This window comes from Conexibacter sp. DBS9H8 (assembly GCF_023330685.1).
GTDB lineage: Bacteria > Actinomycetota > Thermoleophilia > Solirubrobacterales > Solirubrobacteraceae > Palsa-465.
In genome coordinates this window covers 2,429,739-2,485,554 of sequence record NZ_CP097128.1, presented here as the reverse complement: position 1 = coordinate 2,485,554, position 55,816 = coordinate 2,429,739, and the positions used below count along the sequence as shown (strand labels likewise).

Here is a 55,816-nt window from a genome sequence, read left to right as displayed (position 1 = left end):
CCACCACTCTGCTGCGGGTGCGCCTCGAGACGGGCCGCACCCACCAGATCCGTGTCCACCTCCAGGCGATCGGCCACCCGGTGATCGGCGATCCGACCTACGGAGCAGGGCCCGCCCTTGGCCTCGAGCGACAGTTCCTCCACGCCGCCCGGCTCGCCTTCACCCACCCGGGCACCGGCGAGCCCATCGATCTGCACAGCCCGTTGCCCGGCGACCTCGAGCGTGCGCTCGCCGCGGCCCGGGGCGGCTAAACTCGCTCGCCGCAGTACCAACCATCTCACACCCGGCGGATTTATTGTCGGTGCGCGGCCCTGCTTCCCGCCCGGGAAGTCCGCGTCCACCTGCCGGGGACGTCCAACAAGGGAGACAACATGGCTCAGGTCGGAATCAAAGAGCTGCTCGAGGCCGGTGTGCACTTCGGCCATCAGACGCGGCGCTGGAACCCCAAGATGCGGCGCTTCATCCACGGTGAGCGTGACGGCATCTACATCATCGACCTGCTGCAGACCGAGGATCTGCTCCAGACCGCCCAGAACTTCGCCGCCGACGTCGCCCGCCGGGGCGGTACGGTGATGTTCGTCGGGACCAAGAAGCAGGCCCGGGACGCGATCAAGGACACGGCCGAAGCGGCCGACATGCCCTACGTCAACCACCGCTGGCTCGGCGGTCTGCTGACGAACTTCCAGACGATCTCCGGGCGGATCAAGCGCCTCCACGATCTCGAGCGCTATGAGGCCGAGGGTCAGCTTGCGCTGCTGCCGACCCGCGAGCGGATGGCCGCGCAGGCCGACCTCGCCAAGCTGCGGGCGAACCTCGGCGGTGTCAAGCACATGCAGCGGCCCCCCGACGCCGTGTTCGTGATCGACCTGAAGACCGAGGCGATCGCCATCCAGGAGGCGCGACGCCTGCGGATCCCGATCATCGGGCTCGTCGACACGAACTGTGACCCGGAGGGGATCGACTTCGTCATCCCCGGCAACGACGACGCGATCCGCTCCTGCCAGGCGATCGCCGCGGCAATCGGCGACGTCGTCGCCAACGGTCGCCAGGCCTTCCGAGCGGAGGAGGAGAAGGCCCGCCTCGAGCGCGAGCGCCGGGAGGCGGAGGAGCGCGCCCGCCGCGAGGCGGAGGAGCGCGCCCGCCGCGAGGCGGAGGAGAAGGCTCGCGCCGAGGCGGAGGAGAGGGCTCGCGCCGAGGCCGAAGCGGCCGCGGCCGCGGAGGCGGCTCGACTCGAGGCGGAGGCGAACACGCCGATTCCGCCGATCACCGAGATCGAGGACCACGAGCCGATTCCGCCGATCACCGAGATCGAAGAGCCGATCCCACCGATCACCGAGGTGAGCGAGGAGCCGATCCCGCCCGTCACCGAGGTGAGCGAGGAGCCTGCGGCCGCCGAGCCCACCCACGCCGAGGAGACGCCCGCCGAGTCTGTCCCCGCCGAACCCGCGCTCGCCGAGCCCACCCCCGCCGCGGCCGCGCCGGCCGCAGCGGCGCCCGCCGAGGCGCCATCGGTTCCGGAGACGGCCGAGGCCCCCGAGACCCCGGTCGCGGCCGAGCCTGCCCCGACCACCGCGCCGGAGGCGGGCGTCGTTGAACCCGCTGAGGCCACCCCGACCGCTGAGGAGAACTAGATGAGCGTCACCGAAGTGACCGCCGCCCAAGTCAAGAACCTGCGCGACCTCACCGGCGCGGCGATGATGGCCTGCAAGAAGGCGCTGATCGAGGCCGAGGGGAACGTCGAGAAGGCCGTCGAGCTCCTCCGCGCCCGCGGCGAAGCCCAGGCGGCCAAGCGCGCCGGCAATGAGGCGACGGAGGGGACCGTCCAGACCTACATCCACTCCAACGGCAAGGTCGGCGTCCTCGTCGAGGTCGACTGTGAAACCGACTTCGTCGCCCGTAACGACAACTTCGTCCAGTTTGCCAAGGACCTCGCGATGCACATCGCCGCCGCCGCCCCGCTCGGCGTCAGCGACGCGGACATCCCGGCCGATCTGATCGAGTCCGAGCGCCGGATCGCGGCGGAGCAGGCGATGGACCGCCCCGAGAACGTTCGTGAACGGATCGTCGAGGGGAAGATCAACAAGTTCCTCGACGAGACGGTCCTGCTGCGCCAGGCCCACGTCAACCCGAAGTACGAGGAGAAGACGATCGAGGACCTGCGGGCCAAGCTGGCCTCCGACACGGGCGAGAACGTCATCATCCGCCGGTTCACCCGCTTTCAGGTCGGAAGCTGAGCGCCCGCGCGCGGCGGGATGAGGCTGAGCCGGTGAGCGGCACGCCAACCGAGCCGGCACCCGTCTACCGGCGGGTGCTGCTCAAGCTGTCCGGTGAGGCTCTGATGGGCGAGATGAGCTACGGGACGGACCCGGTGCGCGTGCGGGAGATCGCCGCGGAGATCGCGACGGTCCACCGCCGCGGGGTCGAGGTCGCGATCGTCGTCGGCGGCGGCAACATCTACCGCGGGCTCGCCGCCGCCGCGGAGGGGATGGACCGCGCGAGCGGCGACTACATGGGCATGCTCGCGACGGTGCTCAACGCTCTCACCCTCCAGGACGCGCTCGAGAAGGCGAACGTCACCACCCGGGTCCAGTTGGCGATCCCGATCTCCGAGGTCGCCGAGCCCTATATCCGACGCCGGGCGGTCCGCCACCTGGAGAAGCACCGTGTCGTGATCTTCGGGGCGGGAACCGGCAACCCGTTCTTCACCACCGACACCGCCGCGGCGCTACGCGCCGCGGAGATCCACGCGGAGGTCGTGTTGATGGCCAAGCACGGGATCGAGGGTGTCTACAGCGCCGACCCTCGTAAGGATCCCGACGCCGAGTTCATTCCCGAGATCACGCACAAGGAGGCGCTCACCCGTGGCCTGGCGGTGATGGACTCGACGGCCTTCGCACTGTGTATGGACAATCAGCTGCCGATCGTCGTGTTCAACATGGCCGGCGGTGACAACATCGACCGGATCGTCTCCGGCGAACGAGTGGGAACCTTGGTGAGGACATGACCGACGATCTGGTGAGCGCCCTTCTCGACGACGCGCGTGAGCGCATGGCCAAGGCCGTGGAGGCGACCCGGCACGAGTTCAGCACCGTCCGCGCGGGACGGGCGAGCCCGAACCTGCTCGACCGGGTCAGCGTCGATTACTACGGCACCGCGACGCCGCTCAAGCAGCTCGCGACGATCAACGCGCCCGAGCCGCGGATGCTGACGATTCAGCCCTTTGACAAGGGGTCGATCAAGGCGATCGAACGGGGCATCCAGGAGTCCGACCTCGGTCTCACCCCGAACAACGACGGCTCGATGATCCGGCTGAACCTTCCCGAGCTCACCGAGGAGCGCCGCCGCGAGATGGTCAAGGTCGCCCGTCAGCTCGCAGAGGACGGCCGGGTGGCGATCCGCAACGTCCGCCGTGACGTGCTCCAGGACCTTCGCGAACTCAAGGAGGACGGTGAGGTCGGCGCCGACGACGAGCACCGGGCCGAAGGGGAGCTCCAGAAGGTGACCGACGCCCATGTCGGGGAGCTGGATGAGCTGTTGAAGGTCAAGGAAGCCGAGATCCTCGAGGTCTAGTGAGCGCCGTGCCCGCCGGGGAAGTCGGCACCGATCTGCCGGGCCCGCCCACGTCGGGCCCGGCCCCCGCCGCGGCGGGGGAGGGGAGCGACGAGCACCCCCGCTACGTCGCGATCATCACCGACGGCAACGGACGCTGGGCCCAGCAGCGTGGCCTGTCGGCTCTCCGTGGGCACGAGGCCGGGGCCGACACGGTCAAGGAGCGCCTCCGTGACGCGGTCCGGTTCGGGATCCGTGAGCTGACGCTGTACTCCTTCAGCACCGAGAACTGGGGCCGCTCGCGGGCGGAGGTGAGCGGCCTGATGCGTCTGTTCGCCCGACGGATCCGGATCGAGACACCCGAACTGAAGGACCAGGGCGTCCGCATGCGCTTCATCGGGCGACGGAGCAGCCCGGTTTCGACCCGCCTCGTTGAGATGATGGAGTGGGCAGAGGCCGAGACGGCCGCCAACGATCGGATCACCCTGTTCGTCGCCTTCAACTACGGCGGCCGGGCCGAGATCGTCGACGCCGCCCGGCGCTTCTCCGGTGACAGCGAGGAGGAGTTCCGGTCGCTCCTGTATGCGCCGGAGATGCATGACCCCGACCTGATCATCCGCACGAGCGGCGAGTTCCGGACCTCCAACTTCCTCATGTGGCAATCGGCCTACAGCGAGTTCATCTTCCGGGAGGAGTTGTGGCCGGACTTCACCCGGGAGGCGTTCGCGGACTCCCTCGCCGAGTACGCCCGTCGTCAACGCCGCTTCGGGGGGCGCTGAGCGTGTCCGCCGACCGCCGCCCGCCGGCCGGGGATCCGCGCCGGCGCGCCACGTCGAGCCGTCCCGTCGGCGCGAGCCGCCGCGGCGGTGCGGGCGGACGCGGCGCGCGCGGGACGTCGGCGGGCGCCCGGTCGGGCGGCTCGGACCTGTCGGCCCGGGTGATCGTCGCGATCCCCGCGGCACTTCTGGCGATCGGTTTCGTCGACCTCGGCGGGACCGGCTGGGCGCTGTTCATGGCCGTCTTCGGCGTGCTCGGGCTGACCGAGCTCTACCGGATGCTCGACCGCTGGCGGCCGGTCCCGTGGGTCGGCTACGTCGTCCTCGTCGGCATGTGCGCGGCCGCCCGGTTCGGCGGGCTTGTCGATGTGATCGGCGTGGCGATGCTCGCCCTCCCGCTGCTGCTCGTCGCCGTCGCGACCCGGCCGGCCGTCAAGGACGCGACGGTCGCGATCGCCGGGACGCTGCTCGGCGTCTTCTGGCTCGGGATGGCCTTCGCCCACGCGGTGCTGCTGCGCCAGCTCCCCCACGGCGGCGGGGTCGTCATCGACGTGCTCGTCGGCACGTTCTTCGGGGACATCGGGGCCTACTTCGGGGGTCGCGCCTTCGGCCACCGCCGGCTCGCGCCGGAGATCTCCCCGAACAAGACGGTCGAGGGGCTGATCATCGGGATGATCGTCGCGATCGTCGCCGTGTTCGTCGCCCACCTGTATCAGTCGACATGGATGACTCAGACCGAGGCGCTCGGGCTCGGGCTCGCGATCGCCCTGCTCGGACCGGTCGGGGATCTGTTCGAATCGCTCGTCAAGCGGGATGCCGGCGCCAAGGACGCGGGGCGGGTCTTCGGTGCCCACGGCGGGGTGCTCGACCGCCTCGACGCAGTCGCCTTCACCGTCATCGCCGGCTACTACCTCTGGGCGCTCGTCCCGCACTAGAGCAGATCACCGTCGGCTCCGCGGCCCCGAGCCCGCCACACGCCTGTGGCGTCGCGGTGGTCCACCGGGACCACCGCGACGGGCTCGCGCTGCCTACTATGGGCCGATGCCACGCCGTGTCGTGATCCTCGGTGCGACCGGTTCGGTCGGCCTTCAGGCCCTCGACGTGGTCGCCCGTTCAGACGGAGAGCTGACCATCTGTGGGCTTGCGGCGGGGACCGCATGGGAGCCGCTGCTCGAGCAGGCCCTCCGGCTCGGGGTGAGACGGATCGCCCTGGCCGACGCCGACGCCGCCGCGCGGGCAGCGGAGGCGTGGACCGACGGGGAGGTGCTCAGCGGCCCGGACGGGATCGTCGCTCTCATCACCGAGTCCGGCGCCGACCTCGTTCTCAACGCGATCGTCGGCGCCGCCGGGCTGCTGGCGAGCGTCGCCACCCTCGGGGAGGGGATCGACCTCGCGCTCGCCAACAAGGAGTCGCTCGTCGTCGGCGGTGAGCTGATCACCCAGCTCGCTGAGGCGACCGGGGCGCGGATCCTGCCCGTCGACTCCGAGCACGCCGCCCTTCATCAGCTGATCGCCGGGGAGCGGCCCGGAAGTGTCCTCAAGCTCATTCTCACCGCCTCCGGGGGTCCGTTCCGCGGGTTCTCTCCCGCCGCCCTCGCCGACGTCGAGGTCGCCGATGCGCTTGCGCACCCGACCTGGTCGATGGGCGCGAAGATCACGATCGACTCGGCGACCCTGATGAACAAGGGGCTCGAGGTGATCGAGGCTCACCACCTGTTCGGCACCCCCTATGAGGAGATCGACGTCGTCGTTCATCCCCAGTCGATCGTCCACAGCCTCGTCCAGCTCATCGACGGGGCGACGCTCGCCCACCTCGGCTACCCGGACATGCGGGTACCGATCGCCTACGCGCTGCACCACCCCGAGCGGGCCGAGCTGCCCGTCGCCCCCCTCGACCTCGCCACGCTCGGGAGCCTCACCTTCGAGGCCCCCGACGTGGAGGCGTTCCCCTGCCTCGCCCTGGCCCGGGCGGCCGGCCGTGCCGGCGGGACCGCCCCGTGTGTCCTCAATGCGGCCAACGAGGTCGCCGTCCACGCCTTCCTCACCGATCAGATCGCCTTCACCCGCATCCCCGAGGTGATCGAGACCGCGCTGGCGGCGCTCGGGGCCGGCGGCTGGGGGATGGTGCACAGCTTCGACATGCTCACCGCCGCCGACGCGGAAGCCCGGGCGGTGGCCGCTGAGGCGGTGCGCTCGGCCTCGGCGCGCTGACCTCACCGGCGTCCTAAGAGATTGCGAAGCGCTCGGGGAGCCGTGTCACACTCCTGACGATGGCGTTCGTCTGGGCATTGCTGGGCTTTGCGGCTCTGATCGTCCTCCATGAGGGCGGCCACTTCCTCGCCGCCAAGGCGGTCGGAATGCGCGTCGAGCGCTTCAGTCTGTTCTTCGGGCCGATGTGGCTGCGCCGCCGGGTGGGGGAGACCGAGTACGGGATCGCGAGCATCCCCCTCGGCGGGTACGTGAAGATCAGCGGCATGAACCCGGAGGAGGTGTACACGGGCGCGCTGGCGGAGCGGTACCCGGGCGGGGCGGCCGAGGACCCCCGTGCGTATGTCAACCAGCCGGTGTGGAAGCGGATCGTCGTGATCGCCGCCGGCCCGCTCGTCAACCTGATCGTCGCCTTTCTCATCTTCGCCGCCGTGCTCAACCTCAACGGTCTCTACGGCTCCGGAAAGGGGTACGTGGTCGGGCAGGTGGAGGCCTCAAGCCCGGCGGCCGGGCATCTGCGCCCCGGCGACCGGATCGTCTCCATCGACGGCTTCACCACTCCGGCCCGGTTCGAGCGGGCGATCGCCGCGAGCCGCTGTGCCGGCGGGGTGCGGACCGACGGCTGTGTCGCGACGACGCCGGTGGCGATGGTGGTCCTCCGTCACGGCCGGCGGATCGCCTTCAGCGTCCATCCGCGCTACAACGCGAGCGCCGGCCGGTTCCTGATCGGGTTCTCCTACGGGCCGCCGGTGATCCATGAGGCGGTGTCGCCCGGCCGGGCCGCCCACCTCAGCCTCGCCCAGATGGGCCATGAGATCGCGGCGACCTTCCACGCCCTCTCCCACCTCTATCAGGCCAAGGAGCGCCGCCAGCTCCACAGCGTCGCCGGGGTCTACGTCGCCGCCGAGCAGGCGACCTCCCAGGGCACGGCTGAGGGGGTGTGGGTGCTCGGCGGGATCTCCCTCGCGCTCGCGATCGTCAACCTGCTGCCGTTCCTGCCCCTTGACGGCGGTCACATCTTCTGGGCGCTGGTGGAGAAGGTGCGCCGCCGCAGGGTGTCGCTGGCGACGATGGAGCGGGCGAGCTGGGTCGGGCTCGCGCTCGTCCTCGGGCTGTTCGTGATCGGCTTCTCCAACGACATCTCCACCTTCATCCACGGCGGGAACTTCCTCTCCGGGCACTGAGCGTGCTGGTCGCCGTCACCGACCATGCCGTCAGCCGCTACCGCCAGCGGGTCCGCGGCAGCCTGGAGGAGCGCGCCGAGATCATCGCCCGGGTCCGGGCTGCCCATGCCGCCGGCCGGGTGGTGCCCGCGCCCCGCGGTGCGGTGGCCGTCCGTGACCTCCAGGACCGCGACCTCATCTTCATCTGCCGGCCCGGCCGGGATGAACTCGTCGTGATCACCCTGTGGGAGGAGGGGGACGGGCCGGCCGTTCCGCGGGCCTTCACGGACGCGCTCGCCCCGACCGACGCGACCGTCGAGCCGGGAGGTCGCGGCGGTGGCCGCGGCCGCTGAGAGGGATGCGGCTTCGTCGCTGCCGACGCGGAGCCGTGCCTGGAAGTGGTCGGCGGCGGCCGGCGCGGCGGCGATGCTCGCCTTCATCGCCGCGACGAACCGCTGGCTCGGCTGGGCGGCGAGTCTCCGCCTCGTCCAGGCCAATGACGAGCACGACTACCGCCGGATCGCCGCGGCCGCTCCGTCCCTGCCCCACGGCGGCATCCAGAACCAGCACGGTCAGCGGTTCGTCTTCCACTACCTGATCGGACTGATCGCCCGTGGACTCGGGACCGGCCTGCCGGGCACCTACACGGTGATCACCGTCCTCGTCGTGGTCGCCCTCGTCGGCGTGCTCGGCCTCCTCCTCACTCAGGTCGGCCTCAGCGGCCCGCAGTGGGCGCTCTGCCTCGCCGTGTTCGTGCTCAACACCTACAGCCTGCGCTACTACCTGATCGCTCGCGGGGAGGTGACCGACCTGATCTTCGACCTCGGACTCGCGCTGTCGCTGCTGGGCCTGTTCAGGCGCCGTTGGTGGGTGATCCTCGCCGGAACCGCCGTCGGGGCCCTCGCCCGCCAGACCGAGCTTCCCGCCGCGGTGATGGTCGGGGTCGCGCTGCTCGTCTGGCCCGGTTCGGGAGAGCTCACTGCAACACTCCGTTGGGGACGGGCGCTCGCGCCGGGGCTGCTCGCCCTCATCATCTACGTGCTCGAGGTGCGGGTCGCCCGCGGGTTCTCCTACAACACGACCCCGTCGCTGCTTCACTTCACCGTCCTCGCCGAGCTCGGCGCCCTGCCCCACAGCGCCGGCCTGCTGGCCCAGCACCTCCTGCGCAGCGTCAACGGGCTCGCGGCCGTCGGCGCGGTGCTGCTCGCCGGTCTGATCGTCGCCCGGGCCGAGATCGGGCTCGCGCGGCTCGGGGCGGTGTTCTGGGCAACGCTCGGGGTCGCCCTCGCCGTCGCCGCCCAGCCGCTCGCTCTCAGTGCCCGCTACGCCGAGCACAACGAGACGCGGCTGTCCGTGCTCGGGCTCGGCGCGCTCGTCTGCGCCGCCGCGGTGCTGTGGCACCGGCTCGACCCGGGCGGGCGGCGCCTGCGTCCGGGGGAGGCGGCCGTGGTGGTGGGAGTGCTTGGGGTCGGCTCCCTGCACCACCTGTACACGGTGATCGGGACCGCCGACGCCGTGCAGACCGTCGTGCTGCAGGCGGTGGCGGCGCTCATCGTCTTCGGTATCGTCCTCCGCGCGCTGCACCGGACCGGCCCGGCAGCGAACCAGCCGGGACCGGACCGCGGCGGTGACCGCCGGGCTGTCGTTGCCCCCCGTGGCGCTGGTAGGGCGACAGAGCTGTGACAACGGGGCGGGAGCCTGATGAGCCGGGAGAGGTGTGAGCGTGAGTGAGGAGCTCGAGTACGACGTCGACGGCCCGGTCGCCCGGCTGACCCTCAACCGACCCGAGCGGGGCAACGGACTCACGAATTCGCTGATCGCCGCGATCGCCGATGCGGTCGAACGGGCCGACCTCGACCCGACCGTCCGCGTCCTCGCTCTCGCCGGGAACGGCAAGGGGTTCTGCGGCGGATATGATCTCGTCGCGAGCGCCGAGTCGATGCGGGAGGGCGGCTACGGTGACGCGGACGCACCGGCCGGGTCACCGACGAGCCCTGCCGTCCAGGCGGCCAACCACGATCCGTCCCGGCCGTGGGATCCGATGGTCGACTACGCCGGCATGTCCCGCAACGTGCGGGCGTTCATGACTCTCTTTCATTGCAGCAAGCCCGTCATCTGCAAGGTGCACGGCTTCTGCGTCGCCGGGGGGACCGACCTCGCGTTGTGCTCGGATCTGCTCGTGATCGAGGCGACGGCGAAGATCGGTTATCCGCCCGCGCGGGTGTGGGGGTCTCCAACGACAGCGATGTGGGCCCATCGGCTTGGGCCGATGCGGGCCAAGCGTCTGCTGTTCACGGGGGACTGCCTGTCTGGGGCTGAGGCGCTGGAGTGGGGGCTGGCGACCGAGGCGCCGGCCGCCGGCGAGCTCGATGCGCGGACGGAATGGCTGCTCGGTCGGATCGCCCAGATGCCGCTCAATCAGTTGCAGATGATGAAGCTGCTCGTCAACACCGAGACCGTCAACCACGGGCTTGCCGTCTCCCAGACGCTGGGGACGATCCTGGATGGGATCACCCGCCACACGCCGGAGGGGTACGCGTTTGCCCGGCGTGCCGCGGAGGCGGGCTTCCGTCAGGCGGTGAGCGAACGGGACGGGCCCTTCGGGGAGGGGGCCCGCGTCGTTCCCGGGTGATCGGCTGAGCCTCCGGCGATCCTGCCGACCGCGCGGCATGACAGGGCTGCTCGGTCGGCCTCGCGCTCGGCGGGGCCTCAGCGGGCGGCCCGAAGCGAGCGCCACAGCAGCTCCATCGGGTGGAGAACCTCGACCGGACGGCCGACCGCGCGGGCGTGAGTGGCGATCTGGGCGCTGCAGTTCGGGCTTGGGCTGAGCACCATCTCCGGCTCCCCGGCGAGGAGCTGCTCGACCTTGCGCGCCCCGAGGGTCGCGGCGGTGACGGGCTCGAGGAAGCGGTGGACCCCGGCCGCCCCGCAGCAGATGGCGGCCTCCGCGCCCGGCTCGAGCAGTGTCAGCTCGGGGATGCCGGCAAGCAGCGCACGTGGCTGGGCCCGGATCCCCTGGCCGTGCGCGAGCTCGCACGCGTCGTGATAGACGGCGCGTATGGGGAGCGGCCCTCGGGGCGCTCGGGCGTCGATGTCGGCGAGGAACTCGCTGATGTCCCGGACGAGCCCGGAGAACTCCCAGGCGGCGGACGTGCCCAGGCGCCCTCCGTAGTCCTTCATCGCCGCACTGCACCCGCCGGCGTTGACGATCACCGCGTCCAGCGCACCCACCCCCGAGAAGGCGGCGATCGTCGCCCGGGCGCGGGCGAGGCCCAGCTCGACCTCACCCGCACTCAGTTCAAGGGCTCCGCAGCAGTCGGGCAGGCGGGGGGCGATCACGTCGTAGCCCTCGGCGGCGAGCACGGCCATGCTCGCCCGGTGCACGTCGGCGAAGAAGACGCGCTGGAGGCAGCCGAGCAGCAGACCGACCTGCCCGCGCCGGCGCCCGAGGGCCGGGGTGAAGGTCGGTAGCGGTGGGGCGGACGCCGCCGCGGGGGGCGGCTCTGGAAGTCCGCGGCTGAGCGCACCGACCGGGTCGGGCAGCCGGTCACGGACACGGGAGCGCCGGGCGGCCCGGAGGGTGGACCCGAGCGCCTCAAGTCGACTCGGATAGGGGAGCGTCTCCCACAGCAACAGCCGCAGCACGCGTTGCGGGGGAGAGCGTGGATGCTGGGCCTCGACGGCTGGCCGGGCGGCGGCGAGGATCCGGTCATAAGCGACGCCGGTCGGACAGGCACTCACACAACTGAGGCACCCGACGCAGCGGTCAAGGTGGACGGCGGTCTCGGCGCTCAGCCGGCCGTTGTCACGGGCGGCATCCGCGACCTGGGTGATCCGCCCCCGCGGCGAGTCGGCCTCCTCCCCCCAGAGCAGGTAGGTCGGGCACGCCTCGAGGCAGAGTCCGCAGTGAACGCAGTCGCTGAGGGCGTCGCCGAGCGCCGCGGTCCAGCTGTCGTCCAGCGGTGGGTCGGGGAGGCCCATCGCTTTAGATCCCCCCGACGAACAGCCCAGGGTTGCAGATCCCGTCGGGGTCCAGGCGCGCCTTGAGCGCGCGCATCAGCCTGAGGGCGGCGGCTGAGGTCCCGCGCCAGAGCTCGTCAGGGCCTCCGAGACTGACGCCGGCCGGGCGGTCACGCAGCTCGGCGACCGCTCCGGCCGGCCAACCGGCCGCAAGTACGGGCAGCCTCGCGGGGTCGAGTTCGAGGTAGGCGATCCCGCGGGCGGCCCGACCGACGACGGTCGCGTCGGCCCGGTCCGCCAGGGTGAGCAGGTCGCCCATCCGTGGCGCGGGCAGGCTCACCCACACGAGCGCTCTGCCACTCGAGCGCTGGCCGAGGCGCTGGCGCTCCCAGAGCGCGGTATCCGCCTCACTCACCTCAGGGTCGGAGAGGCCCGCGTCAGCCATCACAGCAGCGGCGCGGCCCGCCTGCTCTCGGGCGTTCACGCCGGCGCACTGGGCGAGCAGCCCGCCGCGCCCGGTCCGCCAGGCGAGATCGAGGGCTCGGAGCCCCAGCGCAGACCGGTCAAGCGCAGTGGCCGCGGCGACGAGCCGGTCGGGGTCGGTCGCGACCGCCGTCGCGGTCGCGGTGCGCTCGGGGACCGGAGTGAGGGTGAGGGTGAGCGAGAGGATCACCCCGAGTGTGCCGTAGCTGCCACAGAACAGACGGTGCAGTCCCGGAGTGGTGTTGTTCTCGTGCCGGTCCTCGCCGACAGAGAGGATCGTCCCGTCCGCGAGGGCGGCGGTGAGCGCGCGCACCTGGGCTTGGGCGGGTCCGTAGCGATGGCTGAGCGGGCCACAGTCCCCGGTCGCGAGGATCCCACCGAGGGTCGCCCGGTCAGCGGCCGGGGGGTCGAGGGCGACGGTGAGGCCGCCCGGCGCAAGGGAGCGCTGCAGGTCGCCGAGGCGGACACCGGCGTCGACGGTGACCGTCCGGGCGAGCGGGTCGACCGCACCGATCCGGGTCAGCCCGCCGGTGGCGAGCAGGGCCTGGCCGTCGTGGCGGCGTGCGGTGCCCCAGCGCCCCTTCGTTCCCGCGCCGGCGATCCGCAGCGGGCGGCCCGCCGCCGCGGCGGCCCGCAGCACCTCCACGAGCTCCGCGGCGGTCGCTGGGGTCACCGGGGTCGCTGGGGTCACCGGGGTCACCGGGACGGCGCTAGCACTCGGCCGTGGCGGGCGGTCCTCGGGCGCCGGTCGCGCCGGCGCCGCTGTGGCGTCGCTCGAGAAGGCTTCCTGGAGAGCGCGGAGAACGCGGAACTTCCCGGCGGACGCGTCGCCGTCGATCGTCCCGCCGTCGATCGTCGCGGCGAGCGAGCGGCCGGCCTCCCCGATCGCGGCGGACAGCGCACGGGCCCGGGCCACACCGGAAGCGGTCGGCTCGTGGCTGATGACCGCGCGCACGCTCCCGTCGCCGCCCCGAACCTGCAAGGAGACGGGGAGTCGGTGGGATCGGGTGAGACGGCCGATCCGCTCGAGCAGCGCGGGCAGTCGGGAGGGTCCGACGGTGAGCTGGGAACCAGTGACGGCGGGGCTCACACGCCGCAACACGGCCGGCAGCGTCGCGTGGGCGTCCCACAGGGCTCGGCGTTCGATCCCATCAGCGGCGATCTGGATGTCCTGGGCCTGCTCGCGTGCACACAGCCGCGCGGTCGTCTCGAGCGCGAGCAGCGTGTCGGCGGGCGCGCCGTCGAGCTCGAGAAGCAGGACCGCGCCGGCGTCGTCGCGCCACGGTGCCGCCCCGGCGCGGGCCAGCGCGGTCAGGGCGATGCTGTCGATCACCTCCATCGCCGTCGGCGTGACCCCCGCGCGGAGGACCGTGCCGGAGGCGGCGACGGCCTCGGCGAGCGTCGTGAAGCTTGCGCTGAGCGTCCGGGTGCTGGCTGGCGCCGACGCGATCCGAAGATCGAGGGAGACGACGATTCCGAGCGTCCCGGCCGACCCACCGAGCCCGCCAATGAGGTCGTAGCCGGGCTCGTCCCTCCGCAGGGTGATCAGACCCCCGTTCGTGAGGGCGAGCTCGACCCCGAGCACGTGGTCGGCCACCGTGCCGTGGACGGGACCGGTGGGCCCGCGCGCGTCGGTCGCGAGAGCGCCCCCGACGGTCCCCACGGGCCGACCGTGCCGTCCCGGCCAGAAGACGTGCCCGGGGGCGACCGCCTCACACACCGCGCGCGCGCTCACCCCCGGCTGAACTCGAACCTCACCGCGGGTCCGGTCGATGGCGAGGATTCGCCGCATTCGGGTGAGCACGATCAGCACCCCGCCCTCCGTGGCGGCCGCCGCGGAGTGGGGCGCCGCCGCGGTGAGTGCCGTGCCGGCCCCTCTGACCGCCCACGGGGTTTCGGTCTCCGCACAGGCGGTGAGGACAGCCGTCACCTCCGCAGCCGAGCTGGGGGCCACGACGGCCCCCGGCGTCACCTCGTCCGCGTCCGCGTCGAAAAAGCCGGCGGCGGTCGGCCGGTAGACCCCGCGGGTCGTGGCGTCGGCGGCGACGTGGGCAGGCCCGCAGATCTCGCCGAGGCGCCTGAGCACAGCAGGAGGCACCACCACGTCTCTGATGCCCGGACTCACGGCGGGTTAGCTTAAAGCGTGCGCGACGATTTGCTCGGAAGCCGCCCGCGGGAGATCATGATGGCGGCCGCCGGACTGGAGAGAGGGGCGGACGGAGATCGTCGTCGATCCGGTGCCCCGGCCCTCGTCCAACTCCCGCCGCGATGGAGCCTCGCTCGGGATCGCCTCAACGAACGGCGACGCCGACGGGCCGGCTGAACAGGGTCTGCCCGGAGATGATCGGCAGCGTGCCGCGCGGCACCTGCCACTGCGCCTCGAGGGTGCCGGAGGCGGGGAAGGGCACCCACGCGTCGTAGTAGCCCTCGGCGCGCAGCGGCAAGGTGGTGAGGAGGCTGAAGGTGCGCGCGCCGCGGGGGCGGAACAGCAGCCGCACCCGCGGTGGCGGTCCACCGAGGTTTGCGTCGAGCAGAAACACCGACGGCCGCACGTCCCCCCACACCTGCAGGGATTGACCGGCACGGCCGGCGACCGTGCGGGGCAGGTAGATCGGCATCCGGAAGGCGCTGTAGTCGGCCTTGGCGAAGCCGTCGTAGTTGATCAGCCCGCTGGCGAAGCCGCCGTAGTTGTTGGCGGCGAGCGCGGGCTCGGCGTCCCGCAGCAGGTACTGGTCAAAGGACTTGATCCGCGGGTTGCGCCACTGCAGGTACTCAGCCCAGTTGTCGTAGTAAGCCGCGCGGGCGGGGCTCGGCCATGGCGGCTGGCCCTTGCCGGCACGGTGGGGCGGATTGGTCTGGTAGCCGTACTCGGTGTCCCAGATCGGCAGCTGACGGTGGACGCCGTAGGCACCGAGCAGGCGGTTGAGGCCCTCGCTGAGCACGCCGATCGTCGCCAGTGACGTGTCCTGGGTGTTCTCCAGCGCCCACCCGCGCAGCTTCGGGATATCAAGCTCCTGGTTGGGCGCGAACCACTCGTCGTATGGGTGGTCTGAGACACCGCTGTTGTCGAACAGGGCCGGGTTGTCGGCGACGAACCGGCGTGATCCGGCGGCGGTCGCCGGGCACCCCCGGAGGGCGGCGGCCACCCCGGTGAGCGGCCGGTAGGTGGACGTGAGGCAGTACAGGTTCTGGAGGAAGACGAGCGGCGTCATCCCGTTGAAGTCGCCGAACGCGTTCGGTGCGGTCAGCTCCGACCGCGGGGCGAGCTCACCGATGATGATCGTGTCCGTCGGCGTGCGATGGCCGCTGGCGCCCAGGCCCTTCCAGGCAGCGTCGACGAGCTCGCGGTACATGCGCGGGCTGTCCTCGACGCCGGGATGTCCCGGCAGCGCCTGGGGGGCGAGGCTCGGGCCGTAGTTGGGTTCGTTCCAGATCGACCAGAAGCTCACCCGGGGGAGGTCGGCCGGGTTCCCGGGGTCGAGCCGGTTTGTGAGCGGGTTCCAGTTGCCGCTGTAGCGTTCCCCGGCCGCCTGGGCGAAGTACCCGAACTGCACCGCGTTGGGTTCCCACTGCCAGTGCGGGTATCCCTTGACCTTGCGGGGCTGGCCGGGGCCGGTCGCCCAGCGCGGCGCACCGGGCGCGAGGTCAAGATCGACGGTGATCCCGAGCCGCTGGGCGGCGAGGATCACCGCGTCATAGGGCGCCCACGCCCCCGCACCGTACGCCGCCGGATCGGTGGCGTTGAAGCGGGGCCGGGTCCACGAACTGGTGGCGGGGGCGACCGCCGCCCACGGGAGGTCAAAACGCAGCGTCGTCACCCCGAGAGCCCGAGCCTCCGTGAGGGTGCCGACCGGGTTGCTGAGCACCAGCGGGTCGTCCTCGAGGATCGTCACCTGCGTCTGGTCCGCTCGCGCAGAGGGGGCGGCGAGCCCTGACAGCAGGAGCAGTCCCACCGCCCACAGGAGGGCGAGGGCGAGCGCGCGGGAGCGGAGGAGACGCACCCCGGCCGGTACGCGCGCGCTCATCCGACGACCACCGCCTGGCTCCGGCTCGTGATCGCTCCGTGGCCCGGGTCGAAGCTGAGTCGCAGCACGCCGCTGGCCCCGATCCGGACGGTGGTGTCGAAGTAGCAGCCCGCCCGTCCGTTCACGGTGAGCGTCTTCAGGGTCCTGAACCCGCCGCCGGTGGGCGCGTACTGGATCGCCACCCGTCCGCTGGTGCCCGGAGCGGTGTCAAGCGGACGCACGCACCCCCAGACGGGCAGGGTCCCGGGGCGCGCCAGCCTCGTCCGCGTGAGCCACAGCGGCAGCTCGAAGGCGGCGTAGATGTCCGGCTTGGGTTGGCCGTCGGCGAACTCGAGGCCGGTGTCGAAGGTGGAACCTGACGCGGCCGCCGGGTCGGTCAGCAGATACTGGTCATAGGAGGCGATCCGGGGGTCGCTCCAGCTGAGGTACTCGGTCCAGTTCATGTAGCGGGCGATCGTCGCCGGTGCGAGCGCGTCGTAATGGGCGGGCGGGTCACTGAAGTATCCGTACTCGGTGTTGTAGATCGGCAGGCGCGGGTCGGCGCCCCACGCTGCCGCGGCGCGGTCGAGGGCCCGGGCGAGGTCGGGCAGGCGGGCGAAGTCGGCGAAGTTCGCCCCGTCAGCGCCGGCCCTCTGCGGGACGGTCGGGGGCACGACGTAATCGTAGGGATGGTCGGCCCATCCGCTGGCGTCGAACAACGCCGGATTGTCGGCCCGGAACTGGCCCCCGCTCATCCCGGCCGGGCACCCCTCCGCGGCCGCCGCGGCGCCGGTGAGCGGCCGGTAGGCGCTCGAGACGCAGTAGAGGTCGCGGAGGAACTGCAGCGGCGGTGTCATGTTGTCGATGCCGGGGTCAAGTTCCCCCACCGGCGCGGTCTCGCCGACGAGGATCGTGTCGCTTCCCGGCGTGTGCCCGCTGGACCGCAGGCCGGCCCACCCGGCTGCGAGCAGGCGCCGGTACTGGGGGGCGGCCGTGTCGACGATCAGGGTGCCCGCTCCCTGGAGCCGCGACTGCGGGGCGAGGTCGGGTCCGTAATTCGGCTCGTTCCACAGCGACCAGAAGCTCACCCGGGGTAGCGGGGTGCTCGCACCCGGCGCGATGAAGTGTCCGGAGTAGCGGGTCCCGAGCGCGTGCACGAACGCTCCGTAGGCGGCGGGGACGGGCTCCCACTGGGCACAGCGGCCACAGCCGTGGCGTCCGAGCAGCGGGTGAGCGCCCCGGGCCCAGCGGGGCGGCGGGCCGGTGACGGTGAGGAACAGGCGGACGCCGGCGGCTGCGGCCTCCCGGTCCAACGCGTCGAGGAACGTGAAGTCATAGCCCGGGCTGGCCGGGTTGTCGGCGGCGAACCCGGCGGGGGGGGAGGGGCTGTGGGGATCGGTCACATAGCCGCTCCAGAGGACGTTGAAGCGTACGACCTGCACGCCGAGGCTGCGGGCGGCGCTGAACAGCACCGGGGCGTTCGTGTAGAGGAGGCCGTCGGATTCCATGATCGACAGCGGTCGGCGCCCGCTGCCGTGGCCCGCCGGTCGGCTCGCGGTTGCCACGCGGGCCGGTTGGCCGGCTCCGCAGCCGGCGAGCAGGGCGGCGCCGGCGAGCGCGACGGCGATGAGGATGGGGCGGATACGGGGATGGGGTGGGCGCACGAATTGCTTTCAACGTCTTCCCGCCCCGGAAGTTGTGCACTCTAAAGTACCGGCGCGATGTCACGCCCTCGCGTCCTGGCGCTCCTGCTCGTCCTCACCGCGGCGTCCCTGCTGTGGGCCCCCGCTGCGGGCGCAGGGACATTGTCGCCGATCGCCGACTGTCAAGCTCACGGGGGCGTGCTCACCGTGAACTACAGCACCCGGGAGCTCCAGCGGGCGCTCTCAGAGATGTCGGTGTCGGTGCGCGAATACACCACCTGTTACACGGCGATCTCCGATGAGCTCAACCTTCGGCTCGGGCATGCCGTCAAGCCGATCGGAGACAGCGCCAGCAAGACGAGCTCGGGGTCGGGCGGCTCGGGGACGGCGGTGCTCGTCGTCATCCTCGCCGCCGTCGTGCTCGCCGGCGGCTCCAGCGCCGCCTGGGCCGCCCATCGGCGCCGCGGCCGCTGAGGCGAGCCGCCGCTCCCCGGAGGACGCCTGCATACCGGGGTCCGGGGCGGAGCCCACACGGGAGCCCCGCCCCGGACCGTCTCAACGGACGCTGATCGCCTGGGCGCGGCTGAACAGCGTCGTACGTCCCGTCCGGTAGGCGAGCCGCACGGACCCCGATCCGGTGAAGTGCACGAAGGTGCTGAAGTAGCCGGCCGGGCCGGACACGCGGAGCGTGCGCACCGTCCGGTAGCCGCCCTTCGTTCCCTTGAACTGGATCTCGACGACCGGGGCGATGTGGTAGGCGCCGGCGTTGAACGCCGCCGGGCGCACCCCGCCCCAGATCTTCAGGTTTGCCGGGTGGGCGACGGAGGTCGTCGGCATGAACAGCGGCATCTCATAGGCGTCGTAGGTCAGCCGTGGCGCCCCGCTGTTGGTGAGCAGCCCGTCGGTCCATCCGCCGCTGATCGGGTCATAGAGCTGGTACTGGGCGATGCTCATCAGGCGCGGGTTCATGTAGGAGATGTACTCGGCCCAGTTGAGGTACAGAGCGGCCGTGCTGAGGCTGAGATCGCAGTTGGATGGGGCCGCGCCACGGCACGGATTGTGGCCGGGGGGCGCGGTCCAGTAGCCGTACTCGGTGTTCCAGATCGGCAGTTTGCGACCGGAGCCGTACGTGTGCTGAGAACGGTCGAGGATCGTTGTCAGGTGGGCGAGCTCACCGAGGTCGGTCCACAGTGGATCGCCCTTCTTGGTCCGCGGGTTCTCACAGAAGGTCCAGCCGTGGTGGAGGCAGTCGTAGGTGGGCACGTCAGGGGCGGTGCCCTGTGCGTAGGGGTGGTCGGCAAATCCGGAGGCGTCGAACAGCGCCGGGTTGGCGCGCCGGAACGCGGTCGGGTTCGCTCCACAGCCGTTGCTTGCGGCGACCCTGCCGGTGAGCCGGCGTCCCGCCGTCGTCTCGCAGTAGAGCGAGGCGATGAACTGGACCGGCTTGATCCCGGCACCGTTGCCGCTGCGGGGCCCGGCGATGCCGCGCGGAGCGACCTCACCGAACAGGATCGTGTCCGGGCCGGGCCGGTGACCGGTTGCCTCCAGGCCGCTCCAGGCGGCCCCGAGCAGACCGCGGTAGAGGTCGGCGGCGACGTAGGTCGAGCCGACGGTCTGGGGGGCGAGGTTCGGGATGTAGTTGGGCTCGTTCCAGATCGACCACCAGCGCACCGCCGGCAGTCCCGGCACCCGGCCGCTGTAGCGGGCGCCGAGCGCCGCCATGAAGGTCCGGAAGGCCGCGTCGGAGGGGCGCAGTGTGCCCTGGACGTTGCCGCTCGCCCACCGGGGGGCGGGGGCGGTGACCATGAAGCCAAGCTTGATCCCGACCTTCGCCGCGTCCTGGTCGATCTGATCGAGCTGGCCGAACTCCGGATAGTAGATCGCCGGGTTCGTCGCGCCGGCGGGGGCTCGGGTGGCGTTCGGGTCGGGGGAGACGTACTTCCAGTAGACGGCGTATTTGACCATCGTCACGCCCATCGAGCGCATCTTCGCGAGCGCGGCGAGCGGGTGGGCGTTGATCGCGTTGTTGTCCTGCATGATCGTCACGAGGCGGGGATTCGCCAGCGCCTTCGGCACGGCGAGCGCGCACACCGCGGCGACCAGTGCGAGGGTGACGGGGAGTGTCTTTCTCAGGGGCATCACTACAAGGAACCAGATCGCCGAGAGGAAAGTTGCGCATTTGCCGTGACCAGTCCCGGTGAAGGGCTGGAGGCACACGCGCGACGGGCCCGGCGAATGGCTCGGCGGGCTCTAGACTTTCCCCCGATGGCCTCAGAACGCCAAATCCATGTCGGTGGAGTGCCGATCGGCGGCGGTGCCCCCGTCGTCGTTCAGACGATGACCAAGACCGAGACGGCCGACATCGCCGCGACGCTCGCCCAGATCCGCCGGGTCGCCGAGGCGGGAGCGGACGTCGTCCGCTGCGCGGTCCCGCGCGAGAAGGACGTCGACGCGCTCGCGACGATCGTCGCCCAGTCGCCGATCCCGGTGATCGCCGACATCCACTTCAACCACACGCTCGCGCTCAAGGCAATCGACGCCGGCGCCCATTGCATCCGACTCAACCCGGGCAACATCGGCGGGCCCGACAAGGTCGCGGAGGTCGTCGCCAAGGCGAAGCTCGCCGGCGTGCCGATTCGGGTCGGCGTCAACTCCGGCTCGCTGCCGGAGAACCTGCGCGAGCTCGAGTTCACCAACCCGGTCGAGGCGCTCGTCGCCGCCGCGCTGCAGTTCGTCGAGCTGATGGAGAGCCTCGAGTTCGACAACTTCAAGGTGTCGATGAAATCGACGAGCGTGCCGAACACGATCGCTTCGAACCGGCTGCTCGCCGAGAAGATCCCTTATCCGCTGCACCTCGGCATCACCGAGGCGGGCACCAAGTGGTCAGGCTCGATCAAGTCCGCCGTCGGTCTCGGCACGCTGCTCGCCGACGGGATCGGTGACACGATCCGCATCTCGCTGTCGACCTTCCACGCCGAGGAGGAGGTCAAGGTCGCCTGGGAGATCCTCAAGGCGCTGCGACTGCGGCGCCGTGGCCCGGATCTCATCGCCTGCCCGACCTGTGGGCGCCTGCAGTTCGACATGGACACCGTCGTCGCCGAGGTCGAACGCCGCCTCGAGGCCTACGAGGACCCGATCGAAGTGTCGGTGCTCGGGTGTGCGGTCAACGGGATCGGCGAGGCGCGGCACGCGGACTTCGGCATCACCGGGGCCAAGGACGCCGGCATGATCTACGCCAAGGGGCAGCCGCTGAAGAAGGTGCCGACCGACCGGCTTGTCGATGAGCTGTTTGCCGAGATCGACCGCTACTACGCGGCCGGGAAGCGGGTGCTCGTGGATGAGCGGGCCTCAGCGGAGGCGGCCCGGTGGCTGTCGGAGAACGAGGACGACACGGCGGTCACCCCCGAGCGCCTCGCCGCCGCCGAGCGGGCGGCCGCCGAGACGGAGGCCGCCCAGGCGGCTGCGGCCCGCGAGGCCGAGTCACCGGTCGCCGGCCGGCGTTTTCAACGCCCCGGGGCGACGGCCGGCGGGGACGCCGCCGGGGCCGCCGAGCCCGCGGCCGCCTGACGCGGCGAGGCCGGTCCGGCGGAGGCCGCGGAGGGCTCCCGCCGGGACCGGCACGCTCCGCGGTTAGGCGACCTTGGTGTAGCGGTCGGCGACCGTCGACCAGTTGATCACGTTGAAGATCGCCTCGAGGTAGTCGGGGCGGCGGTTCTGGTACTTGAGGTAGTAGGCGTGCTCCCACACGTCGATGCCGAGCAGCGGCGTCTGGCCGTCGGAGATCGGGTTGTCCTGGTTCGGGGTGGAGACGATCGCCAGACCGGAGCCGTTGTGCACGAGCCAGGCCCAGCCGGAGCCGAAGCGGCCTGCGCCTGCCGCCTTGATCTGGGTCTTGAACTCCGCGAAGGAGCCGAAGGTCGCGGTGATCGCCTCACCGAGGGCACCGTCGGGCTCGCCGCCGCCGTCCCCGGCGAGTGACTCCCAGAACAGGGAGTGGTTGTAGTGGCCGCCGGCGTTGTTGCGGACCGGGCCCTGCTTGTCGGCCGGAAGCTCGCCGAGCTTGGTCAGCAGTTCCTCGACCGGCATGTCCGCCCAGGCGGTGCCCTCCAGCGCCGCGTTCGCGTTTGTCACGTACGCCTGGTGGTGCTTGTCGTGGTGGATCTCCATCGTCTGGGCGTCGATGTGGGGCTCGAGGGCGCCGGCGTCGTAGGGAAGCGGCGGAACGGTGAAGGCCATGCGGTTCTCCTTGGTCGAGGGTCTCTCTCAGCCTTTTATCAGAGCGCTTGCGGCGGGCGCCGTGGGCTTTTGGCTCCACGGCGTCCGTGCGACGGCACCGCGGGTACGCTTGGCTCCTTCATGACGCGCCTCTCTCACTATCTTCTCCCCACCGAACGTGAGGCCCCGGCGGATGCCGAGGCTGTGAGCCACAAGCTGATGGTCCGGGCCGGGCTCGTGCGCCAGGTCGGCGCGGGCCTGTGGACCTGGTTGCCGGCCGGATGGCGGGTCCATCAGAAGATCGTCGCGATCATCCGCGAGGAGATGGACGCGATCGGCGGCCAGGAGCTGCTGATGCCGCTGCTTCAGCCCGCCGACGCGTGGCGGCGGACGGGTCGCTACGGGGTCGATGAGCTGTTTAAGCTGCGGGACCGTAAAGAGGCAGAGATGGTGTTGGCGATGACCCATGAGGAGGCGGTGACCACGCACGCGGCGGGGATGATCCGCTCATACCGCGACCTCCCCCAGACCGTCTACCAGTTCCAGGTCAAAGAGCGTGATGAGGCGCGGCCCCGAGCGGGCGTGCTGCGGACCCGCGAGTTCGTGATGAAGGATTCCTACAGCTTCGATCGGGACGCCCAGGGGCTCGACCTCAGCTATGACCGTCACGCTGAGGCGTACGCGAAGATCTTCGACCGCTGCGGCATCGTCTGGTACCGGGCGCTCGCTGACGTCGGGCTGATGTACGGCCGCGAATCCGGGGAGTACATGGCCCCGTGCGCGGCCGGTGAGAACGACGTCGTCATCGGCCCGAACGGCTATGTCGCCAACCTCGAGGTCGCCAGTGCCGACGCGGTGCGCGTTGAGCTGCCGCCGGCTCTGCCCGAGCCCGAAGCGGTGTCGACACCTGACACCGACACGATCGAGTCGCTCGCCGCCTTTCTCACACTGCCCGCCGCCGCGCTGACCAAGGCGTTTCCGGTCGTCAAGCAGCTCGCCGACGGGTCCGAGGAGCTCGTCCTCATCCTCCTGCGCGGCGACCACCGCGTCAATGACGTCAAGCTGCGGCGTTTCTTCGGCTCCCCGTTCCGTCAGGCGACCGCCGCAGAGATCGCCGACCGGATCGGTCCTCCCGGATACCTCGGGCCGGTCGGGATGCGCGACCCGGGGGTGCGGGTCGTGCTTGATGCGGCGATCGTGGCCGCCCCCGGCGGCTACGTCGCCGGGGCCAACCGGGCCGACACGCACCTGCGCGGTGTCCAGGCCGGCCGCGACTTCACCTACGAGCTCGCCGACCTGCGGGAGGTCACCGCCGCCGACACGATCGGCGGCGAACCGATCCGCATCGAGCCGGCGATCGAGGTCGGCAACATCTTCAAGCTCGACGACTACTACTCGGCCAAGCTCGGGGCGAACTACCTGGACGCCAACGGGGTGAGCCGCCCCGTATTCATGGGCTCCTACGGCATCGGGCCCGCCCGGGTCGCGGCCGCCGCGGTCGAGCAGTTCGCTGACACGGCCGGGATCAGCTGGCCGCGGGCGATCGCCCCCTTTGACGTCCACCTCGTCAGCCTCGGCAAGCCCGGGTCGCCCGAGCGGGAGCTCGCCGACGACCTCTACGAACGGCTGGCCGGGCTCCGGCTCGACGTCATCTACGACGACCGGGACGCCGGCGCGGGGGAGAAGTTCGCCGATGCCGAGCTGCTCGGCTGTCCGCTGCGCGTCACCGTCAGCCGCCGCGGCCTTGCCGCCGGCGAGCTCGAGGTTCAGCGGCGCCGCGGGGCGGAGATGACGACGGTTCCGATCGATGGGGCGGCGGAGGCGGTGGCGGCGCTGTGGCGGACCCTCCCCTGAACGACCGCCGGGGCCGGCGCCGGCGCGGGGACCGCGGCCGCGGCGGCAAGGGGGGCGGGCGCGGGCGTCCCAACGAGCGGGTCTCCGACGCGGTCGATCGAGCCAATGAGCGGGTGGCCGAAGCGGTCGACCGCGCGAACGAGCGCGTCTCCGGGGCCGTCGATCGGGCAAACGAGCGGGTGGCCGACGCGAAGGCGCGCGCGCGGGAGCTCCGGGCCCGTACGAAGGCGCGACTGTTCGGCCTCGACCGGTCCGGACCGCCGCCCGCCCCGACCCAGGCCGGCCAGCCGCTCAACCCGTGGACGCTGCCCAACGCGATCGGTTATGTCCGGCTCGCCCTCATCCCGGTGTTCCTCGCCGTCGCGTTCTCGAGCCCACACGGGCGCGCGACCGCCGCTGTGCTGCTGTTCGCGGTCATCGGCTGGACCGACTACCTCGACGGTTTCGTCGCCCGGCTCACCGGTCAGTTCAGTCGGCTCGGGGCGTTGCTGGACCCGATCGTCGACCGTTGCCTCGTCATCTCCGGGATGGCCGTTGCCTGGCGCTTTGCCCTGTTGCCGCGGGTCGCCCTGGCGATTGTGATCGCCCGTGAGGTGTTCATGCTCGCGCTCTCCCGGTTCGCCCTCCACCACAAGGTCGACATCAAGATCAACTGGTTCGGCCGTCTGGCGGTCGCGCCGATCCTCGGCGCGCCGTTCTTCGCGATGGCGGGGGTGCACACCGTCGCCGTTGTGCTTCTCCTGGTCGGGATGGCGCTGTCGCTCACCGCCACCGGCGCCTACGTTCGCGTCGGCCTCGAGCACCGCCGCCGGACCCGTCTCGCTGGACCCTCAAGCTGAGCTTGACCCTCAGCGGGGGACGGGTATACTCCCGTCGGAGGAGCCCTTCCTCACACCCGACCCGAAGATACGGGGGATTTGCGGCGCATGGACACGTTCCCGGACCTCGGCTTACTGAACGATCAGGAGCTCAAGGACCTCATCAGCGAGCTGACGGCGGAGGAGACCGAGATATCCTACCGGCGCCGGATCCTTCACGGCAAGATCGACATCCTCCGCGCGGAGCTCGTCAACCGGCTGCGTAAGCGGGAGGAGGGCGGTGAGCTCGTCATCTCCGGCGCTGACGTGGACCGGCTCACCGACATTCTCACGGGCCGCGTCCCGACCCGATCCTCCGAGGACCTGTAGGCCCCGAGGGCGTCCCGGTGGCCCTGCACTGTCCAGAGTGCGGCTTTGCCAACTCCGACGGGGCGAACTACTGCGCCCGCTGCGGGGCATTTCTCGCTGGGGCGACGCCCGGTTCGACCGGGGTGACGACGGCGAGCTTCCGGATCTCCGGTGACGGCACCGTCCTCGAGTCTCTCCCTGTCACGGCCCGCGGCCCGGGGGCGAGCCTGGTCATCCGCGCCGGCGGCGGCCGCGCCGGTGAGTCCTTCGATCTCGGGGCCGAGCGGATCACTGTCGGCCGGCGGCCCGACAGCGACGTGTTTCTCGACGACGTCACCGTCTCCCGAGACCATGCCGTGATCGTCCGGCGCGGAGCCGCCTTCTACCTCGATGACTGTGGGTCGCTCAACGGTACGTACGTCAATCGGCGGCGGATCGAGTCCCACCGGCTCAGCGACGGCGACGAGCTCCAGGTCGGCAAATACAAGCTCGCGTTCCTGCAGCGCTGATCTGATGGCGAGCCTCGACCACCAGCCCCTCGACGGTGACCGCGCGGCCGAGCCGGCCCTGGCCGGCGCGCTCGAGGTCCCGGCTGAGCTGCACCGCCGCTCCCAGAAGGCGGCCACCATCGGAGCGGTCTGCAAGGCCCTTGAGCAGGAGTTTCCCGACATCTCGATCTCCAAGATCCGCTACCTCGAGGATCAGAAGCTGCTGGCCCCCCGTCGCACCCAGGGCGGCTACCGCCTCTACAGCCAGGCTGACATCCAGCGTCTGCGGACGATCCTGCGCCTCCAGCGCGACGAGTTTCTGCCTCTGCGCGTCATTCGTCAGGAGCTGGCGGGCGGCCGCACCGACCGTGAGGTGGCGGCCGGGCCCGTGGCGGAGACCCGTCCGGTCCGGCGGGGGGCGATCAGCACGAGCGCGAGCGGCGCTCTCTACTCGCTCGACGACGTCGTTGAGGACACCGGCGCGGAGGCGTCCCTCGTCGCCGAGCTCGTCGACTTCGGCGTGATCAAGGGGGAGCTGCGCGCCGGTCAGCGCTACTTTGACGACACCGAACGCGAGATCGTCCGCGCGGTATCGGAGCTCGCCCGCTACGGGGTGGGCGGCCGCAACCTGCGGGTGTTCCGCAGCTCCGCCGACCGTGAGGCGGCCCTGCTGCAGTCGATCCTCGCCCCGGCGCTGAGGTCCCGCAACCCTGAGCGACGCAAGGAGGCGATCGAGACGCTGGAGAACCTCGCCTCGGTCACCACCCACCTCAAGCACCTCCTGCTCATTCGTGACCTGCGCCGGATCACCGGCTGAGGCGCGCCGCCGGTGATCGAGGAAGGTGGTGGGCGGAATGGATGATGCTCCCGGCGAACTTGACCTGCGCCGCTACGTCCGGGACATCCCGGACTTCCCGACCCCCGGGATCGTCTTTCGCGACATCACCCCGCTGCTGCTTAACCCCGACGCCCTCGACGGCGCTGTCTCACGCCTGGCCCGGTACGCACGTCCTCATGCCGTCGACCTCGTCGTCGCGGCGGAGGCGCGCGGATTCATGCTCGGCGGCGCCCTCGCCCGGGCCCTCGGGGCCGGCTTCGTGCCGGCCCGCAAGCGCGGCAAGCTGCCGTCGGCGACGGTGATGGCCGAGTACGCCCTCGAGTATGGAGTTGACGCCCTGGAGATGCACGCGGACGCGCTCGCCGGCGGGGCCCGCGTGCTCATTCACGACGACCTGCTCGCAACCGGCGGTACGGCGCTCGCGCTCGCTGAGCTGGTCCAGCAGCTCGGCGCCGAGGTCGTCGGCTGCGCCTTCCTCGTCGAGCTGACCGCCCTCGGCGGCCGCGCCGCGCTCGGCGCCTTTGACGTGCACGCCCTGATCGCCTACGACTAGGCCCGGCCGGTGGCGACAATCGTTCGCAGCGGCTTGGTGGCCGCCCCACCCGAGGCGGTCTGGGAACTGATCGCCGACGCCCGTAGCCTGCCGCGCTGGTGGCCGCAGGTGTCCCGGGTCGAGGGGGTGCTCCCGACCGGCTTCACCCAGGTGCTGGTCAGTCCGCGCGGCCGCCCGGTCCGTCTCGACCTGTTCTACACGACGGTGGAGGAGCCGGTTCGGCTCGGTTGGGCGCTCGACATCAGCGGCGGCCAGTTCGATCGGTTCATGGCCGAGTGGCACACCGACTTCGAGCTCGAGCCGGCGTCCGGCGGCACCCGTGTGCAGATCAGCGAGCGCCAGAGTTTTCGCGGGAGCTACAAGACCGGCACCCTGCTCCAGCGCCGCGCCTCCGGTAAGCGCCTCGACGCCGCGCTCGCCGGCCTGATCGCCGTGTTCTGAACGCCCACGCGGGTGCCGGCGGCCCGCTCACTCGGCGAAGGCGCCCTCGAGGACGATCGTGCCCGGCTTGGTCGGATGCTGACCGGTCTCGAGGGTGAGCAGCAGCTGGGTGTACTTGGCCGCGTTCGCCGGGAGAGCGACCTCCGCCTCGAGGAACCCCTTGGTCGCGCCGCTGGCGGCGACCTTGTGGCCGTAGAAGCCGAGGAAGTCCCCCTGCCCGCTGGCGGGGTCATAGAGCCAGACGCCGTAGGCGTTGGTGGTGTTTGCCGCCAGTCCGCGGGCGACGAGGACGAGCCCGAGCCGGCCGGAGGCGCGCACGACGTCGGCGGCGCCCTGGACGCCCTTGGCGCTCGTCGGTGAGCTGAGAATGATCTTCTTCAACGCGGTGACCGATGTCGAGGTGCCGCTCGGCGTGGCGGTGCGCCCATTCGGACTCGCCGTCTGGGTCCCCGACCCGTCGTGGGCGGCGGTGTGGGTCCCGGAGCTGGTGGATCCGCCGCTCGTGGTGAGGATCACGACGACGACGACGATCACGAGCGCGATCAGGCCGAGCAGGATCGCGCCGCCCCGGCGCGAACTCGCCGGCGTGGGGGAGCCGGAGCTCTCCGCGTCTACGGCTGACTCGTCGCCGGCGAAGTCGAAGTCGACGTCGACCCCTCGCCCGCCGCGACTGGCTCCGGGGGCCGCCTCCGCCCGGACACGCGGCTTCTCCGCGTCCGGGCCCGGGGTGCCAGTTCCGGCAGGGCCGGCGGGCGCTGGCGCGGGCGAGGCAGTCCGGCCCGGCGCGGGGATCTCCGGAAGGCCGTTGGCCGCCAGCGGCGCGATCTCTGCGGCGATCACACGCGCCCAGCCTCGCTCGGACGGGTTGGTGGCGAGCGAGCCCCGGACGCTCGCGGCGACTTTGCCGGGGAGTTGGCCGAGCAGGTAGTCGGTGATCAGCGCCCGCTTGAGCGGGTCAAGCGTCGTCTCGGGCCCGAGCGCGTCACAGCCCTCAAGGGCACGCTGGCGGACGGCGGCCCGGTCGATCGAGAGGAGCGCGGCGATCTCATCGAAGGAGCGGCCACGCTGAAGGACCAGTGACAGAACGGCCTTCTGGTCGGAGGGCAAACTGTCAAGAGAAGCCATAAGGTGTGCAAGCGTAATGAGCGATGAGGCAGAACCCGCCGGTCCGATCCCCGTGACGGGCTTTGACGCACTCTACGGGCTTGAGGCGATCGAGGTCTCCGCCGAGCAGGCGACCGCTCGGGTCACCGTGCGCGACGAGCTCAAGCAGCCCTACGGCCTCGTGCATGGCGGGGTCTACGCAGCGATCGCCGAGTCGCTCGCCTCGATCGCCACGGCGATGGCCGTGCTCGAGGACGGCAAGGCCGCGATGGGCCTGTCCAACCAGACAAGCTTTCTCCGGCCGATCACCGAGGGAAGCATCCACGCGCGCGCGATCCGGCGGCACGCCGGGGCGACGACCTGGGTGTGGGAGGTGGAAATGTCCGATGACCTCGGCCGTCTCTGCGTCATCACCCGGATGACGATCGCGGTCCGCGGTCCGCGGGTCTGAGGTCGCCGCCGGCCCGGCGGGATGTGCGCGGCTGCCGCTGCGGTCTGGGCTCTTTGCCGGCGCGCGCATGCCTCTGTGCGGCCGGACAGGGGGGTGACGAGGCTCACATACTTACCCGGGTCTGACCTGTCAGCCTCACGGCGGCCCATCAAAAGCGGGCCCATGAAACATTGAAACGGCCTTGCCGAACCGCGGCGCCCGGTGCGCGCGCGGACGGGGGACCCACTTGCCGAACTCCCTTTCGTTCGGCGGGGGCGAATCGCGTGCCCGGTCCCTGACCGGTTGCACGTGTAGCGACTTCCTGATGCCACCGAGCCTCAGCGCAGCCGCGAGCCCGTCAGCTAACCCCGTAGGCGCCCCGGCCGAGATGTCCAAAGGAGGCCCTCAGATGAGAGCCAGGCGCACCATTCGCGCGCCTCAGGCAGCCCGGTTGGCTGTCGGCGCGACCGTTCTTGCCTTCCCCGCCACCGCGATGGCGGTCACCACGGCGACCTCCGAGCCCGCCCCGCCGGCGCCGGTCGCCCTCCACGGCATCCGTTCCCAGGCCGTCCGCTTCGGCGAGCGGACGGTCGTCCGCGGCAGCGCCCCGCACGCCGCGGCCGGCACGCCGATCGTGCTCGATTATCGCAGCGCCGGATCCTCGGCGTGGCAGACCGTTGCCCGCGGGCGGGTCCACCCCGACGGGCGCTTCTACCTCAGCGCGCGCCTGCGCCGCTCCGGCAGCCTGCAGGTGAGGCCCGCCCCGGCGTCGCAGCACCCGGCACGGGTCAGCGCCAGTGACGGCAACCCGGCCAACGAGTTCCTCGCCGCGCAGGCCGCCGATGGGTCGACCGCGCCCACCGGAGCGCCGGCAACGGCGGCGAGCGCCACCCCCGCCCGGACCCCTGAGGTACTCGCCACTCCGGTGCGCCGTCTCACCGTCACCCCGGAGATCGCCCTCTCCCGGACGGCCGCTCTCGCGGTCCTCGGCTCGCCCGTCCGGCTCAGCGGGCGGTTGCTCCCCGCCCGTCATGGTCGGCGCGTCACCCTGGATGCCCGGATCGGCCACCGCTGGGTCGCGGTCGCCTCAACCCGGACTGGGCGCGGCGGCCGCTTCAGCCTCCGCTACGTCCCTTCCGTCGCGGACGGCGCCACGCCGCTGCTGTCGGTCTTCTTCTCCGGCGACCGCCTCAACGGCCGCTCCCGTTCTCGCGCCGAGCGCATCGCGTTGATGCAGTACGCGCAGGTGTCCTGGTACGAGGACGCGGGCAACACCGCCTGTGGTTTCCACGCGACCTACGGGATCGCCAGCCGCACCCTGCCCTGCGGCACGCAGGTGACCCTCTCCTACGGCGGCCGGACCGTCGTGGCGACCGTCGATGACCGCGGCCCGTTCGTCTACAGCCGCCTCTACGACCTCAACCAGAACGTCGCGGCCGCGCTCGGGATGTACGGGGTCGCCACGGTCCTCGCCTCCGTGTAGGCGCGCAGCCGGTCCGGTCGGGGGGTCCGGGCGGACCGGTAGGCTCGCCACAGCGATGCTGGGCGAACGTGTGATCGCACATCTCGACATGGACGCGTTCTACGTCTCCGTCGAACTGCAGCGGCGCCCGGAACTGCGTGGGCGGCCGGTGATCGTCGCGGGGACCGGTCCGCGCTCGGTCGTGACGACCGCCTCCTATGAGGCGCGGCGGTTCGGCGTCGGCTCGGCGATGCCGTCCTCCCGGGCCCGGCGGCTGTGTCCGGACGCGGTCTTCCTCGCCCCCGACTTTGCCCACTACCGCACCGTGTCAGCGGAGGTGATGGCGATCCTCCGCCGCCACGTCGAGACGGTGGAGGTGATCGGGCTTGATGAGGCCTATCTCGATCTCTCCGGCCTGCCTGCTCCGAAGGCGGGGATGCGACGGATCCTCACCGAGATCACCGCCCGCACCGGACTCGGAGCCTCCGTCGGGATCGGACCCAACAAGCTCATCGCCAAGGTCGCATCCGACGCGGAGAAGCCACGGGGGTTCGTCGTCCTCACCCGCGAGCAGGCGGCAGCTCGGTTCGCCCGCGCGCCCTGCCGGCTGATCCCGGGGATCGGCGCCAAGACCGCCGAGCGGCTCGCCCAGATCGGCCTGCACACCGTGGGGGAGCTCGCGGTCGCCTCGCCCCAAGCCCTCGCGGGCAGCTTCAGCGCCCGCAGTGCCGGCCAGTTGCAGGCGCTCGCCCGCTTCGAACACGAAGCGGAGGTCTCCCCGCAGCGCAAGGTCGTGTCCGAGTCGCGGTCGCGGACCTTCGACGCCGACCTCAGCGACCCTGACGATCTGCGGAAGGCCCTCGACGAGCTGGCTGCCCGCCTGTGTCGGGACCTCGCTGCGCGGGGCCGGTCCGGGCGCACGATCGGCATCAGCGTCCGCCTCAGCGACTTCTCCAACCACAGCCGAGCCCGCACCCTGGCGGTCGCCGTCAGCGCCCCGGAGCAGATCCTTCCGGTCACCCGCGGGTTGCTCGACGGCTTTCTTCTGAGCCACCCGGGCCGGACGGTGCGGCTGCTCGGGGTCCGGGTCGCCGGCCTGCAGGCGACGGAGGAGGCCGACCAGCTGACGCTGGCGGTCTGAGCCTCCGGCCACCCCGTGACGCTCGCCGTCTGAGCTCCCGCCGACGTCGTGCCGGTGCGGGCGAGTGTCACCGGGGCCGGCCCCGGTGGGCCGGCCCCGGTTCCGGTACTCAGTGGGTGATGTACACCGGTGTCGTGGTCGTCTGGGTCTGGCCGTTGCTCGTGGTGATCGTCACCGTTGCCGTGTAGGTGCCCGGCGCCGTATAGGTGTGGGTCACCTGACCGTTGGTGAACGTCCCGGTGCTGCCGTCGCCGAACTGGATCGTCTCCGAGACGATCGTCTGGGTGCCGAGGCTCGACGTGTCGTAGAAGGTGTCGTTGTTCGTGCCCGCTGACACCGAGCAGGTGCCGCTCTGGGAGCAGACGTTCGTCACCGACGGGGTGAGCGGGACCGAGCCGTAGCCGTTGCAGTCACCCGGGAAGGCGTTGCCGGTGCTGATCTCCGCGAAGGTTGCGGCGGCCGGGTTGAACGTGATCGTGCCGAGAACGGCCGTGGGCAGCGTGATCGTGCCGGACAGGCTGACGTTGTGGGCCGCCGGATTCGCTCCCGTGCACACCGGCAGGTCTTTGAAGCTGAGCGCGCCGTGGGCGAACGGGGCCGGCGCGCTGATCCGGCCGCCGGTGCGGGTGAGCAAAAAGTGCGAGCGCTTCTTCGCTCCTGTCTGGTCGACGACGACCGCGCCCGTGATCCCCGTCGCCGGTGTGAAGTTGTCGGTGAGAAAAACGTCGCGAGGCCCGCGGGTGGGGGCGGTCGCGTAAAGGAACAGCCTGGTCCCGAAATTCGCGGCCAGGGCGACCTCCTTGGACTGCCGCGGAGGGCGGCAGCTGACCGGCCCGCCCTGGGTGATCACGCCGGGAAGGGCACGACGGTTGAGGGTACCGAGCCCCTTGGCGAGGCTGAGATGGAGACGGCCGCGCCAGGTCGTGCTCCGGGAGAGCGGCACGTGACCGCGACAGCCCGCTGGGAGCTCGCCGCGGTGGCGACTGCCCAGGTGTGTGCTGCTGAGCGAGAGTGAGCCGAGCTGAGCCCAGCTGAGCGTGAGCTGGCCATGGTTCGCGGTTGCCGTGCAGGTCACCGGTCCGGTATAGCTGTACTGCTCAAATTCATTGCTGCCCCCGCGGGTGTAGTCGATCGTCGCGGACGCTCCCTTGCCGCATCGTCCGGTGAACACCGTCACCTGATAGGGGCCGACCTTGACCGGTCCGACGCTGAGACCGGTCGTCGACTTGGCGGCTGCAGTGGCCGCGGTGATGGCCAGCAGGGCTGCGGTGAGCGCGGCGACCCTGACCAGCCCGCGCCCCCAGGCCCGTCGGTGTGTGTACATCTCCCTGCTCTCCCCTCGCTCGTGTGCCACGCGGGCGCCCGGCGCCCCGTTGAGCCCCGATCGCCGTCTGCGGGCAGGGGACTCAAGGTCAATCTAGCCCCCCGTGCGCCGGGCGACAACCCGTTCTCAATAGAGCGCGCTGGCGAGGCGGCGGCGGGAGCTGCGGGCCAGTTCGCTGTCGGGCCCGAGTTCGTCGAGGGCTCCGACGATCACGCGGCGGATCTCGTCGCGGTGGGCACCTCCGTCGGCGAGCGCCATCAGCAGCAGGTCGATCGCGTGCGCGACGTCGCCCTCGTCGAGCGCGCTGAAGGCGGGACCGAGCGGTGGCACCGTCGGATCGGCGGCCTCGAGCGCGCGGGTCAGGGTGATGCGGGCCCGCAACCCGCCGACGGTGAATGAGTCGGCGGCCGCCTCAAGCACGGCGGTGGCCTCATCGAGCTCGCCGCGGGCGATCAGGCGGCGCGCGAGTGCCACGGCGGCATCGGCCCGCGCGGGGTCGGCGGCGAGCGCGGCGCGCAGCCCGTCCTCATCCTCGGGGTCGATCGCGGGGAGCGGCGGCTCGGGCAGGAGCGCGTCGAGGAACGCCTCGATCTGGGGTGGGGGGAGCGCCCCGGTGAACTCCGAGACGATCGCTCCGTCCCGGAATGCCTTGACCGCCGGGATCCCCTGGATCCGGAAGGCCTGGGCGAGCCGCTGGTTGGCGTCCGTGTCGATCTTGGCGAGCTCGACCCGGGGGGCGCGGGCGGCGACGGCGCGCTCGAGCGCCGGCCCGAGCTGTCGGCAGGGCCCGCACCACTCCGCCCAGAAGTCGACGACAACGGGGACCTCGCGCGAGCGCTCGATCACCGCCTGATTGAAATTAGCCTCGGTGACGTCCATACCGACCATCTTATGTACAACCGTGGAGATGGCCGATCTCTTCGACGTCGACGCGGATGGGGCGAGGCTCGCCGGTGAGGAGGCGGGGGAGGGGCCGGCGGTCGTCCTCTGCCACGGGCTGACGGCGACCCGCCGCTACGTCGTGATGGGCTCCCGGGCGCTCGAACGGGCCGGACACCGGGTGATCGGCTACGACGCCCGCGGACACGGCGAGTCCGGGTGGGGTGGGGTCGGCTTCACCTACTCCCGGCTCGTCGCCGACCTCGAGGCGGTGCTCGATGACCGATCGGTGTCGCGGGCGGTGCTTGCCGGCGCGTCGATGGGCGCCCACACCCTGCTCGCCTTCGCACTCGCCCACCCCGACCGGGTGAGCGGGCTCGTCGTGATCACCCCGGCCTTCACCGGCGGCTCGCCCGACACCGGGCGCTGGGATCGGCTCGCTGCCGGGCTGCGAACAGGGGGAATCGACGGGTTCGTCGCCGCCAGCGACCTCGCCGCGGTTGCCCCCGATCTCCGGGGGACCGTCGAGACGGTGATGCGCCAGCGCCTCTCTCGCCACCGTGACTTGGCGGCGATCGCCCGGGCGCTCGAGGAGGTTCCCCGCTCCCGCCCGTTCGGGGCGATCGGCGACCTCGCGGCGATCACCGTCCCGACAGCGGTGATCGCCTCCGCGGACGGCCCCGACCCCGAGCACCCCCAGGCGGTCGCTGAGGCCTACGCCGCGGCGATCCCGGGCGCGCGGCTGCTGCTCGACGCTCCGGGACGGTCACCGCGGGCCTGGCAGGGCAGCCAGGTGTCCGCGGTGATCGCCGAGGTCGTCGCGGCGGCGCAGGGCTGAGCGCGAACTGCGCCGCCCCTCCCGGCACGGTTCAGCTGAGCCCGCTTGTCGACCCGCCCCCGGCCCCGGCGCGGTCAACCGAGGGTCACGCGCTCGGGCGCCACGCTGACCGGCGCCAGGTAGCCGTTGCCGTCGAAGCGGACGTAGACGAGCAGGGTCACCCGGCGTCGGTGACGCAGGGGCAGATGGGCGAAGGTCGTCGTCACCGCTAACCGGCAGGTCGGGGTGAGCGGCGCCAGCTGGCGCTCGATCCGGTGCCGGCCGATGTAGAAGGCGACGGTCGCCACGCCGGTGCAGGCGAGTGCGTTGGCCGTTCCCGTCCGGTTGAACACTCGGCCGGCGGTCGCCAGCACGAACGGGGCGCCCCGCTGAAAGCGGGGGGTGGTCCGCTGGGTCACCCGGGGCCGGGGTACCGGGCGCGGGAACGTCTCGAAGCTCATGTCGGCCCCCGCACCCGCGTTGATGCCGCCGTGGGTCGCGACGAGGGCGTAGTGAAAGACGGTGCCCGGCGCCAGCCCGGTGACGGTCACCGACACCGGCACGGGGGCGGTCGCGGGGGGGAACCGTCGCGGGACTGGTGCGCAGTTCGTCGTTCCCGGCGGCGGTGCCGATCTCGAAGAAGTAGGTGGTCGCCGCGCCCTCCGGGGCGACCACGCCCGTGAGGGTCACCGAGGTGGCACTCAGGACGGTCGCCCCGCCGGTCGTCGCCTGGGCCGGGGGTGGTCCGGCCGTATTGAAGGTGATCGTCTTCGTCGTCACCGTCCCCGCGGCGTTGGCGGCGACGAGGTCGACGTAGTAGGTGGTGCCCGACTGCAGCCCGTGCAGACCGTCACTGACCGAGCGTGTGGTGGTGCCCGCCCCGGCTGACAGCACCGGCGAGGAGGCGCCGAGCGCGCTCGTCGGCCCGAAGCTGAAGTGATAGGCGGTACGCGAGCCGTTGGGGTTCCATGCTCCGTCGCCCGGCCATACCCCGAGTATGGGACCGATCACGGTCGCTCTACCCGTTCGTCGGGCCTGCGACGCGCGCGGCGAGGGAGGCTTCACGCGGCGCTCCCACGACGACCACAGTCGGGGGCTGCCCTCGCATGTTGAGATCGAGCCGGACGATTCCGCGTTTGACGAGTGGCCAACAGATCAGGGGTCTCGCGCTGCACTCGGATGGTTGTCGTCTCACTTGCCATCGACATGAAGTAGCGCCAGCAGATGTCGCCTCGACGTCTCATTGTTCGCCGCAGCCGTCGATGACCTCAGACCAACATGCTCACCCCGCCGCTTGAGGCGCGGGGCGCAGCCCGTCGAGGGCGACGGTGAGGATCCGGCCGACCGAGTCCGGGTCATCGCTGGGGATCTTTGCGATCGCGCCGACCATCTGCACGATGTCAGCGAGCTCGACGTCGGTCCGGACCGCGCCGGCCGCGCGGGCCCGCTCGATCAGCGGCGTACCGGCGGCAAACAGCTCGGCGCGGCAGCTGGCGAACACGTCGGCGCCGCGGTCGAGGTGGTCGAGCAGCTCCGCCGCGAGGGCGTGCTTGGTGACGAGGTAGGCGCAGAGGCGCCGCAGCCACGCCTCGAGCGCCGGCCACGGTGGGAGAGTCTCGAGTTCCGCGGCGGCGCGGGCGAGCTGGCGCACCTCATCGACGTACACGGCCTCGAGCAGGGCCGGACGGGTCGGGAAGTGGCGGTAGAGGGTGCCGATGCCGACTCCGGCGCGGCGGGCGATCGCCTCCAGGGCCGTCGAGGCGCCCGTCTCGGTGAAGGCAGCACGGGCGGCGGCGAGGATCGCCTCGCGGTTGCGGTGGGCGTCCGCGCGCAACGGACGGGGGGTGGGGGTGTCGGTGGCGGACATGGGAACCTCGCACACATCGCAGAAACGGAGGAAGCCTCCGCTATGCTCTGTTACCGGAGCCACCCTCCAGTTTATCTTCTCCGACCCGATGGAGTTCCATGTTTCTGCTCGCCGCGGACCGTCGCCGGTTCCTCGCGTTGATCACCGTCTGCCTCGCCCAGCTGATGATCGTCCTCGATACGACGATCGTCAACGTCGCCCTGCCGAACATCCAGCGTGACCTGCACTTCAGCCAGGGCTCGCTCACCTGGGTGATCAACGCCTTTCTCGTCACCTTCGGTTCCTTCCTCCTGCTCGCCGGCCGGCTCGGCGACCTCGCCGGTCGCAAACGGGTGTTCCTCGCCGGTCTCACCATCTTCACCGTCGCGTCCCTGCTCTGCGGCCTCGCCGACTCGGCGGCGACGCTGATCGGTGCCCGCTTCCTCCAGGGGGTCGGCGCGGCGATGCAGGCCTCGGTGATCCTTGCGATCATCGTCACCGAGTTCCCCGAGCCCCAGGAGCGGGCCGCGGCGATGAGCGCCTACGTGTTCACCGCCGTCGCCGGCGGCTCCCTCGGACTTCTGCTCGGCGGGATCCTCACCCAGCTGCTCAACTGGCACTGGATCTTCTTCGTCAACCTGCCAATAGGGGTTGGGGCCGCGCTCGCCGGCCGCCGTCTGATCCCGGCTGACCGGGGCGCGGGGTTCGGCGCCGGTCTCGACTGGGTCGGTTCGCTGCTCGTGACGGTCGCTCTCGCCGCCGCGGTGTACGGCATCGTCGAGTCGTCTTCGGCCGGGGGCTGGGGGGCGGCCCACACGCTCGCACCCCTCGGGCTCGCGGTGCTGCTGCTCGGGGCCTTTGGGGCCTGGGAGGCGCGCCACCCCAACCCGATCTTTCCGCTGCGGATCTTCAACCTCCGCGGCCTGATGCTGTCAAGCCTCGTGCGCGGGTTCATGGTCACCGGGATGTACGGGATGTGGTTCCTGGGCACGCTCTACCTCGAGCGCATTCTCCACTACGGGGCCCTCGAGACCGGCTTGGCCTTCCTTCCCTGGACGCTGACCGTCGCCGTCCTCTCCCTCGGCATCAACCGCCGGCTCGTCAACCGTTTTGGGGCAGTGGCGGTGATGGTGGGCGGAATCGCCACCGCAACGCTCGGGATGCTGCTGCTCGTCCTGTGTGGAGCCCACACCGGCTATCTGCCGCTGCCGTTCCTCGCCTTCCTGGCGCTCGGTCTCGGGATCGGGAACACCTTCACGCCGCTGATGACTGTCGCCGTCGCCGACGTACCCCACGCGGATGCGGGCCTCGCTTCTGGGATCGTCAATGTCTCCCAGCAGGTGGCCGGTGCGCTCGGGCTTGCGCTGCTGGCGACCCTCGCCACCGCCCACACGAGCGCGCTCGTGCACGGCGGGGAACCCCTCGGACCCGCGCTGATCAGCGGCTATCACCTGGCCTTCCTGATCGGGGCCGGTGCGCTGCTCGCCGCGCTCGGTCTCGTGCTGACGGTCCTGCGCGCGCACGTGCCCGGGCGCGGACGTGCGCCGGGGCCGAACCGGCAGTCGGCCCCGGCACCGTCGCGGCAGGAGGTGGGCGATGAAGTCGCGGTCTGAACTTCCGATCCGCCGGATCGTCGTCTTCGTCGGGGCCGGCGCGTCCGCGCCGGCGGTCGAAGCCGACCTGCGTGGGGCCTCAGGCGCCCGCCGGCTCCTCGGCGCCGTCGCCGATCCGCACCCGCTGGCGACGCAGGCGGGCGAGCAGCAGCGGTGAGGGCCAGCCCGGCCCGTCGCCGGACAGGAACGTCTCCATGTCCGGATCGGCGGGGCGGGCGCCGCCGGCGAGGTAGAGCGCCGTTGCGATCATGCTGCCGACGACGACGATGATCAGGCTCACCCACAGTGCATCCCGGGTGCCCGTGCGCGCCGAGCCGCCGACGGTCGCGGCGAAGTGGATGAAGATCGGGGCGATCATGAACGCGGCGACGGCGCGCAGCAGTTCGACCATCGCGAACACCCGCTGCAGGTTCGTCGAGGGGAGCGAGAACCCGGCGCCGAACAGCGCCGGGGCGACCGTCGCCCCGAGCCCGACCCCGGTCAGGCCCGAGCCGAGCAGCGTCGTCGTCTGCGTCGAGGGGACGCGGAGCAGGAAGACGACGATCCCGGCGGCGAGGAAGCCCATCCCGACGATCGGCAGGTACTGGAGGTAGCGGGTTTCGAGCACCTCGCCGAGGGCGAAGGCGGAGATGAGCGCCCCGGCCAACTCGGGGAGGAACAGCAGGCCGGCGTGGAGGGGACCGTGCTGGCCGCTGACGAGGGCGAGGGTGAGGTCGGTGACCGACACGGACGCGGCGGCCGCCGCGAGCGCGATCACGACACCGCTGACCGGAATCGTGCTCTCCAGCAGCGGGCCGAGGGGCAGGAGCGGGTTGGCGCTACGGGTCTCCCAGGTGATGAGGACGACGACGACGGCCAGCCCGCCGAACAGCGGGATCATCGTCAGAGGCGAGACGAACGGGTGGGTGGTCAGCTCCGAGGCGCCGAAGAACGCGGCGATCGACCCGACCGCGGCGAGCAGGATCGCCATCGCGGCGACGAACGGGTACCGGCCGGCGAGCGGGCCTCGGCGGTCGATCACGCCAACACCTGGCAGAAGTGGGCGGGTTGTCTCACATCGGGGAGGGTAGCGAATCCCTTCGGTGCCTAATCATTTGCGCGCAGCCGTCGATGTGATGCTCTCGCCGGCTATCGCGTCTCACTTCGACCGAACCTCTAATGCCGCCGGTCACGGGGTGACGACGCAGCCGCGAGTGCGCGGGCGTTACGGGTGAGCCCTGCCGCCTGGCATGAGATCAGCGACTCGCGTCGACGGTGCTGACGTCATAGGCTGGGATCCGGGGGTCAGCGGTCATCAGGGTCAGGCGCTCGGAGCGGGCTTGGGCGATCAGCAGCCGGTCGAAGGGATCGCGATGGTGTGCGGGAAGCTCGGCGACGGCGAGTCCGTGGTCAGGCGCCAGCCCGAGGACGTGGATTCCGGCGTTCCGGACGTGCCGTCCGAGGTCCGGGGGCACACTGAGTTTGCCGAGCGCCGCTTTCACGCCGATCTCAGCGAAGGAAATGACGCTGAAGAGCAGCTCGTCGGCGTCGCGGATCGCCTGCTGAGCGGTGGTTCCGAGGGGCCGCGAGCCGCCCAGCTGCCAGAGCACCACGTGAGTGTCGAGTAACAGCCTCACAACGGCGACTCGTCAAGCATCGCGTCGATCTCCTGCTCGGTGAACTCGAAGTCGTCCGCGATCACGATCTGGCCGGCCAGGGCGCCGCGCGCTCCGAGAAAGCGGGCTCCCGGACCGGCCGGTGGATCGATCGGCACCAAGCGGGCGACCGGCACGCCGTTACGCGCGATCTCGATGTCCTCACCGGCCTCGGCTCGCGCCAGCAGTTTCGAGAGCTCCGTCTTCGCTTGGCCCACATTGACGCGCATCCGCGGAGTGTATGGCAGTTGGCCAAGCTTGGCCAGGTTCAGCCGCCGTGTCTGGCCGTGTGGTCGTCAGTGAGCACGGCACAGGGATCATCTACGCAGCGAGTAAGGGCAAGGAGCGGGTTGGCGTTGGTCGATTGAGGCTCGCAGGCTATGGATCTCGAGCGGGTTGGGTCGGAGGGGCGCTGATGAGCGTTCGGAGCGCGGGGGTGAGCGCGATCGCAACGCTGGCGAGCGCAGCGGGAATGGCCAGGAGGACCGGTTCGAGATGGCCGATGCGGGTGAGCAGCACCCCGGCAACGAGCGGTCCAGCTGCTCCGAGCGCACCGCTGAGCAGGTCAAGGACACTCCCGACCCGGCCCAGGAGTGCGTCGGGGATCAAGGTGAAGGCGATGGGGGTCGTGACCGTGTTGGTGACGGGCACCAGGAGCCACGCCATGGCGAAGGCGGTGCCAAGGCCGACCGCTCCGGGCGCGATCGCGAGGGCGGCGATCATGGCAGTCATCCCTCCAAAGGCGACCAGCATCGCGTGGAGGCGTCCCAGGCGGGCGATCAACCAGGGGGCGAGGACCGCGCCGAGGATCCCACCGACCGAGCCTGCGGCGACGACCAGACCGACCGTGGCGCCGTGCGCGGCGGCCCCGGCCAACACGATGACGGTGAGCTGGACGCCTCCGAGCGATAGGTTCAACAATGCCGAGTAGAGCGCCAGGAGAGCAAAGGTGCGGTGCGCCGCCAGCCACCCCAGCCCTTCACGCAGCTGAGCTGACCATGGTTGGTGTACTAAACAGGAGTCCTCCGTCGGCGCCAGCGAGGTCTTAATCTGAGTGATGCCCACGATCGAGGCAAGGAACGTCAGCGCGTCAAGCAGGAACGGGATGCTGTGACCGAGCGCGAAGCACACCCCCCCGAGGGAGTGCCCGAGCACCGCCGCGGCGTTCCCGCGCGCCTCATCAGCGGCTACTGCCACCTCCCGCTGATCACTGGGCACCACCCGCGCCAGGGTGACCGCCAGCGCCGCCCGTGACGGCGCCCAGATGAGGCCTCCGGCCGCCTCGACGGCCACCAGCTCGGTCAGAGTGACCGCGTGCGCGAGCACAAGGACCCCAAGTCCGCTGTAGAGGAGGAGCCTGGCCGATTCACACACCACGATCACGGCCCGGCGGTCATAGCGATCCACCAGAGGCCCGCTCATCACCCCACCCGCGAACACCGACACCGTGCCAACGGCCGACACCAGTCCTGCCGCTGCCGCAGAGCGTGTCAGCGCCAGGACGAGCAGCGGCATCGCCACCACAAGGAGCTGCGTGCCGGCTGAGGACAGTCCCTGGGTCACCCAGACGAGCCGGAAGTCACGGTTCTGGCGCAACAAGGCTCGGCCGGCCGCCACCGCTTTCTCAGCAGAGGCACTCACGCCGAGCGACACTACTGATCTTGGGCGTGCCGGCCGACAGCGTCCTTGGGACGCGACGGGGTGACGCACAATGGCGAGACAGCACTCGGCCCAGCCGTCGTGTCGACCAGCCCCAGCGACCTCAACGACGTCCGAACGGTGGGGCTCAGCGTCCGATCACCCGAGCAGCTTTCGGACAGTGGCGATCTTCAGGACAAGTCGACGCGGATCGCCCCTGACCGGCGTGAAGTCATAGTGGCGGTAGAAGCTGGCCGCGGTCTCGTCGAGCGTGTCGACCACCACCAAGCGGCCGCCCCCGACCTCGGCAGCTTTCGCGGCGCGGCTCAGGGCGTCAACGAGCAGCTGCCCACCGTAGCCACGCCCGCGAAGATCGGCGTGCAGCGCCAACCGGGCGAGCAGGTAGCCGGGCACGGTGCTGTAGCCCGATGACTGGCCGCGCGTGAGCACGTCGCGGGCCACCTCCGTCGGCGCCAGAGAGAAGTACGCCCACACCTGCTCGGGGGAGTCGGCCGTGACCCACACGAACGTGCGTGCCGTCCCTGCCCGTTGGGCGCGAAGCGCCTGGTCTGCCAGCCATGCGTTCAGCCCCGGGATACCGCAGTCGAATCTGGCGACGTCATGCTCGGTCGACAGGGCGACGGAGTCGTATCCGGCGGTCAACGCTGGACGAACCGTCGCTGGGCTGCGAACGCTCGCGCGAGCCTCGGGGTGGGGTCAGCGACGTCAAGCGCGGCGACCAGCGCATCAAACTGCGCGGCCTCCATGAGGGTGCGCTCAGCTCGGGCCCGGACGTGCTGGGCACGATCGAGAACCGCTTCCCGCACGAACTCGGTGATCGTCGTGTGGTCCAGCGCCGCCGCCGTTGCGATCGCACTCTTGTCCTCGGCAGAGACACGCAGCTCAATGCGTTCCGTCTTGCTCATGACAGCACTGTACTACGCCTGTCCGTACATCTCTGGGCAGTCCATCAGCTGGTGTCAACCGTGAGCGACCATCAGCGCCCATTGCTCCCGAGCATTCCAACGCAACCAGCCGCGGCCACACCGCGGACGACACCGGCCCCTGCGGTCGACGTGAGCGCACGCGCCGCAGGGGTGCGCGTACACGATCAGCTCTCGGGCGCGTCGGTCGAGCCGTGCCGGGGCCGTCCTTCAGTCCTCGGCCGTGAGCCTTCCGGGGGACTTTCCTTGAATGCTCGATAATGGATGTTCCCGAACAGTTCGTTCGTGCGGCATGGTCGGGACCGTAGAGGCCCGGTCGGACGGAACGCCCCGAACGCTTCGTGCGGGCTGGGGAAGGAGCGAGCTGCCCGACAAGCTCAGGTTGTCGCGAGGCCGCCCCAGCCGCTAGCCGCCGGGGCAGCTCTTGGCGACCTCTCCGACGAAGACGCCGCTGTCGCGGCTCCTGCTGCGCGTGATGTGCCGACGCGGTGGCGGCGGTCCGGGCGGGCGGACGGCCGTCCGGAGGGGCTGACGCCCCGCCGCCCGTCCGCCCGTTCCGTCCGTCCTCCCGCCGCGCGAGCGGCGCGTCAGGCGAGAGCGGGAGCGGCGATGCCGAACGGCTCGGCGGGGAGGGAGGCGGCAACGTCGATCCGGCGAGCGGCGAGCTTGGCTCGGTAGTTGTCGCGGATGAGTTTGGCCAGCCGGTCTGGGGATTCCTCGGTGGGGAACGCTCGGCGGAACTGCGCCCATTCGTTCTGGGCGTGGCGCTCGGTGACCTTCCAGTAGGCGGCGAACTCGACCTGGGTCGGCCAGCCGTTCGCGCCTGCGCCGTCAGCGTCAGCGATCGCCAGGGCGGCAACGGTCGCGGTCGCGGCGGCGGCCTGCTTGAGCAGCTTGGCCTGAGCCAGCAGACCGGTGTCCTCTCCGGCCTCTTGGCGGGCGGCCAGGAGGTTCCAGAAGGCGACCTCGGCGAGCGTGCGCGGCTGCTTGAGCGGCTTGGCCATGAGCAGAGACTCTAGTGGTTGCACCCGTCTGATCCTTTCGTGTGAATGATCGCCAGCGCGGCCGTGAGCGTGTCCTCGGCCTGGGCGCGGTCGCGGTCCTGTCGAGAGAGCATCAGTGCCCGCGCGTCCTCAGCGGCCTGGGCGGCGCGGCGTTGCTGGACGGCACGGAGGCGGACGAGATCCTCGGCGCGGCGGGCTCGCAGCCAGGACACGGCCTGTCGGACGATCTCAGACCGTGAGGCGTGGGGGTCACGGTCGCGGACGAGCAGCTCGAGGTCTTCCAGGGCGCCGAGCTCGAGATAGACGACCACCCGGACGAGCTCGGCCCGCCGGGCTGCCTCGACCCCAACGCGGGAGGGGAGACCTCTAGGCACCGCCGGCCCAGGCGTCAACGGATTCGCGCAGCAGCCGGCCGACGGGAATCACCCGCTCGGGCGGGACGATCGCCTCGGGCGTGATGCCCTGCTTCCGCAGCTCCGCAAGGCGGCGACGGCCGGTGCTGTCGGCGTAGGGGGCGCGACCGAACTCCGCGAGGATCGCCAGGTCGCCGAGCAGGCCGCGGGCCTTGACCATGCTCAGCTCGTCGCGGGCGACGCGGCCCAGGAGCTGGGAGACGGCCTGGTCGCGGCCGACGCTGACGGTCTCGGCCACCGCGTAGCGCTCCATCGTCGCCCCGTAGAGGCGGGGGAGATCCAGCGCCGGGACCGTCGCGGCGGTCATGGCCTGGTTCTTGGGGAACCGGCGCTGGGCCTCGATCCGGACGCGGAGGCCCGGCGGATCGCTGCCGGACTCGACGCCCTTGTCATAGAAACGCTCCCGAACCGCGCCCTTGGGCGTCCTGAAGTAGACCGTCTCGACCGTGCCGTCGCTGGCCCGGTAGGCGTCGGTCTTTCGCCGCGGCGGCAGCATCGCGGCGGCCGTGGCGAGGAACGCGAGGCCGTCGGCGGGGTCGTCGAAGCTCAACTCGTGGGCGAGGTCCAGGCGGGCGACCTCCGAGTCGCCGGTCAGCCGCGTCCCGGCGTAGCGCTCGACGAGGCGTCGCGCGGCGCGCTCTCCCGGCTCGGCGTCGGCGGGCGGGCGCAGCTCACAGGCCTCCGGGTAGCCCGTCAGCAGCGGATCGAGGCGACCCTCAACACGGACCACGGAGCCGAGAACCGCAACGCGGACGCCGATCCCGGCGCTGTCGTCAAGCAGGATCTTGCCGCCGCTCTCTCGGTGCGGGTGGCGCAGCAGCTCGTCAACGAACGCCGGTTGGTTGGGTCGGAACCGGTAAGCGACCGAGTCCAGGCCATGCGCTCCGTGAGTCCAGCAGCGCTCACTTTCTGAGCGTAGGTTGGCTGTTAGAAGAGCCAACCCATCACAGCGCGGTTCCGCGCCTCACCAACTCGACGTTCCCGACCGCCCCGCAACGACACACCGGGCAGACCTCGGCCGCGGCCGGGTCACTCTCAAACCGGCCGCCGTCCCGGAACTCCTGACCCCAAACCACCCAGCGGTGAGCGTGACGGCAGCGGAAGCGAACACCAGCCTCGATCCGGCGCGGGGCAGCCATCAACGAACCCGACCCCAGGACGGCGGCGACCCGAACCGCTCGACAACACCAGCGACCTCCAAGCGCTTCAAGGCCGCCAGCGCGGCGCCAGTCGACACCCCGCAGTAGATCGCCACATCGACGGTCAGCAGCGGCCCGCGCTCAGCCAGCAGCACACAGACGGCCAGCTCCAATGCCCGGCCGCGCATCACCGGACCGCGCCGTCCGCGCGAGCGCACGCGCCGCAGACACAGCGGGCGACCGCGATCAGGTGTCGGGGGAGTTCCCGGTCAGACCCTTCGGGTCTTCCTTCTATGCTCGATAATGGATGTTCCCGAACAGTTCGTTCGTGCGGCATGGTCGGGACCGTAGAGGCCCGGTCGGACGGAACGCCCCGAACGCTTCGTGCGGGCTGGGGAAGGAGCGAGCTGCCCGACAAGCTCAGGTTGTCGCGAGGCCGCCCCAGCCGCTAGCCGCCGGGGCAGCTCTTGGCGACCTCTCCGACGAAGACGCCGCTGTCGCGGCTCCTGCTGCGCGTGATGTGCCGACGCGGTGGCGGCGGTCCGGGCGGGCGGACGGCCGTCCGGAGGGGCTGACGCCCCGCCGCCCGTCCGCCCGTTCCGTCCGTCCTCCCGCCGCGCGAGCGGCGCGTCAGGCGAGAGCGGGAGCGGCGATGCCGAACGGCTCGGCGGGGAGGGAGGCGGCAACGTCGATCCGGCGAGCGGCGAGCTTGGCTCGGTAGTTGTCGCGGATGAGTTTGGCCAGCCGGTCTGGGGATTCCTCGGTGGGGAACGCTCGGCGGAACTGCGCCCATTCGTTCTGGGCGTGGCGCTCGGTGACCTTCCAGTAGGCGGCGAACTCGACCTGGGTCGGCCAGCCGTTCGCGCCTGCGCCGTCAGCGTCAGCGATCGCCAGGGCGGCAACGGTCGCGGTCGCGGCGGCGGCCTGCTTGAGCAGCTTGGCCTGAGCCAGCAGACCGGTGTCCTCTCCGGCCTCTTGGCGGGCGGCCAGGAGGTTCCAGAAGGCGACCTCGGCGAGCGTGCGCGGCTGCTTGAGCGGCTTGGCCATGAGCAGAGACTCTAGTGGTTGCACCCGTCTGATCCTTTCGTGTGAATGATCGCCAGCGCGGCCGTGAGCGTGTCCTCGGCCTGGGCGCGGTCGCGGTCCTGTCGAGAGAGCATCAGTGCCCGCGCGTCCTCAGCGGCCTGGGCGGCGCGGCGTTGCTGGACGGCACGGAGGCGGACGAGATCCTCGGCGCGGCGGGCTCGCAGCCAGGACACGGCCTGTCGGACGATCTCAGACCGTGAGGCGTGGGGGTCACGGTCGCGGACGAGCAGCTCGAGGTCTTCCAGGGCGCCGAGCTCGAGATAGACGACCACCCGGACGAGCTCGGCCCGCCGGGCTGCCTCGACCCCAACGCGGGAGGGGAGACCTCTAGGCACCGCCGGCCCAGGCGTCAACGGATTCGCGCAGCAGCCGGCCGACGGGAATCACCCGCTCGGGCGGGACGATCGCCTCGGGCGTGATGCCCTGCTTCCGCAGCTCCGCAAGGCGGCGACGGCCGGTGCTGTCGGCGTAGGGGGCGCGACCGAACTCCGCGAGGATCGCCAGGTCGCCGAGCAGGCCGCGGGCCTTGACCATGCTCAGCTCGTCGCGGGCGACGCGGCCCAGGAGCTGGGAGACGGCCTGGTCGCGGCCGACGCTGACGGTCTCGGCCACCGCGTAGCGCTCCATCGTCGCCCCGTAGAGGCGGGGGAGATCCAGCGCCGGGACCGTCGCGGCGGTCATGGCCTGGTTCTTGGGGAACCGGCGCTGGGCCTCGATCCGGACGCGGAGGCCCGGCGGATCGCTGCCGGACTCGACGCCCTTGTCATAGAAACGCTCCCGAACCGCGCCCTTGGGCGTCCTGAAGTAGACCGTCTCGACCGTGCCGTCGCTGGCCCGGTAGGCGTCGGTCTTTCGCCGCGGCGGCAGCATCGCGGCGGCCGTGGCGAGGAACGCGAGGCCGTCGGCGGGGTCGTCGAAGCTCAACTCGTGGGCGAGGTCCAGGCGGGCGACCTCCGAGTCGCCGGTCAGCCGCGTCCCGGCGTAGCGCTCGACGAGGCGTCGCGCGGCGCGCTCTCCCGGCTCGGCGTCGGCGGGCGGGCGCAGCTCACAGGCCTCCGGGTAGCCCGTCAGCAGCGGATCGAGGCGACCCTCAACACGGACCACGGAGCCGAGAACCGCAACGCGGACGCCGATCCCGGCGCTGTCGTCAAGCAGGATCTTGCCGCCGCTCTCTCGGTGCGGGTGGCGCAGCAGCTCGTCAACGAACGCCGGTTGGTTGGGTCGGAACCGGTAAGCGACCGAGTCCAGGCCATGCGCTCCGTGAGTCCAGCAGCGCTCACTTTCTGAGCGTAGGTTGGCTGTTAGAAGAGCCAACCCATCACAGCGCGGTTCCGCGCCTCACCAACTCGACGTTCCCGACCGCCCCGCAACGACACACCGGGCAGACCTCGGCCGCGGCCGGGTCACTCTCAAACCGGCCGCCGTCCCGGAACTCCTGACCCCAAACCACCCAGCGGTGAGCGTGACGGCAGCGGAAGCGAACACCAGCCTCGATCCGGCGCGGGGCAGCCATCAACGAACCCGACCCCAGGACGGCGGCGACCCGAACCGCTCGACAACACCAGCGACCTCCAAGCGCTTCAAGGCCGCCAGCGCGGCGCCAGTCGACACCCCGCAGTAGATCGCCACATCGACGGTCAGCAGCGGCCCGCGCTCAGCCAGCAGCACACAGACGGCCAGCTCCAATGCCCGGCCGCGCATCACCGGACCGCGCCGTCCGCGCGAGCGCACGCGCCGCAGACACAGCGGGCGACCGCGATCAGGTGTCGGGGGAGTTCCCGGTCAGACCCTTCGGGTCTTCCTTCTATGCTCGATAATGGATGTTATGTGTAGTAGCGCATCCAGGGGGGCGATCGTCGAGCTCACGGACAGTCACAATGTCCGTCCGGGAAGCTGTCCGGCGGTCAGGAGGCTGACCGGTGGCAGTTTCCCAGCCCGACGATCTGGGAGCCCGGGCGCCGAGGTTGTCGGCCCCACGCGGACGCGATTCAGCGTGGCGCCGGCAGCGGAAGCGCCCTCACAGTCCGCCAGGTTGAAAAAGCCGGGTGGTGTTGCGCCCGCTCGCCTTGGCGGCATACAGCGCCCGGTCCGCGCGGCTCCGCAGCTCCTCGTCCGAATCTGCGGCCGCCGCGTCACACACGCCGGCGGAGATCGTGACGGGACCAACATCAGGGAAGGGCTCTCCGGCGATCACCTCGCGCAGCCGCTCAGCGGCAGACAAGGCGCCGCCGGCGTCCGTTTCGGGGAGTAGCCAGGCGAACTCCTCCCCGCCGATTCGGGCGACGAGCTCACCTGCCCGGGCAGTCTGCTCGAGACGGCGGGCGACCTCCACGAGCGTACGGTCCCCTGCGGGGTGGCCGTGGCGGTCGTTGACCGCCTTGAAGTGATCGAGATCGAGCAGCACGAGGCTGAGCGGCCGCTGGTGGCGCTGGGCGCGCTCGAACTCGCCGGCGAGACGTTCCTCGAACACGCGCCGGTTGGCGAGGCCGGTGAGCGGGTCCGTGCTCGCCGCCCGGGCGGGGGCGTCCCACGCCTGGGCGTTGGCGATGGCCATCCCGGCAAGGGCCGCGAAGCGGGCGGCGCGCTCCTCCGCGTCCGCCGGGGCGGGCCCATCCTTGAAGCCCACCGCGACACAGCCCCACAACTGGCCGCCGACAACGATCGGGGCCGCGACCGCGTCGGACTGTTCGGCCGCAACGGCGGCGAGCGCGGGGTCGAGGCCACTGGACGGGCGGCTCCCCGCCCGGGCGGCCCGTCCGGACCGGTACACCTGGGCGGGCGCGCTGTCGCCGCCCAGATTGAGTTCACGATCGTTGAGGCTACGACCGTCCCGCGTCGTCCCGGTGACGAAGATTGCCCGGCCCGTGACCGGGTCAAAGCGAGCGATGATCGAGCTATGGGCCTCGAAGAGGCTGAGCGCCTGGGTGGTCACCTCGTCGAGAACGGTGCCGGTGCCCGACGCCTGCGCGACGCGTTCAGCGATCACCCGAAGCGCGCGATCCTCGGCGGCCCGCTGGGCCCGTTCGGCCTCGGCGGCGTGCTGGGCAGAGACGTCACGCACCGTCGTCACCGTGCCGAGGGCGCTGCCGTCCGGGTTGCGGGCGGGACGCGCGGTCATCTCGGCGCCAAACCGGGACCCGTCCCGACGGACGAAGGGCAACTCGAAGGTCCCCCCTCCCGCGGCGAGCACCCGATCGCTACGGGCCGCCATCTCCACCTCCGCCCCCGCGGGCCAGAAGCGGTACGGGGCGCGCATCCCCATCAGCTCCTCCCGGGAGAACCCGGTCATCGCCACGAACGCGTCGTTGACGGCGACGATCTCACCGGCGACCGTGAGGACGTACCCCTCGGCCATCGCCGCGGTGATCGCCTCTGCGTACTCGCGGGCGCGGCGCAGCTCCTCCTCGACCCGGCGCTGCTCGGTGACGTCCTGACTCGTGCCCCAGAGGGCGATGACACGACCATCCGGGTCGGTGCGGCCATATCGCTGCGTCTGAACGTGGCGGATCTCACCGTCGGGGCGTCGGATCCGGTATTCGCTCGTGTGGAACCGGCCGGCCTGGGCCGCCTGGATGCCGACCGCAGCCGCTTCGCGGTCCTCCTCGATGACAAGCTCGAGAAACGCCTCATAGGTGGGTGAGAAGCCGAGCGGCTGGCCGGAGATCCGGCAGAGCTCCTCTGACCACAGCAGCCGACCGCTGGCGACGTCGAACTCCCAGGAGCCGAGATGGGCGAGCCGTTGGGCCTCCGCCAGCCGCTGCTCACTCTCACGCAGGCTGTGCTCGGCTTCGGCCCGATCAGTCATGTCCTGCACCGTTCCGAAGAACCGGGCGGGTGCCCCCGACGGGCCTCGCTGTTCAGACACCCGAACGTGCAGATGCCGGTGACGTCCGTCCCGATGGCGGATGCGCACGTCGATTCCCGAGCCACTCCGGAGTGGGGGCGCCGGCCCGGACTCACCCAGCAGCACCTGACGGTCGTCGGGGTGCAGGAGTGCCTCCAGTTCAGCGAGGGTCGGTGAGAAGCCGGGGGCGTGGCCGAACAGTCCGGAGGCGGTGGGGCCGAAGTGGACCCTGTCCTCCCCCGTCCGCCACTCCCAGGTGCCGAGGGCGGCGATCTCCTGCGCCTCAGCGAGCTCACGCTCGCGGGCGCGCAGGTGGGCGGTGGCCCGTCGCTCGGCGGTGACGTCGAGGGCGACAGAGCCGAGCGCGGCCGGCTCCCCGTCCGGTCCGGGGATCGGATACTTGATGACCTCGAAGATCGTCTCGCCCCCGTCAGGGCCCGGGACGGTCAGCTCGTACTGGCTCGGGGCTCGGGTGCGCAACGTCTCGCGGTCGTGAGCGCGGATACGGGCGACCTGGGCGGGGGAGAAGAACTCTTCCGGCCGGTGCCCCGACACCTCCCGCCCGAGAACACCGAGGGTGGCGGCCGCGAGCCGATTGGCTCTCTGGTAGGTGCCATCGAGATCACGCACGATGATCCCGGCGGGCGCGTGTTCGATGATCGCGGCGAGCAGCGCCTCACTCGACCCCAGCGCCGACTCGGCGCGGTGGCGGTCGGTGACGTCCTGCACGACCCCAAAGACACTTTCCAGTTCACCCGCGGCGTTACGACGGTCATGGCGGCGGAGGGTGACCCAGCGCAGCTCGCCGTCAGGCCTCACAATCCGGAAGCTGGACTCGCGTTCCCGGGGGGTCTCCGGCGCGCCGAGCGCGCTCAGCGCGGACGCTCGATCCTCGGGGTGGATGAGGCTGCCGAACTCGGCGAAGCTGGGAGAGAACCCCTCCGGCTGGCCGAAGATCCGGCACATTCCCGCGCTCCAGCGCGCCCGCGGCTCGCCGGCCAGCCGCTCCCAGGAGCCGACCTGGGCGAGCTCCTGGGCCTCTGAGAGCTGGCGCTCGCGTTCGCGTAGACGTGCCTCGAGGTCGCGTTCGGCGGTGATTTCGCGGAGGATGGCTGCGATGCCGACGATCTCAGCCCCGTCGGCATCGCGCACGGGAAACTTCGTGATTGCGTAGACGCGGGCACCACCGTCGGGCCCCTCCAGGGAGATCTCTCCCGACTGGGCGGTACCGCTTGCGAGCACCTCGGCGTCAAGGGAGAGGATCTGCGCCGCCGCCGCCCTGGGCCAGATCTGCTCAGGGGTTCGACCGACGATCCCGCTCACCGGCCGGTGCGTCGCCGCGGCCGCGCTCGCGTTGGCGAGCAGGTAGCGCCCGTCAAGGTCACGGAGGAGCACCCCGACGGGGGCGCGGTCGATGACACCGAGCAGGAGACGGTTGGCCGCCAGAACGGCATCGGAGCCGCTGATCGGGCCGGTCCCCGGGAGGCCGGCGCCGCCGTGACGGTCATCCTCTGACCCACTCGGTACAGGCGACGCGCCGTTCATCAGGAAGGAGATCGGCAGATCCGCGAGAGACTTGAGCGCGCGGACGCGCCAGCCGGCGTCGCCCGGGTCGGCGCCGGCGCGGATTCTGGTGGCGCTCAGCGTGCGAGCTCGGTGTCCCCGAAGGCGTAGCGGTCGCGGAGTTCGCGTTTGAGTAGCTTGCCGGAGGCGTTGCGCGGCAGGGAGGCGGCGAAGAACACCGCCTTGGGCCGCTTGTGGGGGGCGAGACGACCCTGACAGTGTTCGATCAGCTCGGCTTCAGTCACCTCGCCCCTGACGACGACGACGGCGGCGACCGCCTCGATCCAGCGGGGGTGGGCCAGGCCGATCACCGCCGCCTCCGCCACCGCCGGATGGGTGTAGAGAGCGTCCTCCACCTCGCGGGTGGCGACGAGCACCCCGCCGGTGTTGACGACGTCTTTGATCCGGTCGACGACGAACAGATACCCCTCTGCGTCCGCGCGGACGAGGTCGCCGGAGTGGAACCAGCCGCCCCGGAAGGCCTCCGCGGTCGCCTCGGGATTGCCCCAGTAGCCCCGGCAGAGCTGCGGGGAGCGGTAGATCACCTCGCCGAGCTCCCCGGGGGTGACGTCCTCCATCCCCTCATCGACGACACGCGTCTCGACGAACAGGACGGGCCGGCCGACCGAGTCGGGTCGGGTCGGTTCGCATGCTCGGCCGGCCCGAGGACGCAGGCGAGCGGACCGATCTCGGACTGGCCGAAGCAGTTGTAGAAGCCGGCTCCGCCAAGGCGGGCGCGGAGCCGCTCGAGCACCGGGACCGGCATGATCGACGCGCCGTAGTAGCACTTGGTCAGCGACCCGAGCTCGGCGTCAGTGAGCCGCGGATGGTTGGCGACGTCCACCCACACGGTCGGCGGGAGAAACAGGGAGCTGACCTGGTGCGCCTCGACGGTCGCGAAGATCGCCTCGACACTCGGCACCTCGAGCAGATGGTTGCCCGCTCCGACGGCCAGTCCGGGAAGCAGGAACACGTGCATCTGGGCCGAGTGATAGAGCGGCAGGGAGTGCAGGATGACGTCACCGCAACCGATCGCGAGAGCGGCGATTGACGAGGCGTACTCGTGCACGAGGGCGCGATGGGTCATCATCGCGCCCTTGGGCAGGGCGGTCGTACCGGAGGTGTAGAGCAGTTGGACGAGGTCATCGTCGGCCACTCCTGCCTCCTCGAGGACCGCGCCGTCCCGATCGGTCGCCCAGTCGAGCACGTCCGCCCGGTTCCCCGCCGGACCGAGCGGGTCCGCCCGTGGCCCCTCCCCCGTCCGGTCGCCACCGTCGGCCGGACCGTCTCGCAGCGTGCCGACCCACAGGTCCCCGAGCCGGTCGGCGACCGCCGCCACCCGGTCAGTCAGCGTTGGGTCGATGAAGACGCAGGTGGGCTCAGACTGGGTGAGCAGGTGAACGAGCTCGTCACCGGCGGCGTTGTAGTTGACCGGTACGTGCACCAGTCCGGCGCGGGCGCAGGCGAGATAGAGGATGAGGAAGGCGTCGGAGTTGCGCCCGAGCGCGGCGACGCGATCACTGTGGCTGAGACCGCGTGCGCGCAGGGCGGCGGCGACCCGTGAGACCGCGGTGTCGAGCTCGGCGTAGGTCCACTCCCGCTCGCCGAAGCGGAGCGCGAGCGCCTCCGGGGTCCGGCGGGCGCTGCGGGTGAGGATCGCCCCGACCGTGCTCGGCTGCTCGTTCATCGAGCGGATCCTTACACAGGGACGGTCACCGGATCGCCACGTGCCCCCGCGCGGACGTTCCTACCCTCCGAGGGATGTCCGTTCCCCCCAGCGGCCAGAGCATTCCGGGCCGCGGCCCGCGGACGTTCATCCGGCGGCTCGGCGGACCGCGGTTTGCGGGCGCGATCATGCTCGACGCGCTCGGCAGCGGGACGGTGATGCCACTGGGCATCCTCTTCTTCACCCTCCACCAGCACATGGCCGCGACAACCGTCGGGCTCGGCCTGACGATCGGCGGAGCGAGCTCGTTCCTGCTCGCCCCAGTCGGTGGCCAGATCGTCGACGCGATCGGTGCCAAACGCGCGCTCATCGGCACATGGCTGCTCAGCAGTCTCGTCGCCGCCGGCTGGCTGCTCGTGCACACCCTCGCCGGGCTCGCCGTCATCGAGGTGGTCGGCAGCCTCTGCGGCGGGATCGGCTGGAACGCGGGGACGATCGTGCTCACCGCCCGCAGCGCCCCGGAGGACCAGTCGATGGTGATGGCCAGCCAGTACTCGCTGCGGAACTTCGGCTTCGGCGCCGGCGGTCTGCTCTCCACGCTCGCCCTCGGGCTCGGCGGCGTCGCCTTTGACGCCGCGGTGCTGATCAACGCGGCGAGCTTCCTGATCGGGGCGGCCCTCGCCGCGGGTGTCTCGATTCCCCGGCGGCCCGCCCGCAGTGACGAAAACCCCGACCCCATGACCCTGTGGGCGGTGCTGCGTGACGGCCGGTATGTCAGCCTCGCCGCGCTCGGCAGCCTGATCGCCTTCAACCAGGTCGGCCTGCAGGTGATCCTGCCGCTGTGGGTCGTGCACCGCACCGCAGCGCCGCGGGAGATCGTCGGGCTGCTGTTCACGCTCAACACGATCCTCGTCGTCGTCGGGCAGCTGTACTTCTCCCGGCGGGTGCGGGAGGTGTCCGACGCGCCGCGTGCCTACCTCGGGGCGGCGCTCGCGATGATCGGCGCCGCCGTCGCCTACCTCGCCTCCCACTACGTCGGCGCACCGCCGGCGATCGCGCTGCTGATGGTCGGGACGCTGCTGCTCACGGTGTGTGAGATGTGGTCTCAGGCCGCCTCCTTCGTCGTCAGCCTCGGCCTCGCCCACCCCGAGCACCGCGGCAAGTACCTGTCGGTGTTCAGCATGGGCTGGGGGATCGAGAACACGGCCGGCCCGACGGTCGGGACCGCCCTGATCGCCGTCGGCGTGTTCGCCCCGTGGGCGGCGCTCGCGGGGATCGTCGCCGTCGGGGCGGGCGCGAGCGCGCAGCTGACCCGCGGGGTGCTACGCCGCTGAGGCCTCGCCGGCCGGACCGCGGCCGTTGGGATCGGGAAGGGTGGAGCCGGGGGCGGACCGGGTCGCCCCCCGCCCCGGCAGGCGGGGGGCGACAGGAGCGGACTCAGTGGCCGAAGAAGCCGCGGGCAACCCGATCGGGCAGCTGCAGCACGGTGACACCGGCGTCGATCATCGCCTGGCGGACGAGCTCGTCACGGACCGACCCGTTGGTGGAGAAGATCACCGCCACCCCGGCGGCGATCAGCGTCTCGGCGGCATCGGGGAAGGGGAAGAAGCTGTCGGAGAAGGCGACCGCACCGGTGACATCATGGCCGGCCTCCCGGGCCCGCCAGATCGCCAGGGCACAGCCCCCGACCCGGTCCTGCTGGCCGACCCCGTTGCCGAGCAGGCGCCCGTCGCGAACGAGGGTGACCGTGTTGGAGTTGCTTGTCGATCCAACCGCCCAGGCGAGCAGCAGGTCGCGGTGCTGATCGGCGCTCAGCTCGCCGTGGCGCACGAGCTGGGGGTCGGCGAGGTCGAGCACGTAGGTGTAGTTGGGCTGCTCGAGCACCCCGCCGCGAACCTGGCGGTGCCGCGGGCTCGTGTCGAGGCTGTGGCGGTCCAGGGCAGCGAGCGCCGGGTTGGCGAGGATCCGGCACTTGCCCTGCTTGCGGGCGAGCAGATCGACGGCCTCGGGCGTGAAGCTCGCCGCCGCGACCGTGTCGAGCAGGCGCCGGCCCTCGGAGGCGTGGCCGAGCAGCGCCTCGGCGACGCTTTCGTCGACGGCGCCGCAGACCATCACGCAGCCGCCGAAGATCGCCCGCAGGTCCCCGGTCAGCATGCGCTGCACGGCGGTGATCAGGTCCTCGCCGATCCCGGCGCCACAGGCGTTGCCGTGCTTGGTCCCGAGGGCGATCGCGCCGACCCCGACCCCGGCGACGTCAAGGGCGGCGGCGATGTGGGTGACCGTCTGGAGCTGGCGGTCGAGCTCCGCGAGGTTGTTGTAGCTCGGGGCGGCACCCTCGAGCTGGGTGAAGGCGCCGACCGCGAGCGGGTCCTCGCCGGTGGCGGTGTGGCGGAGCCGGGCGGGCGCCTGCCAGGCGTTCTCGCCGTAGGCGCACTCCCACGGCGGTTGGGGAGCACTCATGGGCGCCACCCTAGCGGTCGGGCGCCTCAGATCCCCGGGCGGCCGCCGCCTGAAGCTCGCCGAGAGGGCGGCGCTGGGTCCCGTCGGCGGTGAAGTTGGCGGGGTCAAGCCAGGCGGTGAGGGCGGCGCGGACGGCCGGCCAGCGTTCGTCGGTGATGGCAAACCAGGCGGTGTCGCGGTTGTGGCCCTTGACGACGCGGTGCTGGGCGAACGTGCCCTCGTAGCGGAAGCCGAGCCGGACCGCGGCGGCGCGCGAGGGAGCGTTGAGGGCGTTGCACTTCCACTCGAGCCGGCGGTAGCCGAGCCGGTCGAAGGCCTCGGACGCGAGGAGGAACAGCGCCTCGGTCGCCGCCGTGGTCCGGGCGAGCCCGGCGGCGAAGAAGATGTGGCCGAGCTCGATCGTGCCGTGCTCGGGCACGATCGAACAGAAGGCCACCATCCCCCGCGGCTCGCCATCGCAGAGGACGG

The 55,816-nt window shown here is 71.3% G+C and carries 56 protein-coding genes, 1 pseudogene and 1 riboswitch (2 of these 58 only partly in view); of the genes and pseudogenes, 28 read left to right on the top strand and 29 right to left on the bottom strand.

Annotated features, from left to right (window positions below; all coding sequences use genetic code 11):
• From M3M55_RS11835 to M3M55_RS11780, 12 genes are all read left to right on the top strand, one after another.
• A protein-coding gene (locus tag M3M55_RS11835) for an RluA family pseudouridine synthase (RefSeq protein WP_371878762.1) crosses the window boundary here: on the top strand, positions 1–251 show its 3' portion. The gene continues 637 nt to the left of window position 1, outside the view; only the last 251 of its 888 coding nucleotides appear in the window; its start codon lies beyond the left edge, outside the window; its stop codon occupies positions 249–251.
• A gap of 120 nt (positions 252–371) precedes the next feature.
• Positions 372–1,631 carry a 30S ribosomal protein S2 gene (gene rpsB / locus M3M55_RS11830; protein WP_249009707.1) on the top strand — a complete coding sequence of 420 codons (1,260 nt, stop codon included), beginning with the start codon at positions 372–374 and terminating at the stop codon, positions 1,629–1,631.
• Positions 1,632–2,234, top strand: coding sequence for a translation elongation factor Ts (gene tsf, locus M3M55_RS11825; RefSeq protein WP_249009706.1), 603 nt, complete (start codon positions 1,632–1,634; stop codon positions 2,232–2,234).
• Between the two features lie 32 nt (positions 2,235–2,266).
• Positions 2,267–3,004 (top strand): UMP kinase, encoded by a 738-nt coding sequence (gene pyrH / locus M3M55_RS11820; protein ID WP_249009705.1) that lies wholly within the window; start codon positions 2,267–2,269, stop codon positions 3,002–3,004.
• Complete coding sequence (gene frr, locus M3M55_RS11815) at positions 3,001–3,570, top strand: ribosome recycling factor (protein WP_249009704.1); 570 nt, start codon at positions 3,001–3,003, stop codon at positions 3,568–3,570. Before pyrH ends, frr begins: the two co-directional genes overlap by 4 nt.
• On the top strand, positions 3,570–4,328 hold the full coding sequence (gene uppS / locus M3M55_RS11810; RefSeq protein ID WP_249009703.1) for a polyprenyl diphosphate synthase: 759 nt from the start codon (positions 3,570–3,572) through the stop codon (positions 4,326–4,328). Before frr ends, uppS begins: the two co-directional genes overlap by 1 nt.
• A 2-nt stretch (positions 4,329–4,330) precedes the next feature.
• Positions 4,331–5,260, top strand: coding sequence for a phosphatidate cytidylyltransferase (locus M3M55_RS11805; RefSeq protein ID WP_249009702.1), 930 nt, complete (start codon positions 4,331–4,333; stop codon positions 5,258–5,260).
• A 106-nt stretch (positions 5,261–5,366) separates the two neighbouring features.
• Positions 5,367–6,536: a 1-deoxy-D-xylulose-5-phosphate reductoisomerase gene (dxr, locus tag M3M55_RS11800; protein WP_249009701.1), complete on the top strand. Its 1,170-nt coding sequence runs from the start codon at positions 5,367–5,369 to the stop codon at positions 6,534–6,536.
• A 59-nt stretch (positions 6,537–6,595) separates the two neighbouring features.
• Positions 6,596–7,717 carry an RIP metalloprotease gene (locus M3M55_RS11795; RefSeq protein ID WP_249009700.1) on the top strand — a complete coding sequence of 374 codons (1,122 nt, stop codon included), beginning with the start codon at positions 6,596–6,598 and terminating at the stop codon, positions 7,715–7,717.
• A gap of 2 nt (positions 7,718–7,719) precedes the next feature.
• A complete protein-coding gene (locus M3M55_RS11790; RefSeq protein WP_249009699.1) occupies positions 7,720–8,049 on the top strand; it encodes a hypothetical protein in 330 nt (109 codons plus the stop codon).
• Complete coding sequence (locus M3M55_RS11785) at positions 8,033–9,379, top strand: hypothetical protein (RefSeq protein ID WP_249009698.1); 1,347 nt, start codon at positions 8,033–8,035, stop codon at positions 9,377–9,379. Before M3M55_RS11790 ends, M3M55_RS11785 begins: the two co-directional genes overlap by 17 nt.
• 40 nt (positions 9,380–9,419) lie before the next feature.
• The gene (locus M3M55_RS11780; RefSeq protein WP_249009697.1) at positions 9,420–10,328 is read left to right on the top strand and encodes a crotonase/enoyl-CoA hydratase family protein; all 909 of its coding nucleotides are present in this window, start codon (positions 9,420–9,422) and stop codon (positions 10,326–10,328) included.
• Positions 10,329–10,405: 77 nt separating this feature from the next.
• On the opposite strand, the gene M3M55_RS11775 is transcribed toward M3M55_RS11780, so the two are convergent.
• The 4 genes from M3M55_RS11775 to M3M55_RS11760 all read right to left on the bottom strand — a co-directional run bounded on the left by M3M55_RS11775 (position 10,406) and on the right by M3M55_RS11760 (position 17,807).
• Positions 10,406–11,677, bottom strand: a complete 1,272-nt coding sequence (locus tag M3M55_RS11775) for a (Fe-S)-binding protein (RefSeq protein WP_249009696.1) — start codon at positions 11,675–11,677, stop codon at positions 10,406–10,408.
• A gap of 4 nt (positions 11,678–11,681) precedes the next feature.
• Positions 11,682–14,240, bottom strand: coding sequence for an FAD-binding oxidoreductase (locus M3M55_RS11770; protein ID WP_249009695.1), 2,559 nt, complete (start codon positions 14,238–14,240; stop codon positions 11,682–11,684).
• A gap of 190 nt (positions 14,241–14,430) precedes the next feature.
• The gene (locus M3M55_RS11765) at positions 14,431–16,164 is read right to left on the bottom strand and encodes a hypothetical protein (protein WP_249009694.1); all 1,734 of its coding nucleotides are present in this window, start codon (positions 16,162–16,164) and stop codon (positions 14,431–14,433) included.
• Entirely contained in the window at positions 16,161–17,807 is a 1,647-nt protein-coding gene (locus tag M3M55_RS11760; RefSeq protein ID WP_249009693.1) for a hypothetical protein, read from the bottom strand. The genes M3M55_RS11765 and M3M55_RS11760 overlap by 4 nt, the downstream gene beginning before the upstream one ends.
• A gap of 57 nt (positions 17,808–17,864) precedes the next feature.
• Here M3M55_RS11760 and M3M55_RS11755 point away from each other — a divergent pair, with 57 nt between their 5' ends.
• A complete protein-coding gene (locus M3M55_RS11755) occupies positions 17,865–18,260 on the top strand; it encodes a hypothetical protein (protein WP_249009692.1) in 396 nt (131 codons plus the stop codon).
• An 81-nt stretch (positions 18,261–18,341) separates the two neighbouring features.
• On the opposite strand, the gene M3M55_RS11750 is transcribed toward M3M55_RS11755, so the two are convergent.
• Positions 18,342–19,925, bottom strand: coding sequence for a hypothetical protein (locus tag M3M55_RS11750; protein WP_249009691.1), 1,584 nt, complete (start codon positions 19,923–19,925; stop codon positions 18,342–18,344).
• A 126-nt stretch (positions 19,926–20,051) separates the two neighbouring features.
• On the opposite strand from M3M55_RS11750, the gene ispG reads away from it, so the two are divergent.
• Entirely contained in the window at positions 20,052–21,353 is a 1,302-nt protein-coding gene (ispG, locus tag M3M55_RS11745; protein ID WP_249009690.1) for a flavodoxin-dependent (E)-4-hydroxy-3-methylbut-2-enyl-diphosphate synthase, read from the top strand.
• A gap of 63 nt (positions 21,354–21,416) precedes the next feature.
• Here the strand turns inward: ispG and M3M55_RS11740 are convergent, their stop codons facing one another.
• Positions 21,417–22,022: a superoxide dismutase gene (locus tag M3M55_RS11740; RefSeq protein ID WP_249009689.1), complete on the bottom strand. Its 606-nt coding sequence runs from the start codon at positions 22,020–22,022 to the stop codon at positions 21,417–21,419.
• Positions 22,023–22,142: 120 nt separating this feature from the next.
• Here M3M55_RS11740 and M3M55_RS11735 point away from each other — a divergent pair, with 120 nt between their 5' ends.
• The 7 genes from M3M55_RS11735 to M3M55_RS11705 all read left to right on the top strand — a co-directional run bounded on the left by M3M55_RS11735 (position 22,143) and on the right by M3M55_RS11705 (position 27,341).
• Positions 22,143–23,855 (top strand): proline--tRNA ligase, encoded by a 1,713-nt coding sequence (locus M3M55_RS11735; RefSeq protein WP_249009688.1) that lies wholly within the window; start codon positions 22,143–22,145, stop codon positions 23,853–23,855.
• On the top strand, positions 23,837–24,694 hold the full coding sequence (locus M3M55_RS11730; protein ID WP_249009687.1) for a CDP-alcohol phosphatidyltransferase family protein: 858 nt from the start codon (positions 23,837–23,839) through the stop codon (positions 24,692–24,694). The genes M3M55_RS11735 and M3M55_RS11730 overlap by 19 nt, the downstream gene beginning before the upstream one ends.
• Before the next feature lie 87 nt (positions 24,695–24,781).
• Positions 24,782–25,042: a hypothetical protein gene (locus tag M3M55_RS11725; protein ID WP_249009686.1), complete on the top strand. Its 261-nt coding sequence runs from the start codon at positions 24,782–24,784 to the stop codon at positions 25,040–25,042.
• Positions 25,043–25,059: 17 nt separating this feature from the next.
• A complete protein-coding gene (locus M3M55_RS11720; protein WP_249009685.1) occupies positions 25,060–25,530 on the top strand; it encodes an FHA domain-containing protein in 471 nt (156 codons plus the stop codon).
• A gap of 4 nt (positions 25,531–25,534) precedes the next feature.
• Entirely contained in the window at positions 25,535–26,326 is a 792-nt protein-coding gene (locus M3M55_RS11715) for a MerR family transcriptional regulator (protein ID WP_249009684.1), read from the top strand.
• Between the two features lie 37 nt (positions 26,327–26,363).
• Complete coding sequence (locus M3M55_RS11710) at positions 26,364–26,900, top strand: adenine phosphoribosyltransferase (protein ID WP_249009683.1); 537 nt, start codon at positions 26,364–26,366, stop codon at positions 26,898–26,900.
• A 9-nt stretch (positions 26,901–26,909) separates the two neighbouring features.
• The gene (locus tag M3M55_RS11705) at positions 26,910–27,341 is read left to right on the top strand and encodes an SRPBCC domain-containing protein (RefSeq protein WP_249009682.1); all 432 of its coding nucleotides are present in this window, start codon (positions 26,910–26,912) and stop codon (positions 27,339–27,341) included.
• Positions 27,342–27,368: 27 nt separating this feature from the next.
• On the opposite strand, the gene M3M55_RS11700 is transcribed toward M3M55_RS11705, so the two are convergent.
• The gene (locus M3M55_RS11700) at positions 27,369–28,466 is read right to left on the bottom strand and encodes a sigma factor-like helix-turn-helix DNA-binding protein (RefSeq protein WP_249009681.1); all 1,098 of its coding nucleotides are present in this window, start codon (positions 28,464–28,466) and stop codon (positions 27,369–27,371) included.
• A gap of 16 nt (positions 28,467–28,482) precedes the next feature.
• On the opposite strand from M3M55_RS11700, the gene M3M55_RS11695 reads away from it, so the two are divergent.
• The 3 genes from M3M55_RS11695 to dinB all read left to right on the top strand — a co-directional run bounded on the left by M3M55_RS11695 (position 28,483) and on the right by dinB (position 31,478).
• Positions 28,483–28,896 carry a PaaI family thioesterase gene (locus M3M55_RS11695; RefSeq protein WP_249009680.1) on the top strand — a complete coding sequence of 138 codons (414 nt, stop codon included), beginning with the start codon at positions 28,483–28,485 and terminating at the stop codon, positions 28,894–28,896.
• Between the two features lie 172 nt (positions 28,897–29,068).
• Positions 29,069–29,267, top strand: a riboswitch (cyclic di-AMP (ydaO/yuaA leader).
• A gap of 17 nt (positions 29,268–29,284) precedes the next feature.
• Positions 29,285–30,358: a septal ring lytic transglycosylase RlpA family protein gene (locus M3M55_RS11690; protein WP_249009679.1), complete on the top strand. Its 1,074-nt coding sequence runs from the start codon at positions 29,285–29,287 to the stop codon at positions 30,356–30,358.
• 55 nt (positions 30,359–30,413) lie between these two features.
• On the top strand, positions 30,414–31,478 hold the full coding sequence (gene dinB, locus M3M55_RS11685; protein WP_249009678.1) for a DNA polymerase IV: 1,065 nt from the start codon (positions 30,414–30,416) through the stop codon (positions 31,476–31,478).
• A gap of 109 nt (positions 31,479–31,587) precedes the next feature.
• On the opposite strand, the gene M3M55_RS11680 is transcribed toward dinB, so the two are convergent.
• Positions 31,588–32,802, bottom strand: coding sequence for a PKD domain-containing protein (locus tag M3M55_RS11680; RefSeq protein ID WP_249009677.1), 1,215 nt, complete (start codon positions 32,800–32,802; stop codon positions 31,588–31,590).
• Between the two features lie 126 nt (positions 32,803–32,928).
• A complete protein-coding gene (locus tag M3M55_RS11675; protein ID WP_249009676.1) occupies positions 32,929–33,681 on the bottom strand; it encodes a tetratricopeptide repeat protein in 753 nt (250 codons plus the stop codon).
• A gap of 28 nt (positions 33,682–33,709) precedes the next feature.
• Here M3M55_RS11675 and M3M55_RS11670 point away from each other — a divergent pair, with 28 nt between their 5' ends.
• Complete coding sequence (locus tag M3M55_RS11670; protein WP_249009675.1) at positions 33,710–34,519, top strand: alpha/beta fold hydrolase; 810 nt, start codon at positions 33,710–33,712, stop codon at positions 34,517–34,519.
• A 74-nt stretch (positions 34,520–34,593) separates the two neighbouring features.
• Here M3M55_RS11670 and M3M55_RS11665 read toward each other — a convergent pair whose 3' ends face one another.
• Entirely contained in the window at positions 34,594–35,055 is a 462-nt protein-coding gene (locus M3M55_RS11665; protein ID WP_249009674.1) for a hypothetical protein, read from the bottom strand.
• An 89-nt stretch (positions 35,056–35,144) separates the two neighbouring features.
• Between M3M55_RS11665 and M3M55_RS11660 the strand changes: the two genes are divergently transcribed.
• Positions 35,145–35,315 carry a hypothetical protein gene (locus M3M55_RS11660; protein ID WP_249009673.1) on the top strand — a complete coding sequence of 57 codons (171 nt, stop codon included), beginning with the start codon at positions 35,145–35,147 and terminating at the stop codon, positions 35,313–35,315.
• A 465-nt stretch (positions 35,316–35,780) separates the two neighbouring features.
• Here the strand turns inward: M3M55_RS11660 and M3M55_RS11655 are convergent, their stop codons facing one another.
• A complete protein-coding gene (locus M3M55_RS11655; RefSeq protein WP_249009672.1) occupies positions 35,781–36,365 on the bottom strand; it encodes a TetR/AcrR family transcriptional regulator in 585 nt (194 codons plus the stop codon).
• 98 nt (positions 36,366–36,463) lie between these two features.
• Here M3M55_RS11655 and M3M55_RS11650 point away from each other — a divergent pair, with 98 nt between their 5' ends.
• Positions 36,464–37,957 (top strand): MFS transporter, encoded by a 1,494-nt coding sequence (locus tag M3M55_RS11650; RefSeq protein ID WP_249009671.1) that lies wholly within the window; start codon positions 36,464–36,466, stop codon positions 37,955–37,957.
• A 79-nt stretch (positions 37,958–38,036) separates the two neighbouring features.
• Here M3M55_RS11650 and M3M55_RS11645 read toward each other — a convergent pair whose 3' ends face one another.
• From M3M55_RS11645 to M3M55_RS11565, 16 genes and pseudogenes are all read right to left on the bottom strand, one after another.
• The gene (locus M3M55_RS11645; protein WP_249009670.1) at positions 38,037–38,978 is read right to left on the bottom strand and encodes a hypothetical protein; all 942 of its coding nucleotides are present in this window, start codon (positions 38,976–38,978) and stop codon (positions 38,037–38,039) included.
• 214 nt (positions 38,979–39,192) lie between these two features.
• A complete protein-coding gene (locus tag M3M55_RS11640) occupies positions 39,193–39,573 on the bottom strand; it encodes a type II toxin-antitoxin system VapC family toxin (protein ID WP_256469011.1) in 381 nt (126 codons plus the stop codon).
• Complete coding sequence (locus tag M3M55_RS11635; protein WP_249009668.1) at positions 39,570–39,821, bottom strand: type II toxin-antitoxin system Phd/YefM family antitoxin; 252 nt, start codon at positions 39,819–39,821, stop codon at positions 39,570–39,572. The genes M3M55_RS11640 and M3M55_RS11635 overlap by 4 nt, the downstream gene beginning before the upstream one ends.
• Before the next feature lie 148 nt (positions 39,822–39,969).
• Positions 39,970–41,232, bottom strand: coding sequence for an MFS transporter (locus tag M3M55_RS11630; RefSeq protein WP_249009667.1), 1,263 nt, complete (start codon positions 41,230–41,232; stop codon positions 39,970–39,972).
• Between the two features lie 156 nt (positions 41,233–41,388).
• Positions 41,389–41,892, bottom strand: a complete 504-nt coding sequence (locus tag M3M55_RS11625) for a GNAT family N-acetyltransferase (protein ID WP_249009666.1) — start codon at positions 41,890–41,892, stop codon at positions 41,389–41,391.
• Positions 41,889–42,155, bottom strand: a complete 267-nt coding sequence (locus M3M55_RS11620; RefSeq protein ID WP_249009665.1) for a DUF1778 domain-containing protein — start codon at positions 42,153–42,155, stop codon at positions 41,889–41,891. The genes M3M55_RS11625 and M3M55_RS11620 overlap by 4 nt, the downstream gene beginning before the upstream one ends.
• Before the next feature lie 605 nt (positions 42,156–42,760).
• Positions 42,761–43,177 (bottom strand): hypothetical protein, encoded by a 417-nt coding sequence (locus M3M55_RS11615; RefSeq protein ID WP_249009664.1) that lies wholly within the window; start codon positions 43,175–43,177, stop codon positions 42,761–42,763.
• An 11-nt stretch (positions 43,178–43,188) separates the two neighbouring features.
• On the bottom strand, positions 43,189–43,488 hold the full coding sequence (locus M3M55_RS11610) for a hypothetical protein (protein WP_249009663.1): 300 nt from the start codon (positions 43,486–43,488) through the stop codon (positions 43,189–43,191).
• 55 nt (positions 43,489–43,543) lie between these two features.
• A complete protein-coding gene (locus M3M55_RS11605; protein WP_249009662.1) occupies positions 43,544–44,530 on the bottom strand; it encodes a hypothetical protein in 987 nt (328 codons plus the stop codon).
• A 198-nt stretch (positions 44,531–44,728) separates the two neighbouring features.
• On the bottom strand, positions 44,729–44,917 hold the full coding sequence (locus tag M3M55_RS11600; protein ID WP_249009661.1) for a hypothetical protein: 189 nt from the start codon (positions 44,915–44,917) through the stop codon (positions 44,729–44,731).
• Between the two features lie 442 nt (positions 44,918–45,359).
• A complete protein-coding gene (locus M3M55_RS11595; protein WP_249009664.1) occupies positions 45,360–45,776 on the bottom strand; it encodes a hypothetical protein in 417 nt (138 codons plus the stop codon).
• Between the two features lie 11 nt (positions 45,777–45,787).
• The gene (locus M3M55_RS11590) at positions 45,788–46,087 is read right to left on the bottom strand and encodes a hypothetical protein (RefSeq protein ID WP_249009663.1); all 300 of its coding nucleotides are present in this window, start codon (positions 46,085–46,087) and stop codon (positions 45,788–45,790) included.
• A gap of 55 nt (positions 46,088–46,142) precedes the next feature.
• Positions 46,143–47,129, bottom strand: a complete 987-nt coding sequence (locus tag M3M55_RS11585; protein ID WP_249009662.1) for a hypothetical protein — start codon at positions 47,127–47,129, stop codon at positions 46,143–46,145.
• Positions 47,130–47,327: 198 nt separating this feature from the next.
• Positions 47,328–47,516 carry a hypothetical protein gene (locus M3M55_RS11580; protein ID WP_249009661.1) on the bottom strand — a complete coding sequence of 63 codons (189 nt, stop codon included), beginning with the start codon at positions 47,514–47,516 and terminating at the stop codon, positions 47,328–47,330.
• 316 nt (positions 47,517–47,832) lie between these two features.
• The gene (locus M3M55_RS11575; RefSeq protein ID WP_249009660.1) at positions 47,833–51,204 is read right to left on the bottom strand and encodes a PAS domain S-box protein; all 3,372 of its coding nucleotides are present in this window, start codon (positions 51,202–51,204) and stop codon (positions 47,833–47,835) included.
• Between the two features lie 95 nt (positions 51,205–51,299).
• A pseudogene (locus M3M55_RS11565) lies at positions 51,300–52,909 on the bottom strand (fatty acyl-CoA synthetase).
• Between the two features lie 74 nt (positions 52,910–52,983).
• On the opposite strand from M3M55_RS11565, the gene M3M55_RS11560 reads away from it, so the two are divergent.
• The gene (locus tag M3M55_RS11560) at positions 52,984–54,222 is read left to right on the top strand and encodes an MFS transporter (protein ID WP_249009659.1); all 1,239 of its coding nucleotides are present in this window, start codon (positions 52,984–52,986) and stop codon (positions 54,220–54,222) included.
• A gap of 103 nt (positions 54,223–54,325) precedes the next feature.
• Here M3M55_RS11560 and M3M55_RS11555 read toward each other — a convergent pair whose 3' ends face one another.
• A complete protein-coding gene (locus tag M3M55_RS11555) occupies positions 54,326–55,348 on the bottom strand; it encodes a hypothetical protein (protein WP_249009658.1) in 1,023 nt (340 codons plus the stop codon).
• Between the two features lie 10 nt (positions 55,349–55,358).
• Positions 55,359–55,816, bottom strand: partial view of a GNAT family N-acetyltransferase gene (locus M3M55_RS11550; protein ID WP_249009657.1) — the 3' portion only. Its footprint extends 277 nt past the window's final position; the window shows 458 of its 735 coding nt (coding positions 278–735); its start codon lies beyond the right edge, outside the window — the gene reads right to left on this strand; the stop codon is at positions 55,359–55,361.

What these genes read in the sequence shown, in the direction of transcription:
- rpsB (WP_249009707.1), top strand. Translation starts at nt 372, where the DNA reads ATGGCTCAGGTCGGAATCAAAGAGCTGCTCGAGGCCGGTGTGCACTTC.
- tsf (WP_249009706.1), top strand. Translation starts at nt 1,632, where the DNA reads ATGAGCGTCACCGAAGTGACCGCCGCCCAAGTCAAGAACCTGCGCGAC.
- frr (WP_249009704.1), top strand. Translation starts at nt 3,001, where the DNA reads ATGACCGACGATCTGGTGAGCGCCCTTCTCGACGACGCGCGTGAGCGC.
- dxr (WP_249009701.1), top strand. Translation starts at nt 5,367, where the DNA reads ATGCCACGCCGTGTCGTGATCCTCGGTGCGACCGGTTCGGTCGGCCTT.
- M3M55_RS11795 (WP_249009700.1), top strand. Translation starts at nt 6,596, where the DNA reads ATGGCGTTCGTCTGGGCATTGCTGGGCTTTGCGGCTCTGATCGTCCTC.
- M3M55_RS11775 (WP_249009696.1), bottom strand. Translation starts at nt 11,677, where the DNA reads ATGGGCCTCCCCGACCCACCGCTGGACGACAGCTGGACCGCGGCGCTC.
- M3M55_RS11765 (WP_249009694.1), bottom strand. Translation starts at nt 16,164, where the DNA reads ATGAGCGCGCGCGTACCGGCCGGGGTGCGTCTCCTCCGCTCCCGCGCG.
- M3M55_RS11755 (WP_249009692.1), top strand. Translation starts at nt 17,865, where the DNA reads ATGTCACGCCCTCGCGTCCTGGCGCTCCTGCTCGTCCTCACCGCGGCG.
- M3M55_RS11750 (WP_249009691.1), bottom strand. Translation starts at nt 19,925, where the DNA reads ATGCCCCTGAGAAAGACACTCCCCGTCACCCTCGCACTGGTCGCCGCG.
- ispG (WP_249009690.1), top strand. Translation starts at nt 20,052, where the DNA reads ATGGCCTCAGAACGCCAAATCCATGTCGGTGGAGTGCCGATCGGCGGC.
- M3M55_RS11740 (WP_249009689.1), bottom strand. Translation starts at nt 22,022, where the DNA reads ATGGCCTTCACCGTTCCGCCGCTTCCCTACGACGCCGGCGCCCTCGAG.
- M3M55_RS11735 (WP_249009688.1), top strand. Translation starts at nt 22,143, where the DNA reads ATGACGCGCCTCTCTCACTATCTTCTCCCCACCGAACGTGAGGCCCCG.
- M3M55_RS11725 (WP_249009686.1), top strand. Translation starts at nt 24,782, where the DNA reads ATGGACACGTTCCCGGACCTCGGCTTACTGAACGATCAGGAGCTCAAG.
- M3M55_RS11715 (WP_249009684.1), top strand. Translation starts at nt 25,535, where the DNA reads ATGGCGAGCCTCGACCACCAGCCCCTCGACGGTGACCGCGCGGCCGAG.
- M3M55_RS11710 (WP_249009683.1), top strand. Translation starts at nt 26,364, where the DNA reads ATGGATGATGCTCCCGGCGAACTTGACCTGCGCCGCTACGTCCGGGAC.
- M3M55_RS11700 (WP_249009681.1), bottom strand. Translation starts at nt 28,466, where the DNA reads ATGGCTTCTCTTGACAGTTTGCCCTCCGACCAGAAGGCCGTTCTGTCA.
- M3M55_RS11695 (WP_249009680.1), top strand. Translation starts at nt 28,483, where the DNA reads ATGAGCGATGAGGCAGAACCCGCCGGTCCGATCCCCGTGACGGGCTTT.
- M3M55_RS11690 (WP_249009679.1), top strand. Translation starts at nt 29,285, where the DNA reads ATGAGAGCCAGGCGCACCATTCGCGCGCCTCAGGCAGCCCGGTTGGCT.
- dinB (WP_249009678.1), top strand. Translation starts at nt 30,414, where the DNA reads ATGCTGGGCGAACGTGTGATCGCACATCTCGACATGGACGCGTTCTAC.
- M3M55_RS11680 (WP_249009677.1), bottom strand. Translation starts at nt 32,802, where the DNA reads ATGTACACACACCGACGGGCCTGGGGGCGCGGGCTGGTCAGGGTCGCC.
- M3M55_RS11675 (WP_249009676.1), bottom strand. Translation starts at nt 33,681, where the DNA reads ATGGACGTCACCGAGGCTAATTTCAATCAGGCGGTGATCGAGCGCTCG.
- M3M55_RS11670 (WP_249009675.1), top strand. Translation starts at nt 33,710, where the DNA reads ATGGCCGATCTCTTCGACGTCGACGCGGATGGGGCGAGGCTCGCCGGT.
- M3M55_RS11655 (WP_249009672.1), bottom strand. Translation starts at nt 36,365, where the DNA reads ATGTCCGCCACCGACACCCCCACCCCCCGTCCGTTGCGCGCGGACGCC.
- M3M55_RS11650 (WP_249009671.1), top strand. Translation starts at nt 36,464, where the DNA reads ATGTTTCTGCTCGCCGCGGACCGTCGCCGGTTCCTCGCGTTGATCACC.
- M3M55_RS11635 (WP_249009668.1), bottom strand. Translation starts at nt 39,821, where the DNA reads ATGCGCGTCAATGTGGGCCAAGCGAAGACGGAGCTCTCGAAACTGCTG.
- M3M55_RS11620 (WP_249009665.1), bottom strand. Translation starts at nt 42,155, where the DNA reads ATGAGCAAGACGGAACGCATTGAGCTGCGTGTCTCTGCCGAGGACAAG.
- M3M55_RS11615 (WP_249009664.1), bottom strand. Translation starts at nt 43,177, where the DNA reads ATGGCCAAGCCGCTCAAGCAGCCGCGCACGCTCGCCGAGGTCGCCTTC.
- M3M55_RS11600 (WP_249009661.1), bottom strand. Translation starts at nt 44,917, where the DNA reads ATGCGCGGCCGGGCATTGGAGCTGGCCGTCTGTGTGCTGCTGGCTGAG.
- M3M55_RS11595 (WP_249009664.1), bottom strand. Translation starts at nt 45,776, where the DNA reads ATGGCCAAGCCGCTCAAGCAGCCGCGCACGCTCGCCGAGGTCGCCTTC.
- M3M55_RS11580 (WP_249009661.1), bottom strand. Translation starts at nt 47,516, where the DNA reads ATGCGCGGCCGGGCATTGGAGCTGGCCGTCTGTGTGCTGCTGGCTGAG.
- M3M55_RS11575 (WP_249009660.1), bottom strand. Translation starts at nt 51,204, where the DNA reads ATGAACGGCGCGTCGCCTGTACCGAGTGGGTCAGAGGATGACCGTCAC.
- M3M55_RS11560 (WP_249009659.1), top strand. Translation starts at nt 52,984, where the DNA reads ATGTCCGTTCCCCCCAGCGGCCAGAGCATTCCGGGCCGCGGCCCGCGG.
- M3M55_RS11555 (WP_249009658.1), bottom strand. Translation starts at nt 55,348, where the DNA reads ATGAGTGCTCCCCAACCGCCGTGGGAGTGCGCCTACGGCGAGAACGCC.